Annotated in this window: 49 protein-coding genes and 2 pseudogenes; 38 read left to right on the top strand and 13 right to left on the bottom strand. The window is 45.9% G+C overall.

Annotation, left to right across the window (positions count from 1 at the left end):
- The coding region (locus G519_RS51095; protein WP_051253725.1) for a hypothetical protein at positions 1-260 on the top strand (260 nt) is incomplete at its 5' end.
- 158 nt (positions 261-418) lie between these two features.
- The gene (locus tag G519_RS47855) at positions 419-811 is read left to right on the top strand and encodes a DUF2512 family protein (protein ID WP_127528080.1); all 393 of its coding nucleotides are present in this window, start codon (positions 419-421) and stop codon (positions 809-811) included.
- Between the two features lie 95 nt (positions 812-906).
- On the opposite strand, the gene G519_RS0127245 is transcribed toward G519_RS47855, so the two are convergent.
- Positions 907-1,101, bottom strand: coding sequence for a YgaP family membrane protein (locus G519_RS0127245; RefSeq protein WP_029197389.1), 195 nt, complete (start codon positions 1,099-1,101; stop codon positions 907-909).
- Between the two features lie 328 nt (positions 1,102-1,429).
- On the opposite strand from G519_RS0127245, the gene G519_RS0127240 reads away from it, so the two are divergent.
- The 8 genes from G519_RS0127240 to G519_RS0127205 all read left to right on the top strand — a co-directional run bounded on the left by G519_RS0127240 (position 1,430) and on the right by G519_RS0127205 (position 5,954).
- A complete protein-coding gene (locus G519_RS0127240) occupies positions 1,430-2,209 on the top strand; it encodes a sulfite exporter TauE/SafE family protein (RefSeq protein WP_029197388.1) in 780 nt (259 codons plus the stop codon).
- A gap of 35 nt (positions 2,210-2,244) precedes the next feature.
- Entirely contained in the window at positions 2,245-3,399 is a 1,155-nt protein-coding gene (locus G519_RS0127235) for an MBL fold metallo-hydrolase (protein WP_029197387.1), read from the top strand.
- Positions 3,400-3,417: 18 nt separating this feature from the next.
- The gene (locus tag G519_RS0127230) at positions 3,418-3,738 is read left to right on the top strand and encodes a rhodanese-like domain-containing protein (RefSeq protein WP_029197386.1); all 321 of its coding nucleotides are present in this window, start codon (positions 3,418-3,420) and stop codon (positions 3,736-3,738) included.
- Positions 3,739-3,774: 36 nt separating this feature from the next.
- The gene (locus G519_RS0127225) at positions 3,775-4,347 is read left to right on the top strand and encodes a sulfurtransferase TusA family protein (RefSeq protein WP_036633878.1); all 573 of its coding nucleotides are present in this window, start codon (positions 3,775-3,777) and stop codon (positions 4,345-4,347) included.
- A gap of 32 nt (positions 4,348-4,379) precedes the next feature.
- Positions 4,380-4,607 (top strand): sulfurtransferase TusA family protein, encoded by a 228-nt coding sequence (locus G519_RS0127220; RefSeq protein WP_029197384.1) that lies wholly within the window; start codon positions 4,380-4,382, stop codon positions 4,605-4,607.
- A 105-nt stretch (positions 4,608-4,712) separates the two neighbouring features.
- Positions 4,713-5,195, top strand: coding sequence for a DsrE/DsrF/DrsH-like family protein (locus tag G519_RS0127215; RefSeq protein WP_029197383.1), 483 nt, complete (start codon positions 4,713-4,715; stop codon positions 5,193-5,195).
- Between the two features lie 89 nt (positions 5,196-5,284).
- The gene (locus G519_RS0127210; RefSeq protein ID WP_029197382.1) at positions 5,285-5,545 is read left to right on the top strand and encodes a metal-sensitive transcriptional regulator; all 261 of its coding nucleotides are present in this window, start codon (positions 5,285-5,287) and stop codon (positions 5,543-5,545) included.
- 22 nt (positions 5,546-5,567) lie between these two features.
- On the top strand, positions 5,568-5,954 hold the full coding sequence (locus tag G519_RS0127205) for a rhodanese-like domain-containing protein (RefSeq protein ID WP_029197381.1): 387 nt from the start codon (positions 5,568-5,570) through the stop codon (positions 5,952-5,954).
- A gap of 140 nt (positions 5,955-6,094) precedes the next feature.
- Here G519_RS0127205 and lgt read toward each other — a convergent pair whose 3' ends face one another.
- A complete protein-coding gene (gene lgt / locus G519_RS0127200) occupies positions 6,095-6,886 on the bottom strand; it encodes a prolipoprotein diacylglyceryl transferase (protein WP_029197380.1) in 792 nt (263 codons plus the stop codon).
- Positions 6,887-7,064: 178 nt separating this feature from the next.
- Here lgt and G519_RS44750 point away from each other — a divergent pair, with 178 nt between their 5' ends.
- On the top strand, positions 7,065-7,541 hold the full coding sequence (locus G519_RS44750) for a ferritin-like domain-containing protein (RefSeq protein ID WP_051253723.1): 477 nt from the start codon (positions 7,065-7,067) through the stop codon (positions 7,539-7,541).
- Positions 7,542-7,620: 79 nt separating this feature from the next.
- Here G519_RS44750 and G519_RS0127190 read toward each other — a convergent pair whose 3' ends face one another.
- Both G519_RS0127190 and G519_RS0127185 read right to left on the bottom strand, forming a co-directional pair.
- Complete coding sequence (locus tag G519_RS0127190; protein ID WP_029197379.1) at positions 7,621-8,604, bottom strand: DUF3231 family protein; 984 nt, start codon at positions 8,602-8,604, stop codon at positions 7,621-7,623.
- A gap of 193 nt (positions 8,605-8,797) precedes the next feature.
- Positions 8,798-10,945, bottom strand: a complete 2,148-nt coding sequence (locus tag G519_RS0127185) for a DNA topoisomerase III (protein ID WP_029197378.1) — start codon at positions 10,943-10,945, stop codon at positions 8,798-8,800.
- A 202-nt stretch (positions 10,946-11,147) separates the two neighbouring features.
- Here G519_RS0127185 and G519_RS0127180 point away from each other — a divergent pair, with 202 nt between their 5' ends.
- The 6 genes from G519_RS0127180 to G519_RS0127155 all read left to right on the top strand — a co-directional run bounded on the left by G519_RS0127180 (position 11,148) and on the right by G519_RS0127155 (position 18,000).
- The gene (locus G519_RS0127180; RefSeq protein WP_029197377.1) at positions 11,148-12,755 is read left to right on the top strand and encodes a sensor domain-containing diguanylate cyclase; all 1,608 of its coding nucleotides are present in this window, start codon (positions 11,148-11,150) and stop codon (positions 12,753-12,755) included.
- Between the two features lie 107 nt (positions 12,756-12,862).
- A complete protein-coding gene (locus tag G519_RS0127175) occupies positions 12,863-13,921 on the top strand; it encodes a hypothetical protein (protein WP_029197376.1) in 1,059 nt (352 codons plus the stop codon).
- Positions 13,914-14,567 (top strand): DUF4129 domain-containing protein, encoded by a 654-nt coding sequence (locus G519_RS0127170; RefSeq protein WP_029197375.1) that lies wholly within the window; start codon positions 13,914-13,916, stop codon positions 14,565-14,567. Before G519_RS0127175 ends, G519_RS0127170 begins: the two co-directional genes overlap by 8 nt.
- Entirely contained in the window at positions 14,551-15,750 is a 1,200-nt protein-coding gene (locus tag G519_RS44745; RefSeq protein WP_051253722.1) for a DUF4350 domain-containing protein, read from the top strand. The genes G519_RS0127170 and G519_RS44745 overlap by 17 nt, the downstream gene beginning before the upstream one ends.
- Before the next feature lie 5 nt (positions 15,751-15,755).
- Positions 15,756-16,676, top strand: coding sequence for an AAA family ATPase (locus G519_RS0127160; protein ID WP_029197374.1), 921 nt, complete (start codon positions 15,756-15,758; stop codon positions 16,674-16,676).
- A complete protein-coding gene (locus G519_RS0127155; RefSeq protein WP_029197373.1) occupies positions 16,627-18,000 on the top strand; it encodes a DUF58 domain-containing protein in 1,374 nt (457 codons plus the stop codon). The genes G519_RS0127160 and G519_RS0127155 overlap by 50 nt, the downstream gene beginning before the upstream one ends.
- On the opposite strand, the gene G519_RS0127150 is transcribed toward G519_RS0127155, so the two are convergent.
- Positions 17,995-18,966, bottom strand: coding sequence for a stage II sporulation protein M (locus G519_RS0127150; protein ID WP_029197372.1), 972 nt, complete (start codon positions 18,964-18,966; stop codon positions 17,995-17,997). The two genes, G519_RS0127155 and G519_RS0127150, sit on opposite strands and share 6 nt — an antisense overlap.
- A gap of 166 nt (positions 18,967-19,132) precedes the next feature.
- Here G519_RS0127150 and G519_RS0127145 point away from each other — a divergent pair, with 166 nt between their 5' ends.
- The 5 genes and pseudogenes from G519_RS0127145 (at position 19,133) to G519_RS44735 (ending at position 21,949) form a co-directional block, all read left to right on the top strand.
- Positions 19,133-19,930 (top strand): RDD family protein, encoded by a 798-nt coding sequence (locus G519_RS0127145; RefSeq protein WP_029197371.1) that lies wholly within the window; start codon positions 19,133-19,135, stop codon positions 19,928-19,930.
- A 177-nt stretch (positions 19,931-20,107) separates the two neighbouring features.
- The gene (locus tag G519_RS53105; RefSeq protein ID WP_268613379.1) at positions 20,108-20,233 is read left to right on the top strand and encodes a hypothetical protein; all 126 of its coding nucleotides are present in this window, start codon (positions 20,108-20,110) and stop codon (positions 20,231-20,233) included.
- A pseudogene (locus tag G519_RS53715) lies at positions 20,221-20,954 on the top strand (DUF2167 domain-containing protein). Before G519_RS53105 ends, G519_RS53715 begins: the two are co-directional and overlap by 13 nt.
- Positions 20,955-21,093: 139 nt before the next feature.
- The gene (locus tag G519_RS0127125; protein WP_029197370.1) at positions 21,094-21,387 is read left to right on the top strand and encodes a Dabb family protein; all 294 of its coding nucleotides are present in this window, start codon (positions 21,094-21,096) and stop codon (positions 21,385-21,387) included.
- A gap of 145 nt (positions 21,388-21,532) precedes the next feature.
- Positions 21,533-21,949, top strand: a complete 417-nt coding sequence (locus tag G519_RS44735) for a hypothetical protein (protein WP_051253719.1) — start codon at positions 21,533-21,535, stop codon at positions 21,947-21,949.
- Positions 21,950-22,001: 52 nt separating this feature from the next.
- On the opposite strand, the gene G519_RS0127115 is transcribed toward G519_RS44735, so the two are convergent.
- Positions 22,002-22,856, bottom strand: a complete 855-nt coding sequence (locus G519_RS0127115) for a helix-turn-helix transcriptional regulator (RefSeq protein ID WP_029197369.1) — start codon at positions 22,854-22,856, stop codon at positions 22,002-22,004.
- A gap of 146 nt (positions 22,857-23,002) precedes the next feature.
- On the opposite strand from G519_RS0127115, the gene melA reads away from it, so the two are divergent.
- Positions 23,003-24,301 carry an alpha-glucosidase/alpha-galactosidase gene (gene melA / locus G519_RS0127110; RefSeq protein ID WP_029197368.1) on the top strand — a complete coding sequence of 433 codons (1,299 nt, stop codon included), beginning with the start codon at positions 23,003-23,005 and terminating at the stop codon, positions 24,299-24,301.
- Positions 24,302-24,361: 60 nt separating this feature from the next.
- Here melA and G519_RS0127105 read toward each other — a convergent pair whose 3' ends face one another.
- The 6 genes from G519_RS0127105 to G519_RS0127080 all read right to left on the bottom strand — a co-directional run bounded on the left by G519_RS0127105 (position 24,362) and on the right by G519_RS0127080 (position 30,323).
- A complete protein-coding gene (locus G519_RS0127105) occupies positions 24,362-24,679 on the bottom strand; it encodes a hypothetical protein (protein ID WP_029197367.1) in 318 nt (105 codons plus the stop codon).
- A gap of 95 nt (positions 24,680-24,774) precedes the next feature.
- On the bottom strand, positions 24,775-27,018 hold the full coding sequence (locus G519_RS44730; protein WP_064743545.1) for an MMPL family transporter: 2,244 nt from the start codon (positions 27,016-27,018) through the stop codon (positions 24,775-24,777).
- Between the two features lie 71 nt (positions 27,019-27,089).
- Positions 27,090-28,469 carry a sensor histidine kinase gene (locus G519_RS0127095; RefSeq protein ID WP_029197366.1) on the bottom strand — a complete coding sequence of 460 codons (1,380 nt, stop codon included), beginning with the start codon at positions 28,467-28,469 and terminating at the stop codon, positions 27,090-27,092.
- A complete protein-coding gene (locus G519_RS0127090) occupies positions 28,466-29,146 on the bottom strand; it encodes a response regulator transcription factor (protein WP_029197365.1) in 681 nt (226 codons plus the stop codon). The genes G519_RS0127095 and G519_RS0127090 overlap by 4 nt, the downstream gene beginning before the upstream one ends.
- Positions 29,147-29,289: 143 nt before the next feature.
- Positions 29,290-29,736, bottom strand: coding sequence for a cupredoxin domain-containing protein (locus tag G519_RS0127085; protein WP_029197364.1), 447 nt, complete (start codon positions 29,734-29,736; stop codon positions 29,290-29,292).
- A 110-nt stretch (positions 29,737-29,846) separates the two neighbouring features.
- A complete protein-coding gene (locus tag G519_RS0127080; RefSeq protein WP_036633874.1) occupies positions 29,847-30,323 on the bottom strand; it encodes an HPP family protein in 477 nt (158 codons plus the stop codon).
- 120 nt (positions 30,324-30,443) lie between these two features.
- Here G519_RS0127080 and G519_RS44725 point away from each other — a divergent pair, with 120 nt between their 5' ends.
- From G519_RS44725 to G519_RS0127000, 15 genes and pseudogenes are all read left to right on the top strand, one after another.
- Entirely contained in the window at positions 30,444-31,355 is a 912-nt protein-coding gene (locus G519_RS44725) for a LysR family transcriptional regulator (RefSeq protein WP_036633871.1), read from the top strand.
- Positions 31,356-31,426: 71 nt separating this feature from the next.
- Positions 31,427-32,026, top strand: a complete 600-nt coding sequence (locus G519_RS0127070; RefSeq protein ID WP_029197362.1) for a DedA family protein — start codon at positions 31,427-31,429, stop codon at positions 32,024-32,026.
- A gap of 78 nt (positions 32,027-32,104) precedes the next feature.
- The gene (locus tag G519_RS0127065) at positions 32,105-32,671 is read left to right on the top strand and encodes a thioredoxin family protein (protein ID WP_029197361.1); all 567 of its coding nucleotides are present in this window, start codon (positions 32,105-32,107) and stop codon (positions 32,669-32,671) included.
- An 11-nt stretch (positions 32,672-32,682) separates the two neighbouring features.
- Entirely contained in the window at positions 32,683-33,306 is a 624-nt protein-coding gene (locus G519_RS0127060) for an MBL fold metallo-hydrolase (protein WP_029197360.1), read from the top strand.
- Positions 33,307-33,543: 237 nt separating this feature from the next.
- Complete coding sequence (locus G519_RS0127055) at positions 33,544-33,840, top strand: hypothetical protein (protein WP_036633867.1); 297 nt, start codon at positions 33,544-33,546, stop codon at positions 33,838-33,840.
- A gap of 213 nt (positions 33,841-34,053) precedes the next feature.
- Entirely contained in the window at positions 34,054-34,653 is a 600-nt protein-coding gene (locus G519_RS0127050; protein ID WP_029197358.1) for a manganese efflux pump, read from the top strand.
- 137 nt (positions 34,654-34,790) lie between these two features.
- Positions 34,791-35,219: a hypothetical protein gene (locus G519_RS0127045; RefSeq protein WP_029197357.1), complete on the top strand. Its 429-nt coding sequence runs from the start codon at positions 34,791-34,793 to the stop codon at positions 35,217-35,219.
- A gap of 5 nt (positions 35,220-35,224) precedes the next feature.
- A complete protein-coding gene (locus G519_RS0127040) occupies positions 35,225-35,503 on the top strand; it encodes a DUF2653 family protein (RefSeq protein WP_029197356.1) in 279 nt (92 codons plus the stop codon).
- Positions 35,504-35,914: 411 nt separating this feature from the next.
- Positions 35,915-36,148 (top strand): hypothetical protein, encoded by a 234-nt coding sequence (locus G519_RS50530; RefSeq protein ID WP_127528084.1) that lies wholly within the window; start codon positions 35,915-35,917, stop codon positions 36,146-36,148.
- Positions 36,145-37,453: pseudogene (locus G519_RS52450) on the top strand (ABC transporter substrate-binding protein). The gene G519_RS50530 and the pseudogene G519_RS52450 overlap by 4 nt, the downstream one beginning before the upstream one ends.
- 72 nt (positions 37,454-37,525) lie before the next feature.
- Complete coding sequence (nikB, locus tag G519_RS0127020; RefSeq protein WP_029197353.1) at positions 37,526-38,446, top strand: nickel ABC transporter permease; 921 nt, start codon at positions 37,526-37,528, stop codon at positions 38,444-38,446.
- Positions 38,447-38,462: 16 nt separating this feature from the next.
- Positions 38,463-39,368, top strand: a complete 906-nt coding sequence (nikC, locus tag G519_RS0127015; protein WP_036633864.1) for a nickel transporter permease — start codon at positions 38,463-38,465, stop codon at positions 39,366-39,368.
- Between the two features lie 15 nt (positions 39,369-39,383).
- Positions 39,384-40,388: an ABC transporter ATP-binding protein gene (locus tag G519_RS44720; RefSeq protein WP_036633861.1), complete on the top strand. Its 1,005-nt coding sequence runs from the start codon at positions 39,384-39,386 to the stop codon at positions 40,386-40,388.
- Entirely contained in the window at positions 40,369-41,334 is a 966-nt protein-coding gene (locus G519_RS0127005) for an ABC transporter ATP-binding protein (protein ID WP_029197351.1), read from the top strand. Before G519_RS44720 ends, G519_RS0127005 begins: the two co-directional genes overlap by 20 nt.
- 15 nt (positions 41,335-41,349) lie before the next feature.
- A complete protein-coding gene (locus G519_RS0127000) occupies positions 41,350-42,558 on the top strand; it encodes a M20 family metallopeptidase (protein WP_029197350.1) in 1,209 nt (402 codons plus the stop codon).
- Positions 42,559-42,609: 51 nt separating this feature from the next.
- On the opposite strand, the gene G519_RS0126995 is transcribed toward G519_RS0127000, so the two are convergent.
- Complete coding sequence (locus tag G519_RS0126995; protein WP_029197349.1) at positions 42,610-43,512, bottom strand: LysR family transcriptional regulator; 903 nt, start codon at positions 43,510-43,512, stop codon at positions 42,610-42,612.
- Positions 43,513-44,166 lie beyond the last annotated feature (654 nt).

Raw genomic sequence — 44,166 nt, 5'->3', positions numbered from 1 at the left:
AAGACGAAAAAAACAAAGAGAAAAAGCAGCTGGATGAGCTGAACAAAGGGATGGAAGGCACGATAGAAGATTGGCTCGGAATGAATGATCCAGATGTATTTATTGATTACGTGTGTTTAGAATGTGGGTGTATAGACCCAGTTCCCGATTTCATCGTGGATGAATGTTCATGGGGAGATGAAGATGGAGAAGAACCGACTTTCTTTTGCCCTGCATGTAATGGGACGATGGTAAGAAAGGAAAAGCCGAGGATTGAGTAAAACCGTCGGCTAGAAATGTTTATTCACCCGTAGGGTGATTTTGTTCTTTGAAGAGGGACACATAATCCATTGGGTGGGGCTTCCGCTAAAAAAAATTAATTACCATTTAATATTCCGGCCGCGAAGAAGCCATATTAAGATACAGAAGTACATTCTGTGTGAAAGAAGGAAAGAAAATGCTGCGAATGCTTGGGAAACTGTTTTTGAAGTTACTGTTAAATGGAGTTTTTTTAATCCCTCTATTGATGTATTTAACCCAAGCCACACTCACCGAGGCGTTCTTTGCAACTTATACTTTTTCTCTTATGTCTTATGTTGCAATTGATCAATTATTTTTAAGAGTTACCAACAATGGGGTTGCTACCTTAGCAGATGTAGGACTAGCCTTTGTTTTCTTTTGGTTGGTCGAGAAATTCTTTTTTCATTGGTCCATAAACTTTACGACTGTGGTGATAGTTGCATTGGTTTTTGGCATCATAGAGTTCTTTATGCATAGCTATTTTCAGAAAGACAGGGGCAGGCTTGATCGACATAGTTTTAGTGATAAATAAACTTAAATTTGTATCTTGGTCCTGTAAAATTAGAAACAGAAGGAAAATTCAGATTCTGAGCTTTCCTTCTGTTTTTTAACAATTTGTTTTAAATTTCAAGATTTACTATTAGTCATGCAATTCGATATTCCCAAAACCGCGTTCATTGGACAGTAACGAGTTGTTCCTGTAACAATTGGCGCTAATCCAATTAAGCCCCACCAACTTTTGTAATACACCCCAGCAAGAACAATAGCGGATCCAATTGTAATTCTTATAACTTGCTCCGTTTTCCCAACGTTACACTGCATAATAAAACCTCCGAAGGATAATTGATAAAAAAACAGCCATAGACAAAAAATACGAATGCTGTTGTATTCACAGCACACATTGAATATGTTGTCCTGTTCTAAGTCAAACAATCAATCAAATGAGTTTGTAATTTCAGGAGTTGACGAAAATGAAAATCTTGTTTATAGTAGCGATATACCCATACGGGTATAAGTAATGACGATTTATAAAGGTGGTGTAAAAATTTCCGAACTATAGGTATGAGGTAAGAGAATTTTTTTTGCAATTTTATATACCCATATGGGTATATAATTGGCTTTAATATGTAATGTGGAAAGGCAGTGCCTTATGGATTTAACATGGATCATAACTATTTTCATAATTGGATTTTTGGGCTCGTTTATTTCAGGAATGGTGGGAATTGGTGGTTCCATTATTAACTATCCGATGTTGTTATTTATACCAGTGGCACTAGGATTTACTGCTTTTACCGCACAGGAAGTATCTGCAATTAGTGCTATACAGGTGTTCTTTGCAAGTTTAATGGGAATGCTTGTGTTTCGAAAAGGGGGATTTCTAAATAAAGCTTTAGTGCTTTACATGGGGTCTTCAATTATCATTGGCAGCTTTATGGGGAGCTTTGTATCCAACACATTATCAAGTTCAATCATCAATCTCATCTATGCCATTTTGGCGCTGATTGCCACGATTATGATGTTTTTACCTAAACGAGGAACAGATGTCCAAGATGTAAGTGAAGTTACATTTAATAAACCATTAGCGGTTATTTTAGCTTTAATCATTGGGACGGTATCAGGGGTCGTAGGCGCGGCGGGTGCCTTCATAACGGTGCCGGTAATGTTAGTGGTTCTTAAGATCCCAACGAGGGTTGCTATCGCTTCATCCTTAGCTATAACTTTTATATCCTCCATTGGATCTACAACCGGAAAACTATTAGGAGGGCATATGCTTATGGTTCCATCAATCGTACTTGTCGTTGCAAGTACGATTGCATCACCGATTGGAGCTAAGCTCAGTAAGAAAATCAACACGAAGATTCTTCAATGGATTCTGGCTGCTTTGATAACGGCAACTGTCATTAAAATTTGGTATTCTATTTCGCTTTAGAATCAACTGACTTTAACCTTCGGAGGGAACAATAAATGAATGATAAACAGGTACATGGAATGAATGCTGCAAAGCTAGCAAAAAAGGTTTTGAAACAAACGCCTATTTTTATTTTAGATGTTCGGAATGAAAGTGACTTCAACGATTGGAAAATAGAAGGTGAGAATGTCCATATTATCAACGTGCCTTATTTCGAACTTCTTGATGGTGTAGATGAAATTCTTGATCAAATTCCGGATGACCAAGAGGTTTTGGTTGTTTGCGCGAAAGAGGGTTCATCCAAGTTTGTAGCTGAACAGTTGGTCGAAAGCGGAAAACAAAACATTTCTTATTTAATTGATGGTATGAAATCTTGGAGTGAGTATATCGAGCCTGTTAAAATTGCTAATTTGAAAGACGGGGGCACCCTGTATCAATTTATACGATTAGGCAAAGGTTGTCTGTCTTACATGGTGATTTCTAATGGTGAAGCTGCCGTTATTGATGCGGTTCGGACTACCGCGGTGTTTGAGGATTTTGCCAAAGAAAATCATGCCGTCATCAAACATACCCTTGATACACACCTTCATGCCGATCATATTTCAGGCGGCCGGCAATTAGCTGAGAAAACGGGTGGATCTTACTGGCTTCCGCCAAAGGATGCTACAGAGGTTGTGTTCCACTATGAGAAGCTTGAAGAAAGCAGCCATCTTGTCGTTGGCCAAACAGAAATTAACATCCAGCCGATTTATTCTCCAGGTCATACGATTGGAAGCACATCACTTATTATTGATAATCAATATTTGCTTTCCGGGGATATTCTATTCGTGAAGTCGATTGGCCGCCCTGACTTGGCTGGGAAAGCAGAAGATTGGGTCGCTGACCTCAGAACGACATTGTATGAGCGATATAAGCAGCTGTCTGAAGATCTAATCGTGCTTCCTGCCCACTTTGGTACAATTGCGGAATTAGGTGATAGAGGGCAAGTAGCTGCACGTCTTGGCGATTTGTTTAAAGAAAATCCTGGTTTAAACATACACGACGAATCCGAATTCAGACGCACCGTTTCTGAGAATCTGCCGCCACAACCGAATGCCTATCAGGAAATACGCCAAACGAACATGGGGAAAATAAGCCCGACAACTGAGGAACAGCGAGAAATGGAAATTGGACCAAACCGTTGTGCCGTTCATGATGACAAAACAAAATGATTATATGGAGGAATCAAAATGCCTAATAAAACTTATAAAGAGCTATTGCCACACGAAGTTCTAGAGCGAATCAAACAGAAAGAGAATGTAACCATCCTTGATGTCCGGGATCACGACGAATGGGAATCTGGACATATATATGGCGCCAAACATATTCCTCTTAGCCAGATCGCTCGAGCACTTAACGAAATAAAGCCAAAACAAGAAACGATCATTGTTTGCCGCAGCGGTAATCGAAGCGGAATGGCTTGTGATTATTTATCTTCTATGGGTTATCACGTTACGAATATGACTGGTGGCATGTCCGAATGGTCTGGCGAAGTGGAGTATGGGAAATAAATCAATTCAATAAATAATAATGGAGGTCTTTAACTTATGACTGCATTGCATGTAGATCGCACGCTCGAGTGTGAAGGACTGGCTTGTCCACTTCCGGTTGTTCGTACCAAAAAGGCAATAGATGATATGAATCCTGGCGAAGTATTAGAAATTCGTGCGACGGATATAGGATCGATAGCAGACCTAAAGGGCTGGGCAAGTCGCACAGGACACCAATACATTGGGTTAAAGGAGGAAAACGGCATCTATCGTCATTTCATTCGCAAAGCTGAAGCATCCGGGATCAAAGTGGAGATGAAATTTCCTCATACCGCAACGAATGATGAGTTACAAGCAAGAGTAGAAGCCGGAGAGAAACTCAACATTCTTGATGTAAGAGAGCCGGCAGAATATGCTTTCGGACGGATTCCTGGGGCTATATCACTCCCTTTAGGGGAAATCGAAGTGAAGATGACGCAGCTTGATCCACATAATGAATATTACGTCGTATGTCGTACCGGGAATCGTAGTGATATGGCATGCCATATGCTAACGGAGCGAGGATTTAATAATATTAAGAATGTAATACCCGGTATGTCTCAGTGGGTTCATTGCGAAGAAAAGGACTAACTGAATTTACAAATCATAAGGAGGAGTTTAATATGGTAGATTTGATTGTTGACGCCAAAGGATTGGCATGTCCATTGCCGATTGTTAAAGCAAAAAAGGGCATCGATTCTTTGGAGTCGGGACAAGTTATGGAATTGCAAACGACGGATAAAGGGTCGATGAAGGATTTCCAGGCCTGGGTCAATCAGACCAAACACGAGCTCATTGATGCAAAAGAAAAAAATGGGGTTTTTACATTTACGGTAAAAAAAGGATCGTGACTTATCTAATTGATAAGTGATTTATCTAAAAATTGGGTGTCAAATTTTTTTTGAATACTTAATATACCTATACGTGTATAACTATAAAAGAAGGATGTGGGAAGCATGGGAGACAACAAAGAGAAAACAACAATTGTCCTTTTTAGCGGAGAGCTGGATAAAGCTATTGCCGCATTTATTATCGCGAATGGAGCTGCCGCCTATGATCACGAAGTCACGATTTTCTTTACCTTTTGGGGACTGAACGTACTTCGTAAAGATCAAAAAATTGCGGTGAAAAAGGGATTCTTGGAGAAAATGTTTGGAAAAATGATGCCTCGCGGAGCTGAGAAGCTTGGAATTTCCAAAATGAATTTCGGTGGCATGGGGCCAAAAATGATTAAGCATGTAATGAAAAAGCATAATGCGTTGTCGCTTCCGCAATTAATTGAGTTAGCTCAAGAGCAAGGCGTTAAACTGGTTGCTTGTACAATGACAATGGACTTGCTCGGTTTGCAGCAGGAAGAATTGCTCGACGGCATTCAATATGCGGGTGTTGCGGCATATTTGGGTGATGCCGCTGATGCTAAAGTAAATTTGTTTATTTAAGCCTTTTCTTCGCCTACCTTCATATTGTTTTCGTGAGTCATATCAGCAATAATATACCTATACAGGTATCAATGAAAGGAAGGCAGAATATGAAATACGATGATGATGTGAAAAAGAGATTAAGGCGTGTTGAAGGACAAATCCGGGGTATTTTAAAGATGATGGAGGAAGAACAGGATTGCAAGGATGTTGTTAGCCAAATTTCAGCAGTCAGGAGCGCCGCGGACAAAGCCATTGCCCTCATTGTTGCGGTCAATTTGGAACAGTGTATTCTGGAGGAAATAGAAGCTGGAAGAGATTCGAGCAAAATGGTCAAACAGGCCGTTGAATTGTTAGTTAAAAGCCGGTAAGAGGATCAGGAAGAGGTTGCGTATGGATTATACATCCATTTTTAATATCGTGGCGTTAGCGTTTTTAGTCTGGTTTATTTATTCCAGGTTTGCAAGCTTAAAAGGTCTAAACAATCTATCACCAGATCAATTTCAGGAAGAATTGAAGGGAAAGCGTAATTATGTTTTGATTGATGTACGTGAACCCGGCGAAGTAAAACAAGGCTACATCCCAGGTGCGATCAATATTCCGTTATCCCATATGAAACAAAAAGTTGGCGAAATTCAAAAAAATAATCATGTATATCTATATTGTCGGAGTGGAATGAGGAGCAAACAAGCAGCAAGAATTCTAAAAAAGAATGGTTTTAACGAATTATCTCATTTACAAGGCGGAATTATGTCCTGGAAAGGGAAGTTAACCAAATAAACAAAAAATCATTAGCCCTTGTGGGTTAATGATTTTTTGATTTACATAAGTTTGATTGATTTACACATACTTAATTTGTTGCCACTTTGTAATGTTCTACATAACCCTCAAGCGCGGGTATGAATTCCTTTTCATAATGATCATGCGGTTGCCTCAGAGCGTTTTTTATCCTTGTAGTGAAGATATATGCCAGCAACGATACATAATAAAATGACACCTACAGCAGTCCATTGTGCGGTTGTCCAATGAAATAAATATTTTGGAGTATCTCCTCTTAGCATTTCCAGCATAAATCGACCGGCGTTATAGACTGAGTTTGTGATTAAAAATAAGTATCCTCGTTTCATTTTTCGCTGAAGAAGAATCATGACAAGGGCAAAAATAATAATGTCCATTTGCCCTTCCCATACTTCTGCAGGGTAAAGAGGCTTATCCCCGTATGTATCTCTTGCAATAGTGCCTTCAGGATAAAGAATCCCCCAGTTTCCACCCGTAGGATCTCCGAAGGCATCGCCATTCATCAGATTTGCATCTCGTCCAATACTTTGTCCTAATATTAATCCAGGAGCACACAAGTCAGCTAATTCCCAAAAAGACAATTTATGTTTTCGAACATACCAAATCCCGACCAACACGGCTCCGACTATTCCCCCTTGAATCGAAAGGCCGCCATGCCAAATGGCAATAATCTCTCCAGGATGCTGGGAATAATAACCCCAATCAAACAAGAAAACTTGCCAAAATCTTGAACCAACAATGGCACCGATCATCATAGGGATTAATAAATTTGAAAGATGATTTGCTAGCTCATGTTTCTTTTGCAATTTAGCTAAAGTAAGAGTTACCCCATAGCCCAATATTATGGCAAGAACAAACAAGATACTGTACGAACGAATCGGAAATGAACCTATGAAACCTAAATATTGAAGCAATTTGATGGCTCCTTTGCTTTACGGTATGCAATAATTATAACACTATTATAACCTTGTCCTAAATTATATTTAGAGGTATTTCTTATTTCCATTTAACCTTAAATTATTTTTGAACGAAATGGAGGTGGGTGAATATTCTAATGTGTAGATTACGCAATAAAGGAGAAGTGTTAAAAATATGTATTACACCTTACAAGCGCCCACTTACGTCCCGTATCAAGGTTACCCGGGGCATTTCGCACGCAGTGAAGATATGGTGCTGAATTTAATTCTTCAATCCATTGCTGGAGAAAGAAATGATGAGCTCTTCTATCAAGAGTTGATAAGGCTTGCTCCTACGGAGAAAGAAAAGGAAGTTATTACAGGCATTAGAGATGACGAGAGAAAACACAATCAAATGTTTCGAAATATTTATACGCAACTTACGGGTACATCACCTACCGGAATAGAAGCGACGGAGCCGATTGAACATGTTAGCGATTACTTAAGCGGTATTGAGAATGCCTTATTCGGTGAATTAAAGGCGTTTGAAAAGTATCGTACCCTATATTTGAACATTCGACCAGTATACCGCAATATGATCTTTGAAATCATGACCGATGAGATAAAGCATGCTAGTTACTATAACTGGCTATACGCGAAAAACAAAAGTTAAAAGATAGTGTCCTTCGGTGCCTCTCATTGCAATATAAAATACCCCAGGAGCTTTAATAAAGGAGCACTGGGGTATAAAATCAAAGATCCATTTCCGGTGGTTCCTCTAACCATCCTTTGGACATCATAAGTTTGGCGCCTTCCATTGTATATTCGAATACATCTTTAGCGAATACCCCTGATTTCGCTATCATATCATTACGTAATACAAAAGCAGCACTAAAGCCTTGAACTCCAAGACTAAACCCACCCAAAAGGTATGTACAATACATCATCAACTTTTCGGAGAAAGGCGCATTTGTCGAATTTGTAACTGTACCTCCCTGTGTGGCAGGTGGTTGAATATTATTCTGAAGAAGGATATCTGTGGTTTCTTTTAAAATTTCTTTCGAAAGTTCTTGCCCTTTTGTAAAATATTTTTTCACTTCTTCATCTTTGGCACATTGGGCAAAACCCATCATCAATTGCATACCAGAAATATTTGTCTCAATGGAATGATACAGCAACCCGAACTCGACAGTATTTATTGATCTCTTATGTCCAAAAAGATTAGTTCCTTTCATGTATGCTTTATCAGTTATATAACCAACTGATTTCGGCATGTTCGTATAATTCGGGCGAGGAAGAAGATCTTTTTCTAGAAGATATTGTGTAAATTGATTATAATAGGTCTGCGTTATATCAGTAAGTTGCTTATAAAGCGTAACAATGTCTTCGCGATACGATATTGTCATGTGGAGTACATACATACCCATACTTATTTCTTTTAGTATCCGACAGAACATAATATCAAAGCCGTTCTCATATAATTTTGGCGCATCCAGATTAACATCTTCCTTACTAAACCCGATTGGGGGCACTGCCCCATCATTTTCTAACATCTTTGTTATTTCGATGACCTTTGGATGAAGTTTTTCCCACAATCCAGACATTAAATCCTTGGCCTTTTGATCTTCCGATTTCGATATAAAGTACTCCAATATGCGAAGAATCATTGTTTTTTTTTGGTAAGTTGTCCATAATGCACCGAGTTCCGCTGCACTCATTTTAGATTTTTCTAGCATCAAAGGATATCCTCCGTATTTATGTTTTTCGCTTCACATTTTCGTATTGAAGATAATATGTGTTCATTCATATGATTTATTCATATATCACTAAACGTACCGTAAAAAACAAAGGACCTCCCCCTAATGGCGGAAGTCCTCAGTAATACGTGTGAGCATCTTCAAGGTAGATACCCCATTGGTTGCATGCACGCTACTCGTCTTTCTTCTGCTGCAGCGCAGCCATCAATTTGTCAGCCAGCGAGCTGCCCAGCTGGGTTTGATCGGAAAACTTCTCGATCAGCTGACGGTTCGCTTTGGCAGAGGCGCGACGGCCGCCGCCGGTGGATTCATTGTCTATTTTCTCCACGACGTTGCATGGACGGCATTGAAAATACTTGCCGGATTTGCCGGAGTGGATTTCCATTTTCTTGTGACACTGCGGGCAGCGGTGGTTGGTCAGTTGTCCGTCAGCTTCGCGCTTATAGGAGCATTCGCGGCTGGAACAAACGAGATAACGGCCTCGTTTCCCCTTTACCTCTTGAAGAAACTCCCCGCAATCTGGGCATTTGCTGCCCGTTAAATTATGCGGTTTATAGGCCGCAGAACTTTTCTTGACCTCATCGACCAGCTCGGCTGCTTTTTTGCGGATACCACTTAGGAATTGCTCCATGCTTCCTTTGCCTTTGGAAATGCGTTCTAGCTCCAGCTCCCAGCGGGCTGTAAGCTCAGGAGAACGCAGTTCCTCCGAAGCGAGCTCTATGAGCTGAGTGCCTTTCCCAGTCGGAACGAGTAATGAGCCTTGACGTTCAATGGTGTCGGAGGACACAAGCTTCTCGATAATGTCAGCGCGGGTAGCAGGTGTGCCGAGGCCCCATTTTTCCATTTGAGAAAGCAAGGAAGCCTCGTTGTACCTGGCAGGCGGTTTCGTTTGGCGGCTTAATTGACGGGCGTTACAGACGGTTACGGCGTCTTTTTCGGCAGCTTGGGGCAGCAATTGAGCTGAGTCTCCATCAGACTCAGTTTCTTCCCGATCTGGATCGGTGAAATCAGTGGCTCCATACACGTCTTTCCAACCGGCTTGTTTAACCACTTTACCCGATGCATACAGCTTCTCTCCGGCTATTTCCACAGTCAGCTTGGTTTCATCATAGCGGCAGGGACCGCAGAATAAGGCTAGGAATCTCCGCAAAATGAGATCATAAAGACGGCGTTCGTCAGCGCTTAAGGTGGCGAGCGAAATGGCTTCACCGGTTGGAATAATCGCATGGTGGTCGCTTACCTTGGTATCGTCGACAATGCGTTTCGTAATCGTTAACGGTTTGCGTATAAAAGGAGCCGCTAGCGCTGCGTAGGGGCCAATGGCTGCGCCCTTGAGCCTGCCGAGCAGGGTCGGCACCATGTCCGAGGTCAAGTAACGTGAATCGGTACGCGGATAGGTGACCAACTTGTACTGCTCATACAATCTTTGCAGCACATTCGACGTCTGCTTAGCTGAAAAACCAAACTTGCGGTTGGCATCGCGCTGCAATTCGGTTAGGTCATAAGCAAGCGGATGCGGAATCTGCTTCTCGGTTTTCTGCACGTGCAGGATTCTGCCGCTCTGGCCCTGCAGCTTTGCTTTTAAGGCATCTGCGCGCTCGCGGTCAAAAATGCGCGTATCGCCTGTTTTGGGGTCTCGCCACACCGCGCGGAAAGAGCCCAGATCCGCTTCGATCAACCAATAGTCGACGGACCGGAAATCCCGGATTTCCGCCTCGCGGTTGATCATCATGGCCAGCGTGGGCGTCTGCACACGCCCAGCAGACAAGGACGCGCCGAACTTGCTGGTCAGCGCGCGGGTCACATTCAGGCCGATTAGCCAATCGGCCTCGGAACGGCAGACGGCTGCTTGATACAGCCGGTTGTAGTCCGTGCCCGGCTTCAGCTGCGCGAAGCCTTCGCGAATCGCCTGATCCGTCTGCGACGAGATCCAAAGCCGTTTGAACGGCTTCTTCCAGCGGATCAGCTCCATAATCCAGCGCGCGACGAGCTCGCCTTCGCGCCCCGCATCTGTCGCAATGACCAGCTCTGCTAGGTCACCCCTGCGGCTGAGCTGTTCGATCGCACGGTATTGCTGCGATGTTTCCTTCATCACCTTAAGCTTCATGCGCTCAGGGATGATGGGGAGATCTTCCAGATTCCAAGTTTTGTACTTGGGATCATAATCATCGGGCTCGGCAAGAGTAACGAGATGGCCAAGTGCCCAAGTGACCACATATTTGGCACCTTCATAATGGTGTTTTTGCTTTTGGTTGCATCCAAGGACACGGGCAATTTCTTTGGCGACGCTTGGTTTTTCGGTGAGTACAAGAATTTTCATAGGGAAAATGACCTCATTTCTGCTTACAAATTAGCATAAGCGAAAAAAGCACGCTTTTCAATGCGCAGCAGTTCGAAACTGAAGATCGAATCTATTCGGATGAGAGCTTTTTTATGTCGCAAAAAAGGAGAAAATTGTCTGTTCTTGTCCTAATATAAGGGTATAATGATGAAATAAGGGATGAAGAGGAGCAAAAATCGGAATGAGACCCATGTTTTCCTATTTTTCTAATCAAACGATAAAAATGAGGTTTCAATTATGGATCGTAGTTGTCATTGTGACACTAACCCTCTCCATAATTGTCCCTTTTTATTTTATAGAGCAGAAAGATCGTTTAGATGAAGCAGAAAATCAGTTAAAGCAAGTAATCACCTTGCAAAGTCTGTATATTGAAAGATGGAATCAGGAAAAACTGGATACAATTAAACGCTTCGCCGTATCCGACCATGCAAAATTTCATCAAATAGGCGATTTGAAAAGAGAATTTCAAAATTTTTCACGTGTGAATTCTGAATTCTTGTCGATTGCTTACGTAGAAAAAGATGGGTTTATTCGTTCGGATGCAGATCCAAATATTTCGTATTATGTGGGAGATAGGCAGTATTTTAAACAAGCGCTTGAGAAGAAAAGCTTTGTCTCCGGCGTTATCATATCCAAAGATTCAGGAAAACCTGTCATAACGTTCTCCGCCCCCGTGCTTGGCGACCATAATGATTTCAAAGGTGCTGTGCTGGGAATAGTAACACTGGAAATGCTGAATAGTTTAATGAAGCAGCTAAGTTTTGGTGACACAGGGGAAGTCTATGTGTTGGATTCGGAAGGGAATATTGTCACAGCCTCAAATGATACAAGCAAAAGCGAAGAATTCGTCAATGTCCCGATGAAGACTGAAATTATGCAGAGAGCCAAGACAGGGAGCACTTCGAATGACTCCTACATTGGATTTCGCGGTGAAAGGGTATACGGTCAGTATAAATGGTCTACGGGAAAAAGCTGGGTTGTCGTTGGTGAGATCACACAGAGAGAAGTATTTCAGAATTTAAATCAATTAAGTATAGCGATTATTATCATTTCACTTGTAGCTCTTATTCTTAGTATCGGTGCAGCCGTTACGATTGCATCTAGAATTGAGAGACCGATTCGATACTTGCTTCGCGGAACCAAAATTATTCAGAACGGGAACTACGACTATCAGATTGATGCGGATAAAATTAGAATGGCTCCGATTGAATTGCGTATGTTGGTCAATACGTTCAACCTAATGTCTGATAAACTCAAGGCGAATATATCTCTACTGGAGCATTCTGCATTGGTGGATCAATTGACAGAGATTCCTAATCGCCGTTATATGATGCAAGAAGGAAATAAACAGCTTCAAGCCTGTATTGCTGCTGGGCACATGTGCTCGGTTATGATGTTCGATATTGACCATTTTAAGAAAATCAATGATACCTATGGGCATTTGGTGGGTGATCGCGTTCTTCATCACGTTGCTTCTATACTACAGCGGCTTTCGGGAACAGATACGATTGTTGCACGCTATGGAGGCGAAGAGTTTATCCTGCTTGCGATGCGTAAAAATGCACAAGAAAGTGTGTCTTTAGCAGAGGATCTGATACGACATATCATGGAAGAACCATACACGGATGAGCAGGTAACCGTAAAACTGACAGCGAGCATAGGGATAGCTAAATATTCTCCTACACTGGAGTTCGGTACGATGGTGCTTGAAGATATGGTTTCTAGAGCAGATCATGCCCTCTATCGCGCGAAATCTGGTGGAAGAAACAGAGTAGAACTAGATCGATGATAGGTATTGATCTAGTTTTTTGCGTGGAATTTGATGGTCAGAAATTTGAGGGTTTGGTGTATAATAGTCAAAGAGTATTTGAATTACCAACATTTAGGGGGTTCTCCATGCAAAACGCATCATTAAGACCAATGGGAATTGGAAGAATATTAGATCGCAGTTTCCAGTTGTACCGTAAGCATTTTGTGACATTAACAATGATTATGCTGATCTTGTATGGTCCATTTAACTTACTGGTGCAACTGCTTACGTATCAAGAGACGGCGGTAAGTACGTCATCATCCATTCTTGACCAGATCCGCAGCGGAGCATCCATGCAAGATTTGTTTGGATCCGGTGCTTTCATGCAAAATAAACAGACGCCGATAGACGTAGGGAAAGTACTTCTCCTCTTGCTGGTTCTTATTCCAATCATGATTCTTGGCCTCATGCCAGCTTCGATAGCTTCCGTCTTACATTTGGTTAAAGCAAGCCTCTTCGGCGAAGAGACACCGGGAGTCGGGGTGCTATTGCGCAAATCTTTCCGCCGATTTTGGCCATTAGCAGGAAGCACGTTTTTGGATGCACTTATCATGTTCGGAATATACATAGGTCTCGCAATTATTATTGTCATTTTTGTTATCGTCTTTGCAATAGGAGGAAACTTATCCAGTTCGGTAGGAGGATTGGGTGGAGGTGCAGTTGTACTATCCATCATATTCTTCGTCATCCTTGGTCTTGGAGCGATCTTTACCTTTTCCTATTTTTTTATTCGCTGGTGTTATTATTTGCCTTTTGTCGCGCTGGATGAAGAGTCTATTGGTCTAGGCCGCAGTTGGAAGTTGACTCGCAAGAGCTTCTGGCGCTTATTTCTGATGTATTTTGTACTTACGCTCATTTTGTATCTTTTCCTAGCCGTCATTGATTTGATTATTGTTGCAATTTTTGGTTTGGGACTTGGAGGGCAGTTATTGCAAAGTTTAATTTCAATCTTGGTTACACCTCTATGGGTGCTGCCTTATGCAGTTAGCTTCTTCGATCTCAAGGTTCGTAATGAGGGTCTAGGACTAGAATCGTTGATTGAAAGTACCATACAAACTTCTTCATTGGAACCAACGGAAGAATTGGAGCCGTTTGACACTTTTGAAGATCTTCGTCCGATAGACTTGGATAAAAAGAATGATTAGTGCAGCTTTAGCTCCTTCTTTGCAAGAGGATAAAGAGCAATTAAAACAAATCTTAAATCAAAGCGAATACACGGCTTATGAGGTCAAAGAGAACGGCTCGATCTGGGCATGGTTGAAGCCGCTTTTTCGTAAAATACAGAGCTGGCTGCCAGATTTTCAAGTTTCAGATTCGGTAACGAACTGGCTAACCGTTGGTGTTGTCGTTGCACTTCTTGGTATTGCTGCATTCGCAATTTATTGGTTCGTGAAGCAAAATATTTGGCAAAAGAGAATCCGCTCTGACACTTACTTGCCTGTAGGGGAAATAAGCCGTTCTTATCGCTTTTATTGGCAGCAAGCAGATGAGCTAAGGGGAACTGGATATTTGCGAGAGGGCATACGCTCGGTCTTTCTGTCGCTTTTGTTCTTTATGGAAGCTAAACGAATGATCCGTGTGGAGAAATGGAAGACGAATTGGGAGTATGCGGAGGAGCTGGGAGGTTCATCGTCTTCCCTAGTCCCTTTGTTCCATGATAGTTCGGTTTTGTTTGAACGTATTTGGTATGGCAAGGAAGTAGTAACAGAGGAACAGTTTACTTCCATATATGAAAAGGTTGCCGTTGTTATCAGAAGGGAGGAGGGGGCTGCACATGAGAGGGCTGAATAGGCTTCATGTGGGACTAGCACTCAGCATCCTGATATTTCTCGTGTTAGGCTACTGGCTCGTGAAGCCAAAGCTCCCAGACCAACCTCCTTATCTGTCCTTCTCGGCGGATATCGACGGTACGAAAGCTTGGAAAGAACTGCTGAGTACGAAGCAGAAAGCAGTAAAGGAATGGCGATTTAGCTGGAAAAACCTTCCTAATGGTGAAAAGATGCTGCTGGTTGCCGTACAGCCGTCTGGTGTGACCAAGGCCGATCGCGAGCAGCTGCTCGATTGGGTTCGGAAGGGGAATGATGTTGTTCTGTTTGATCGCAATCCCGAAGGGTGGGGGCCTTGGGGGACTGTCTTGGCGGGGGAAATTGGGACGGGAAGTACGGAAAAGAGTACGAATAGTGCGAAAGAAAGTGCTTCTGTCTCGACAATTAAGGTCTCGCCGGATTATTCGTCAGCCGGTGGCTTGCTGACGGGGCGGGTGGATACACCGTACCGGATTAAGCCCGATGGGAACGGGCGGGTGCTGTTCGAAGATGAACACGGCGTGCTCGCCAGCCGTATAGAAGAAGGTTTAGGCAGCATCACCGTGGTGCTGACCCCGAACTGGATGCAGAATGGGACGATTGATCAGGAGTCCCATTTCGAATTGATCTGGCCGCTGTTCGCGAAGTCTTGGGACGCCGTGTGGATTGATGAGACCCATCACGGCTTCGGGACGAAGCCCGGACTGCTTGCCGTCTATCCCGCGTGGCTCGTGCTCGCGAGCGTGCAGCTTGGTCTCGCGCTGCTGCTGTGGCTCTGGCTGCGCGGCAAGCGCTTTGGCCCCGTCCACACGCCGCGGGCGTGGACGGTTCGCCGCGGCGACGAAGGCGTGCACGCCGTCGCCGCTTGGTACGAGCGCCTCGGCTACCAGCACGAGGCGCTTGCGCACCAGCAGCTGTTCCTGCGGCAGCTGCTGCATCAGCGCTGGGGGCTCAGCCCCAGCGCAAGTGCTCTACAGGCCGCGGAAACTGCTCGCGGCCGCATGTCTGAGGCGCAGGCGGCGCAGCTCGCGCGCCTGCTGGAGGAGCCGCCTGCTAGCGGCGGCTCAGCTGGGCCCCGCGCTGCGAAGCAGCGGGGCGTGAGCAGTGGGGCGTTCGTGCAGCGAACGCGGGAGATGGGCGAGATGATCGCCTACTTGGAGAAGGAGTGAGCGCAATGAATGAATTAATCCAATCAATGGAGCAGCGCTTGTTCGGCCAAAAGCTGAACATAAGGCTGCTCGTCACCGCTCTATTGGCTGGCGGTCATGTACTGCTGGAAGGTGTGCCAGGTCTAGGAAAGACCAAGATGGCGCGCACCCTTGCAGAATTATCAGGCGGGGATTACCGCCGTATTCAATTTACGCCAGACCTGATGCCCGGAGATATTACAGGCAGCGTCATTTATCATATGCAGGATCATTCATTTACTACGATTCAAGGTCCTATTTTCACGAATGTACTATTGGCAGATGAAATTAACCGTTCTGGACCGAAGACACAAGCGGCTCTGCTTGAAGCGATGGAAGAGCGTCAGGTAACGATTCAGGGGAATACGTATAAGCTGCCTAATCCTTTTTTTGTCGTAGCTACTCAAAATCCAGTCGAGTACGAGGGTACCTATCCGCTTCCGGAAGCGCAGCTCGATCGCTTTTTGTTTAAGCTGGTACTTGATTATCCTGGCGAAGAAGCTGAAGTAGAAATTCTACGCAGCCACGTACCATTCGGGCAGCATCAAGAGGAGTCACTCGCGGCGATACTGACCCCAGAACGCATCACGGAACTGCAGCGCCGGCTTTCCGATGTCGTTGTGGAGGAATCCTTATACACCTATATTGCTACAATTATTCGCAAAACCCGTGAGTCCAAGCGCGTACAGCTTGGGGCTAGTCCCCGGGCGGGAATTGCTGTGCTGATGGCTAGCAAAGCTTGGGCTTTGCTAGATGGACGAACGTATGTGACGCCTGACGATATCAAGCTTGTAGCGCGGCCTGCGCTGCGACACAGACTTCTGTTAACACCGCAAGCGGAATTGGAGGGCGGAACAAGTGACCACATCATCCAAGAGACGCTCGGCTCTATTCCGGTTCCTCGATAAATTTCTGCTTCAGGATTTTATCCTGCCAACGAACCGATTCATTGGACTCGTATTCGTAGGTGCTGTAGTCACATTAATAGCTTCTATTTTTGATGCAGCTCTACCTGTCTTCTGGAGTTGGAATGCCCTGCTCTGCGTACTAAGTGGCGTTGATCTGTTGCTGCTTCCTAAACGCAGCAGTTGGGGAATCCGGCGCAATCTTCCGGAGCAGATGGATGTTAGAAACAGCTTTGAGGTGGGTCTTGAGCTTAAATCCGAGGAACAGACGTCTATTCACGTTGAATTAATGGATCATTTGCCGCAAACATTCAGCATGGTCCGCAACCATATGAGCGGTGCCTTCCGAGGAACTTCAGCCTCTTTCTTTTATACAACGCTGGCTCTCGAGAGAGGGGAATACGTTTTTGAATACGTATATTTGCGCTACTTCGGAGGCATGGGGCTTTGGAAGAAGCAGGTGCGATTGAAGCAAGTAGATAAGATTGATATCTATCCAGATTTATCTCAGGTACGAGGTGTACTAGGCGCTGTACAGGATGCATTAATTTTAGAAGGCCAGCGGCTTTTCAAAAAGCAGCGCAGCGGCTCGGAGTTTCATTATATCCGTGATTATGTGCAGGGCGACGATATTAGGCATATCAATTGGAAAGCGTCGGCTCGCACGACGAAGCTGATGACGAATCTTTTTCAGCCGGAAAAAGGGAAGATCGTGACTCTAGTGCTCGACTGTGGACGGCAAATGGCAATCGAGCTTGAGGGACATGTGAAGCTTGACCGGACACTGGAAGCTGCATTAACACTCGCTGCCGTAGCTCTTAAACAAGGGGATCAAGTAGCTTTAATTGCTTATGCAAGCCAAGTGAAAGTGTACGTGCCAGCTGGAAAAGGGCTTTCCCATCTTCAGGAGTTAACGAGGGCCGTTTATGATCTGCGTACGGATTTCGTGGAGTCGAACACGCAGATTGCCTTCTCTCATGTGCTACGTTTTCTGAAAAAACGCTCGCTTGTCGTGCTATTTTCCGATATGGAAAGTTATCTATATGATCAAGAGCTGCTGCCTTATGTGCAGCGATTGCGCAGAAGTCACCATGTGCTGCTCTTGTCTTTACAGGATCCGCTTCTACATCAATGGGTGCGTATTCGCGCTGAGGATAGCCGCCAGGCCTATCGGCAAAGTATTGCCCATCATTTTACGACAGATCGTTACGCCTATGTAACTAAAATGGCCGGCCGAGGCATCCCGGTGATGGATGTCCCTGCCGACCAACTGACGCTTAGCGCTGTTAATGCGTATTTAGATTTGAAATCGCGAGATCGTTTATAGCATGAATTGTTTTTGTTTAGATCGTTTACTGATGCCATAACCGTAATAAAGTCCTAGTAACAATAAAGTCACTCCGGCAATGAGATATTTGACCTCAAGTGACATCGTAGACGGTGTAATGTAACCTTCAATAATCCCTGCAATGATGAATAAAGGAATCGTGCCGATCAGGAGCTGGGCGGATTCCTTGGCCGACTCCAGAAAACGCAGCTTACGCGGATAGGGTCCTGGGACGAAGAAGCGATACCCCATATACAAGCCAGCGCCGCCAGCGATGAAAATAGCGGTAAGCTCAATAATGCCATGCGGCAATATGTAGGCCAAGAATACATAGCTTTTCCCAGATTGCATGAAGACCGCAGCCAATGCTCCTACAATAAGTCCGTTGCTTATCATTAAATAGATAGTCCCGACTCCGAGCGTTACACCGCTTATGAAGGCGAGAACGGCGACCCGAATGTTGTTCGTCATAATGGCTGTAGATACGAGTGGGGAGTGCAGGTCCCCGCGTGGATCGGCAGTTTTGGAAGGATCAATACTGTCGGCCATTGTCCCAGGCATGATCATGGATAGATTGAGCGGATCGTTCCATACGGACAGGAAGCCCAGCAGCCCGCCAAGCAAAAATAAGAAAAAAGCAAAGCCGACAAAAAGACTTCTTGCGTGTATTAACGATGGAAAGTAGTGGAGGAAAAACTCCTTCATCTGTTTGCTGCTTTTGTTATTTTCTTTATACATCGCATTATGGGCTTGGGATACGAGATGATTCAAATAATGGGTTGTTTCATCCGTAGGCACGTGAGTTTGTAAGGTAGCAAGATGTGCGGATGCGACTTTGTAAAGTTCAGTGAATCTATTCACATGGCTGGCCTGCAAACGGCTCTTCCGTTTACTAAGCTGAATCAGCAGCTGCTCAAGCTCTGTCCATTGTGATTTATGTTCTCGAATAAAGCGCGAGATATTCATGGGGGGACCTCCTAAGAGTTTTCGTAGAAAACTTGCATCGTAAGCATGATCTTTGAGTTTTCGTAAAAAAACTTTGCATTGTAAGCTTAATCTCAGCGTTTTGCTTGTTCATTTTAGCATATCAATGACATTCGTTACCATAATTTTGAAATCATGAGGAGATGCTATGAACGAGTCTCTGGATAAAGAATTAACTATCGTGACACCTGAGCAGGTGCAATTGCAATTTCAAACCGCAGGCATTGGCAGCAGGACGTTAGCGCATTTAATTGATTGCTTGATTTTGCTTGTGATGAATGGCCTTTTATTCGTATTCGCTATTTTGATAAGCAGGTTATATTCGGGTGATTGGCTGCCTGCTCTTGCAGATTATTTGATCGCGATTGCTCTCATTCTTTGGGTTGTAGTGAACTTAGGCTATTTTGTCTGCACAGAAGCTTTCATGGGAGGACAAACGCCAGGGAAAAGAATTCTAGGACTTCGCGTGCTCCAAAATAATGGGCAGTCTGCAACCTTATTATCGATCTTGATTCGTAACTTGTTTCGTCTGCTGGATATGATGCCAACATTCTACTTCATTGGTGCAGTCAGCATCATCTTTAGTGCAAAAGATAAGCGCATCGGTGATATGGTAGCCGGAACCATTGTTGTGATTGAAGCTCGTTTTGAGCGAATGAAACGTCGAAAACATATCGATAAGGCAATCTCCAAAAAGAATTACCCCATCCTCACTCTGGAAATAGAGGAAGCCAAAAGACAAGAGATCACTGCGGTAGACTGGCAGCTTTTGCAAGCCTGGGTCGAACGAATACCAACAATGCATGATGCAAAACTACAGGAGTTAGCCTTACCGATTGCGCAGCATTTTGCTAAGAAGTTAGGTCATGACCTAGGGTTTACACTGGATCCTGCTGCATACTTAGCCCAGCTTTATGAGAAGCTGAGGAACGATTGGGAAGTTTAGATTGCTGAGCGGGCTTCGAAGTAATAGACAGTTGGAATGATTTATATTCCGACTGTCTATCTTTTTTGTCGAATTTAGCAAAATAATGGTTATTAAATCAATTTGTTCATACTATACTCAAAAATGGTAGATTATTGAAAATATGAATAACATTTGAGCGGGTATGGAGGATTATTGATGAAAAAACGATTATGTTGGATGACACTAATTGTATGTTTGGTGGTAAGCAGCAGCGCAGCAGCTGCAGAGAGTAAAAATATGCGTGGATTGAAGGCGGCAAAACCGTTGATTTGGGGCAAATAGCCACTATTGATCTTGATTCGGATTTTGTTTTTCTTGACGCGGAGAATACCAAGAAAATGAGTAAAGACAACCATGACAATGTCACGGGGGACGAGATTGGCAGTATTTTTCCGAAGAGTCAGGATCAGACATGGACAGTCATTTTGGAATATAAGAAATCCGGTCACATCAAAGATGATGAAAAAACAAAGATAGATGCTAAAGAACTGCTTAACAGCTATAAAAAGGGAACAGAAGCGGCAAATAAACAGCGTCAGGATGGGGAAAAGATTTATGTGAAGGGTTGGGATATTGAACCTTTTTACGATGAAAAGACACACGGGCTCACTTGGTCCTTGTTGGCTGAGGATGACAAGAAAGTAACATTTCTTAATTACAATACGCGTATTTGACGCGAGAGGGCAATATATCTGTTATTTTGGTCTCTGATCCAACTCATAGAGAAGCAGATAAAAAGGTGATCGCTGATAAATTGTTGCCCAAGCTGAACATGAAAACGGGAGAAAAATACGAAGATTTCAACCCAGCTAAGGATAAGATGTCAGAGTATGGATTAAGCGCGCTTATTTTAGGCGGAGCAGGGCTAGCAGTCGCTAAGAAAGTAGGGATACTGGCTGTCATTATTCTTTTTCTTAAAAAGTTTGCGGTACTTATCGTACTTGCTTTGGGTGCGGTTTGGACTTTTATCAAAAAACGATTTCAGAGGAATATCAATGGTTAAGAAAATGCAATATGACGACTCCTTATCGACGATTAGACGCCTTCCTGATAAAATGAAAGACGTTAATCTCGAATTCCGCGTTTATTCGAACGTTACGCATAAACGTACTAAATCATTTTAGGGAAGTAGGTTTTATATCATGATCGATCATATTGTACTTGTAAAATTCGGTGAAACGACGACGCAGGAACAGCTCCAAGAAGTCGTTGATAGATTTAAAGCGTTAAAAGTGCATCTAACAGGCATCGTAGATATTCAAGCGGGCATTAACTTTTCAGAGAAGAACAAAGGGTACCAGGTTGTTTTATCTGTACGTTTTGAGGATAGAGCAGCTCTTGAAGCTTATGGTCCAAATCCGGAGCACCAAGCGGTTGCTGCATATATTAGAGAAGTAGGCAGAGAAGATAGTTTGATTGTTGATATTGAGATTTAATATACGAAAAACTGCTGATAAGGATCCATCCTTGTCAGCAGTTTTTTTATGCGGATAATTTCAATAAATGATTATTTTGTCCAATCTATAAATCTATCATCTTCATACAATATAGTATCTTAAAAGAAAAGGAGATGAAAACATCATGGCAAATCAAATCGAAAGTTACTTTGGTCTTACGGTTACGCCCGTTACAGATGGGGTGCAAATTCCTGTCCCATTAACTCCGGCAGGAGTAGGACTTGCGGAAGTCAGAGTGGATGTTCCAGCCACATTTCCTCAAGTTGTAGAATTGAAAGCAACCATTGGAATAAGAGGAGATGTAGGTACTGGAAGTGTATTATTCCGAATTTTCCGCGATGGTCAAGTCATTTACTATGCAAGACAGGGTATTGAATCCGGCTTTGAGAAATACTATGTTCCGACAATCCAAGCAATCGACGTCAACCCACCAGCAGGATCTCACGGCTATACTTTATCTATCGAGTCTTTGACAGCAGGTTTAACAGCTGTTGTTATTGGTCCTATTACTTTGAGCGCTTTAGTTATAAACGCACTCTAATAAAGATGCCTTCGGCCCCAGACAAACTGTGGGGTTGGAGGCTTTTTTACTTTTAAATTTTCTGTTCTTTGCGATAAACCGAAGGTGCTGATCCACTCCATTTACGAAATTGTTTGGAAAAATAGAGGGCATCGTTAAATCCAACGGAAGATGCTACTTGGTCTATCGTCATGGAAGTCTCCAACAGCTGTTGGGCACGTTCCATGCGAATTTTTAACAGATACTGCATAGGGGATAAGCCCGTAGATTGTTTGAACATTTTACATAAATACGTACGATGATAGCCTAGTGTGTGTGCGAGCTCCTCGATAGATACCGGCTGTGTGTATTGCAGTTCTAAATATCGGATGGCTTGTCCGACCTGACGCTCAATATCGGTTTCGGTCGTTGGTTTAACATCAATTTGGTGGCTGTTCATGCGCCCGAGTTCCCGAATTAAGAGGCGCAGCCAAGCAGCGGATTCCATATCCTCAAGCACAGGAGTGTCAGAATGCTGAAAACTGGTGCGAATGTGGCGGTAATAATGACGTATAGAGCGGGGGTTGCTCCCCGAAATGACGGCCTGATGGGGGGAAACGCCAATTTGCGAAAGTAAGGTTCCTGCTGCGCGGCCTGAAAAGGCAACCCACGTATAGTGCCAGGGCTGATGACTGTCTGCGATATAGCTGAATAACTCTCCGGGATAAATAACGAAGGTATCTCCGGCGGAGCATCGATAAGTACGGTTATGCATCTCGAACGTGCCTTCACCCGCATGTACGGTATGAATAAGGTAATAATCATGCACAGCCGGTCCCATTTTATGTAATGGAATAGGCTTGCCTTCTCCGCTAAAAAGCACAGATAATTCATTGGTACTATGGAGCGGATTGATATGAATGGCGAAATAGGAATGATCCTGATTCATAGAAGCCTCTTTTAGTTTTTGTTTCTAGGGTACATGAATAAACTACAAATGTCCATATAGGAGTTCATTCAATCCATGTCTTTGGGAGTCGTCCTGCGCTATAGTGAAGATAAGAAAAAAGAACTCACTATGGAGGAGATTCACACATGTCCAAGATTACTTTTCTAGGTGCTGGAAGTACGGTTTTTGCCAAAAATGTACTTGGTGATTGTTTGCACACACCCGCGCTGCAAGGCTTTGAAATCGCTCTCTTTGATATTGATCATGAACGTCTGCAGGATTCAGCCAACATGCTGAATAACATCAAAAAAACAAGCGGAAGTACGTCAGTTATCAGAACATATACAGACCGTAAGGAAGCTCTAAGCGGAGCTAAATATGTGGTGAATGCTATCCAAGTAGGTGGCTATGATCCATGTACAATAACCGATTTTGAAATCCCTAAAAAGTACGGTTTGCGTCAAACGATTGCCGACACGGTCGGTATCGGCGGTATTTTCCGAAATCTGCGTACGATTCCTGTGATGCTCGATTTCGCAGCGGATATTCGCGAGGTATGTCCAGATGCCCTGTTCCTCAACTATACGAATCCGATGGCGGTATTAACCAATGTGATGAACACATACGGCGGTGTTCGTACAGTTGGCTTATGTCACAGTGTACAAGCGTGTATTCCGGAGCTTTTCAAAAGTCTGGGCTTGGAAAAGGAAGGCGTGAAAGCAAAAATTGCCGGTATTAACCATATGGCATGGCTGTTGGAAGTAACTAAGGATGGCGTTGACCTTTATCCTGAGATTAAGAAGCGGGCTGCGGAGAAGCAGAAAGAAAAGCATAAAGACATGGTTCGCTTTGAAATGATGCTGAAATTCGGTCATTATATCACGGAGTCGTCCGAGCATAACGCTGAGTATCATCCGTATTTCATTAAACGTAATTATCCAGAGCTGGTTGACCGCTTTAATATTCCGCTCGACGAGTATCCACGCCGTTGTATCGAGCAAATAAGCAGATGGAAACAAATGCGCGAGGATCTCGTGAATGATGCGAATTTGACGCATGAGCGTTCACACGAATATGCTTCGTATATTTTCGAAGCGATTGAGACCGATATTCCGTTCAAAATCGGCGGAAACGTGATGAATACCGGTTTAATTACGAACTTGCCGCGCGAAGCATGCGTTGAAGTTCCTTGTTTAGTAGACCGCAACGGTGTTACACCAACCTTCGTTGGCGATCTGCCTCCACAGTTAGCGGCGCTCAACCGCACGAATATCAATACACAATTACTGACGATTGAAGCTGCAATCACACGTAAACGCGAGCATATTTATCATGCAGCTATGCTGGATCCACATACTTCAGCAGAGCTGTCGATGGACGATATCGTTGCGATGTGCGATGAGCTAATTGAAGCACACGGCAAATGGCTGCCTGAATATCACTAAGTGTTCATATGAAAAAGAAGGTCGTGGCGTATGTCTAACATACCCATGGCCTTCTTTGCTTTAACCACCGAATGCGTCACGAAACGCATGGTTGAGTACTTCAAGCTCCACATTCCAAAGCGGGGCAATTTCTGGCCCTACGTTTTCGTCGAACCAATCGGAAAGCGCTTTGCGGTTGCTGCCATTCTCCGTAATGAATGGAAGATTCAGCATCACCTTTTTCACATAGAGCTCTTCTGCAGCCCTAATCTGTTCGGGGGAAATCCATACTTTCAAGCGCTTGATTGTTCGGTATAATTCCTTGCTGCAAGCTCTCCGAATTCCGCGTGCACTGGGGAACTGCTGTTTATGTTTTTCACTCGGCTTATTATTGGTCATGACAGTATCCACACTCCCTCTATGCTATTTGTATGCATGGAGAGGGCGCAGAGCCACTGGGGACAGGAACCTAAGCCGCCCATTTGGGTACAGGATTATAGTTTTACTACCTTATTTGGTTGGAGCTTGGCGCCTTGTTTGAGCTTGGTGTCGGGTCCTTTCGGTCCCAGGTAAGTCATCAGTGCTGGAAGCAGCATGCCCCGAACGAGGAAGGTGTCGATTAAAATCCCGGCTGCCATGGCGAACCCGAACAGCATCAATTCTTGTAGCGGCTGCGTCATCAGCACACTAAAGGTTGCTGCAAGGACTATACCAGCAGAAGAGATGACCCCGCCTGTCAAAGCTACGCCGCGACCAACAGCTTCCTTCCACGCATAGTTCTGAGCTTCCTCTTTAATCCGCGAGACCAACACAATGTTGTAATCGACGCCTAACGCGATGAGAAAGACGAACGTGTAGACAGGCAGTCGATAGCTAAAAGCATCATAGCCAAATCCGTAATGGAAGACACCCCATACAAGCCCCATAGTTGCTGCATAAGATAACAGCATGGTTGCGATCATGGTGAGAGCCAATCGGATGGATCGAGCCTGCCAAATTAGCATGAGGGTAATAAATAAGGTGATTAATGAAAATAGGACGAGAGTATCCCGTTTATTCATTGAACGGACGTCTAGTTGATCAGCCGTTTGGCCTGCATAATGAAGGGAAAACTGAGCAGGATCGAATCCGCTGTCGCGGAGTAATTGTTCACTATCCACGCGCATTTGGTTAATCAAATCCAGTGCTTCCTGATCGTAGGGGTTTTGCTTTAACGTCATCTGGAGTTTGATTGTATGCTTTTGCTTAGAGAGCATCGCTTGGGCAGTTGGGTTATTGGAACTCAGCAAATCCTGATTGATTTCAGGTGTGATGCCGCTAATTCCGTTTCTTTCTTTCATGGTATTAACCAATAAATTAGCCTTATCGATAAATGCGGCATCCCAAACGATTTCTTTCTCCGACTTCAAAAGGATCGTAACTGGGGCTAATTGCCCCTGAGGGAAGCGCTGCTGTAGAAGCTCGAAGCCTTGTCGTGACGATATATCACTCGGAAAGGACTTCATTAAGTTAAATGAATACTTCATGCTTAACGTCGAAAGAGAAGGAATGATTAACACCATTAACAATATAGTGGCTGTGAGGGCTGGTTTTTTTGTTATAAAAGCACTAACTTTTGCCCAGAATCCCTTCTGTGTCCTTTCGGAATGCGTCATCGCCCTCTTTGGAATCAGGGGCCAGAAGGCTTTGCGTCCAACGAGTGCAAATACAGCAGGGATTAAAGTCAATCCGCCTAGCAGGATGATGATCATGGCAATCGAAAACACAGGCGCAAAGTGATGGTAAGGCTTGAAAATGGCAGCGAACAAAGTGAGCATCGCGATAAACACAGTCCCGCCGCTGAATAGGATAGGTTCAGCTACTTTCGAAAAAGCGGTAGACATCGCGTCGTATTTGGAGTCTGTTTTCTTTAGTTCAGAGCGGTAACGAGTGACAATAAATAAGCAATAATCGGTTAGTACCGCAAAAAGCAGAATCATCATGATGGAGAGGGATTGTTTCTCGACGAAGAACCAGCCCATTTTACCCGCCAATCCGAGGATTCGGTCCACAACTTGATATACCATGCCGGCAATAACCAAGGGCAGCAGGGCAAGCAGAGGCGAACGATAGATGATGACCAAAATGACTAAAATCAAAACAACCGTTGCTAGCATTAAGACGAAGTCAGCTTTCTTGAAAAGCATGATCGTATCGGATGAGATGCCAGCAGGCCCTGTGATTTCAAGCCCGACAGTCCCCATGCCGATCTGACCCGCCGTATGTCGAATTTGTTCAAGGGTGTCATAGACTTGCCCGGACTCCAAATCCTTTTGTAACAAGACGGTCAGCAGGAGTGTTGTGTGATCCTCGGAAAATAAAGTATCCTGTTGAGGTTTGGGTAGTTGATGGAAAGGTACGGCGCGCGTGACCAAGGGCGGCTTCTGATCGGAGCTAAGCCATTCGCTAATTTTCTCGATATTTCCGCGTTCTGAATCTGTTATTGCATTCTGTCCATGGAAAACAAGAAGGGCTGTCAAGCCATCTTGAGATGGATAGTCTTCCTTCAAAATTTGCTGAGCTGCCGCGGATAATGTATTTTCATGAATGCTGCCTTCTCCGCCGCTTTTTGCAACTTCCTTCGAGGATGGTGCCAAAGCGCTTAATAAGATAATGGCTGCTAGCCAACTGATTAGAACGACTTTGGCTCCTTTGGAGCTGCTTACTAAACGAGCTAACTTCGGGAAAAAACGGTTCATTGTTCATGTCCCCTCTCCTTATTCTCATTAGAATTGTAGGAAAGGAATATGAACAAACGATGAATGTTCAATTACAATCTTGGCAGGTGCACGGTAAACGTAGTGCCTTTATCGACTTCGCTCTGCACATCAATGCTTCCATGATGGAGCTGGGTAATTTTCTGTGCAATCGATAATCCCAAGCCGCTGCCGGAACGAGAACGGTTTCTGGCCTTATCTGCTTTGTAGAAGCGATCAAAGATATGCGGTAGCTCAGATTCCGGAATCCCAATCCCTGTATCACTGATCTGAATGAGGATTTCCGTCTCCAGCTTCTGAATCTCGATCCGTAATGTATCTCCAGGCCTCGAAAACTTGATGCTGTTCGTGATGAAGTTCAGCCAAACTTGATGGAGCAGCTGGGCGTCCGCAGAGATGTCTGTCTCCGGTAGTTCTAGTTCGATCGCTATCTCTTTCTCAGTCCATTGCCACTCGGTGACAATCAGAATCTGGCGAATTTGCTCATCTAGTCGATAGACGCTTCGCTTGATGACATGGCTTTCTTTGTCTAAAGAGGCCAGCGTTAGCAGCTGCTTACTAAGCGAGGACAATCGTTTACTTTCTTCTAAAATGATATGAAGATACCGTTCTTTCTCTTCCTCTGAGGTTTCCTTGTCCAAAATCGACTGAGCGAAGCCTTGTATGGATGTTAAGGGAGACTGAATTTCATGAGAAACGTTGCCTACGAACTCCTGACGCATGTCATCCAGCTGTTTGAGCGATTGAGCCATATAGGTGAAATCTCTTGCCAGCTCTCCAATTTCATCTTGCCTAGAAACGTCCATGGTAATCTCAAAGTTACCTCCGACGATTCGTTTCGTAGCTTCGGTTAGCTTTTTGACAGGCTTAACAATATATTGTGAGAAAATAATGATTAAGATAATGCTAAAAAGAAACGTAAGCCCTAACAGAAAGGCCATGAGGATACGTACACCGCCAATTTGCTGCTCCAAATTAGGCCTCACAAATAGCGCATAAGGTTTTCCCTTTACTTGAATAGGGACCCCTATGCTATTTCGAAGGCTATCTTCAAAAAAACCGGTCACCATGAGAAAATGACGCTCTTGCAAAACGCCCCGATACGGTTCTCCGGCTAAGACAAGCCTTATCTGCTCGGGATCCATTTGGGTATGCTTGAACGGAGTCCCGTAGAAGGTTCCTTCCATCCGATCGTTAACGACATAAAGTTGAAATCCCATGTTGGCGATATGTGTAAAGTAGGTAGCTGGCTCGAGATCATGCACTTGCTCATACAACGTAGAAATTTCGTTCGTGATCTTCCAAATTTGTTCTTCGTTTTTGTCTCTTAATTTGGCCAAGTAATAGCTATTGGAGAGGAGCAGCGCGAGGATACTGCTGACCATCGCAATGACAATGAAGGTAACAACGATGCGTGTGTAGAGTGTCTTCACCGTTCGGTCACCTCGAGCTTATACCCAAGTCCTCGTACGGTTGTAATGACGAAATCATCAGTCATCTCACTGAAGCGTTCCCGCAAACGCTTAATATGAACATCAATGGTACGGCTGTCGCCTTCATAATCCGTTCCCCAGAGCATTTGAATCAGCTGCTCCCTTGTGAATATGCGTCCTGGATGACTGGCTAACTGGGCTAACAGTTGAAATTCTTTGAGGGGAAGGAGAAGTGTTTGGCCTTTGGCGGTTACTTCATAGCTTTTCCGATTGATGATCGTTTGGTTCAAGGTAATCACCTCGGAGGAGACAAGCTGGTAACGCCGCAGTAAAGCTCTCGCTCGGAACAACAGTTCCTTGGGCTCAAAGGGTTTGACCATATAGTCATCGGTCCCAGACAGATAGCCTTTCTCTTTATCTTCGATTTCTCCTTTGGCTGTTAAAAGAAGGACAGGAATATCATAATGCTCGCGGATCTCCGAACATAGCTCCAGGCCATCGCGCAGCGGCATCATGACGTCGACCACCGCCAAATGAATTTGCTCGGTTTCCATCACCTTGGACGCTTGTTCTCCGTCACTGGCTTCAAACACCGCATAGCCTTCCTTTGTAAATAAGAAACGGAGCAATTCCCGAATGTGAGCATCGTCATCGACAATTAGAATATGAGTTTTCAAGACTGGGGCACCTTCTCCATTAAAATCATTGAACTTTGCAATAGTGTAAACGAAAAAAAACCTTATTGCCACTCCTGATATCAGAACGCCGCAAGGGAGTTAAGAGATCAGAGAGCAGGTAAGGTTTTCGGCAGAAAAGGAGACTAATCCACCACGATATAACCAATCATTGGACCGCCATGGGCGATATCCGCGTGTGTCATGCAAATAATACGGTAAGTCCCTTCTTGATTGGCTGTGAAATGTACGACCGTCTCTTTTCCTTTTTTGACTTCCCCGCTAATATTCAGTCCTTCGATGAGAAAAGGGTGGCTCTGGCCGTTGACGCCATAGATGCTAAGATTGATTCTCTCGCCTTTTTGGACAACGACGGTGCCCGGGTCCCATCGATAGGCTTCGATTGTTTTGCCGTCTGCCGTGGTCGATTTGAATTCTCCGACAACCATGTGAATCGTTCTTTCTGCAGACGGCTCGGCAGCTGTTGAAACGATGCTCCCACGGTTCATATACAGCAAGCCGGAGAGGAGCAGCAGCAGTGCAGCGGCTGCCAGATAGAAATGCTTACGCTTAATAATCCATACTCGGGACATCGTTGGTCCGCCTCCTGTACAAGGTTCTTGTACATCTTATGCGGAGGCTTGTCAGCGCATGATTATGATCTGTTGAACCGTTCATGCCGCTGTTCAAGTAGGGGTTCCCATTACCACCATGCTGTGGGGTAATGGGTTCGGGTTGCCCGGTGATAAACGAGGGCAACTAGTACGAGCAGCGCGGCGCCGAGCAGCACCGGCGTGAGCAGGAAGCCCCAGCCCGCGCCCGTGAGCATCACGAGCAGCGGGTCGGCGCCGGCCGGCGGATGCAGCGTGCGCGTCAGCTGCATGAGCGTGATGGCGGCGCCAACGCCAAGGGCGAGGCTCCACGCGTGGACGCCGAAGGCGGAGAGCGTGCAGAGCCCGACGAGCGTGCTCAGCAGGTGGCCGCCGACGAGGCTGCGGGGCTGCGCGAGCGGGCTCTGCGGGAGCGCGAAGGCGATGACGCAGGAAGCGCCGAAGGGCGCCATAAGCAGCGAGACTCGGCTGAAATCGCCGAGTAAGCTGCAAATCAGAATGGCGAGAAACCCGCCGATTCCGGGGATGAGCCAAGCGAATAATTTTGGGAATGATGCAGGGCTATTCATTACTTGCAGCACCTCTTTCTCTTTATTAATTCTCATGGTATCATGAGTTGAATCATTTGAATAACGAATGATTATGATATTAGATATTCGAAAATTCGATATGTTGAGGTGGTGTAGAGGATGCTTGAACATATGGACGGGCGCAGCATGAAAACCTTCATCACGGTGATGGAGGAAAAAAGCTTCAGCAAGGCAGCCCTCAAGCTCGGATACGTGCAATCAACGGTTACCATGCATATTCATCAGCTTGAGCAAACCTTGGGTCAAGCTCTGTTTAAACGTTTGCCCCGAGGTGTAGAATTAACAGACGCGGGCAGAGAAGTTGCTCCCTATGCGTATCGTTACCTGCAGCTTGGCGAATCCCTTCAAGATAAATTAACCGGACTGCATGAACCCAAAGGAGTGGTGCGGCTCCGAGCGCTTGAATCGTTCTGCGTGCCGCATCTCCCGCAGCTGCTGCCTTCCATATTTGAACAATATCCTCAGATTCAATTGCAGCTGGAAACCGGCTTTCAACGCGATATTATCCAAGAAGTGTCTGCGTACCGCATAGACCTTGGTATTGTTCCTCGTGACCCGAAGGCTAACAATCTTACTTATATTCCTCTTATCAAAGATGAATTGGTATGGGTAGGGGCTCCTGCATTGGTAAATCGTATGGAGAACGAGGGTTGGGAAGCGATAGCGGATACCAAAGTAATCGGATTTGGAAGCCGCTGCATATACCAAACGATGGCCTCTCAGGTCTTAGCAGACAAAGGGTTATCGAGCTTTACAGCCATGGAGTTCGACAGTACGGAAATGATCAAGCAGACCATGATGTTTGGAATGGGTCTGTCCTTGATGCCGTTAACATCCGTCAAGGAAGAGCTTCAATCGGGCAAACTGTTGAGACTGCAACAGGAGAAAACCATTTTGCTGGAGCATGGGCTCATTCATCGTTCAGGTAAAGATTTAAGTGCACCCGTACAAGCCTGCAAGGAGCACATTATTTCCTGCTTTTTAGCGCAAAAAGAGCGTGAAACTGGTTGATTAGAGCCCGTCTGTGATAGAATGTTTTATAGACTAGAAACGGATATTCTAAGTGGAGAGAGGTTTCAAGAATGAGTGAGATGATTCACAATGTATTGCTTTATTTGGAAGGGCTTGGGTACTGGGGGATTTTCCTCGGATTAATGCTGGAAGTTATCCCTAACGAACTGCTCTTGGCTTATGCAGGCTATCTGGTATCAAAAGGTGAAATTAATTTCATTGGTGCAATTATTTGCGCAGTAATCGGCGGTACCTTAGCCCAAGTGGTGCTCTATTGGATCGGACGTTACGGTGGCAGACCCTTCCTTGAGAAGTACGGTAAATTTTTGCTTATCAGCAAGCATCACATTGATGTTGCAGAATCTTGGTTTAACCGATATGGAACAGGTATGATCTTCACAGCCAGATTCATTCCCATTGTTCGTCATGCGATATCGCTTCCTGGCGGTATGGCCAAAATGCCGCTAGGCAAGTTTACACTCTATACAGGACTAGCTTTAATTCCATATTCCATTCTTTATGTCTACTTGGGCATGAAGCTCAAAGATAACTGGCAAGCGATTAATCAAATGGCAGGACCGTATATTAAGCCATTAATTATCGCGGCTGTTATCTTAACTCTTTTATATGTGGGCTACCAATTAATTTTGAAAAGAAAAGCGAAGATATAAGCCGTAAAGATTTGGAGCTTTTGCTTGCAATTTGCTACAATAAAAGAAACGAATGACGATAAGAAAGGATGATCAGCGATGAGTAAGAATCTTGCAAACAAGCTGCGCACAGGCTTAAAGCCGCAGCAGTTCATTGACAGCATGGAGAAAAATCAAGAGCAATTTTTAGCTTATTACAACGGATTTGAATGGGATAACGAAGAGGATAAGGAGTATTTTGATTCTCTAAACAACCGGGATGATCTGCGCTGTCTGATCGTTGCTGCGGACTGGTGCGGCGACGTAGTTCGCAACGTACCTGTCGTGTTCAAAGCGCTGGAGAACAGTGGTATTCCGACGGAAGTGCTTATTATTGAACAAAATTACGACGTAATTGACCAGTTCCTAACGGGTGGCGGTCGTGCGATTCCGATTGTTATTTTTACAGATACAGGCGGTTTTGTGTTGGGACAATGGGGTCCGCGTCCGAAACACGTGCAAGCTGTCATGAACCAATTCAAAAAAGAAAATCCAGATCGTGAAGCGGCAGATTATAACGAAAAAATTCAAATAGCTAGAGCCGAAATGGGCCGTCAATATGGTGAAGGTAACGGATATCATGCTGTTATTGTGAAGGAACTTCGTGAATTAATCGAGTCGTTCTAAGGTGAATACATATGATTAAAATTGAATCATTTGTTCTAGGACCGGTAAGTACGAACGCGTATTTATTATCGGATCCAGAAACGAAAAAAGGCATTATCATAGATCCTGGCATGAATCCTAAATCACTTATCAAAAAGATTGCCGATTTGGATATCGTTGCGATTCTCCTCACGCATGCTCATTTTGACCATATCGGCGGTGTCGATGAGATCCGTAAGCTCAAACGCTGCCCTGTGTATATTCACGATCTAGAAGCCGATTGGCTGACCAATCCGAAGAAAAACGGCTCAGCTCGCTGGCCTGATCTCGGTGCTCCGATTGAAACGGAACCGGCTGAATATGCGCTAGACGAAGGGCAAACGCTCGAGTTTCTTGGCATTAAGCTTAAGGTATTCCATACCCCAGGTCATTCACCGGGAAGTGTGAGCTTCTTATACGAGAAGCACCTGTTCAGTGGAGATGTGCTGTTCAAACTATCGGTAGGTCGAACAGACCTTCTCGGTGGGGATAACAACGTGCTGCTGGATTCCATCCAAGATAAACTGTTTCTACTCGATGATGACGTCATTGTGTATCCCGGACATGGCGCCAAAACAACAATTGGCTTCGAAAAAGATAATAATCCTTATGTGTAAATAGGAGAGGACTGTTCCGCTAATGGAGCAGTCTTTTTTTACGCATGTATGCTCGTTCGTCCATGACACCCAACCATTTTATTTGGATCTGGGTGTTTACCGTGTTCAAGGTAGGTGCACCCCCATAGACTGATGTTGTAAGCTATTCACCCAACCTAAGCAAAACAAAGCAGTTTAAAACCGTTAAATTTATAATGAAAGTTTTCCCTAAGGAAAACTATGAGGAGGTGCTCTTTCATGGAACATGTTAAAGCTCCAACGTACCCGATGGCTCCGATGCCGATGCCAACTCCAATGCCAGCTCCAATGCCGATGCCGATGCCGATGCCGATGCCAGCTCCAATTATGCAAAGCCCGGTACACAATGATATTCATTTGCACGCATCTTACCAACAAACATCGTTTGTTTTCCCTAAACCGGTTGCTGTGCAGCCTGTAGCCAAAGTTTGCTCTTATAACTATAACTCAGTAGGAATTATTCTCGTTCTGTTCATTTTGCTTGTGATTATTACTCGTGGAATTTGTAAGTATTAATTCGCTGATCGTCAATAGAAAAGTAATCCAACTCAGGGACTTTCGACCGGAGTGGATTACTTTTTTTTGTTGCCAATCCAACGATCCGCGAAATTTGCCATTAGCAGGCTATTTTGAAAGTTGGTATACTTATAGAGTTGCTTTCAGCCAAAAGTTCCCTCTGGGCTCTTCGCGCATATAGTAAAATGACAGATCAATCTAGGGGGCGGAGAGATGCATTGGTTTTCAATCATAGCCATCGGAATTGCTGCAAATTTAGATAATTTAGGAATCGGCTTATCATTTGGGGCGCGTTCAACCAAAGTACCGCTATTGTCAAATCTGCTAATTGCCTTGTTATCATTGGCTGCGACATATTTGGCCATGTCAGCAGGTATATACTTGTCTCATCTGATCTCCCCATCCTGGGGTAATCTGATCGGAGGTTTTGTTGTTGTCTTCATTGGTGCCTGGGGGCTTCGTTCAAGTTTAAAAAAGCGCAGAAAGTTGGTTTCTGATGCCGAATTAGGTGAACAAATGACACGTATGGCTGAAAGATCAGATAAAGACGGGAATCACATCATATCATGGGGTGAATCGATTTCGTTAGGATTTGCATTGTCAGTCAACTGTATGGCGAGCGGTTTGGCTGCTGGCGTCAGCGGAGTTTCTCCGTTGTTTTCGGCCCTTTCAGTCGGTATATTTTCACTTTTAACAGTAGACATTGGCGTTCGGTTGGGCAGTCAGATAGCGAAATCTTGGTTTGGGAAATATTCAGAACTGATGGGATGTCTTCTATTGATTGTCATTGGCTTTTATGAAATTTTCGTTTAACCTTTATGTCAAAGAATTAGTTGAGAATGACTCCTGGTTGCGGCACTTCTGAAACCAAATCTCAGGTGAAACGTATAGAATGGGACGAAAGTGCTAAAACTTTCATATTAACTATACACCAGGAGGGTCATGACACGATGTTCAAAAAATTTGTAATGCTGATTATGGCAAGTATGTTGGTTTTTTCCTTTACCGTGCCAACGCTGGTAGAAGCGAAATCTTCTTATAAAGCGCCGCGCAAAAGCTACACACCGACAAATCAACAAAAAGCGCCTTCAAATAACGTTTCTAAAAACGAACCTAGTAATTCGACGTCAAAAACGCCCGGCACTGCATCGCCAGCAACAAAGCCCGGATTTTTCAGCGGGGGTTTAATGAAAGGGTTGCTCATTGGGGGAATGGCGGGTCTGTTGTTCGGAGGCTTATTTGGAGGCATGGGAGCACTTGGCAATATACTTGGATTATTAGTGAACGTACTTGCCATTGTTGCCTTGGTAGCTGTTATTATGAAGGTCGTTTCTTTCTTTAGACAAAGAAGGAAGTTGAATCAGGATCAGGAGAGGTAAGAAGCATGCGATTAACGGAACAAGAAATCGTTAATGCGATTTGCTTGTATATGGCGGAACGCAAACGTCTCAAGCCAAATGATGTTGATGTTGAGCTGATGTGGGACGAGGACTTAGGCTTCTCGGCCGAAATATTCGCCGAAGGTCGCAGTCAAATCCTCACGCAAGGGAATCTGCTTGAAGCCATCGTGCAATATTTGTTCAATCAGTACCAGATGCGAGTTTTTTGGGATCAAATCCAATTATCTTTGGATGAAGAGATCATCGCTGAAATAGCGGTCTAATCTATAGTCTAGCGACAAGAAAATCCTCACAAAAGAACCTTGTTAAAATCAAGGTTTTTTGCTTTATGGGGGATTTTCTTGTCGTTATTTTTATGACATGAAACTCCCTCCAATTCTTCCCGAGACCGATTCCCCTTTTCACCTCCATACACTCCCCTTCCTCAATTTGTTAATGCCGTCAGGCTTCGAGTATACGAGTTATTGCTTATATTCACTAAATAGCCTAGAGTGTTCTGTTGGAGGTGGCATCCTTGAAAGTTGTTTGTCACGCCAGAAGCACATGATAGAAAAATTTATAGAAATCCATAAAATTTATAGATTGTACTTTTGAACGGGTGTGCTTTTACAATTAGTAAAAAGAACGCTCATCTGATGTAAGCGCTTTACACTGAGGAAATAGGGGGAATTTCATTGAAACACATATCAATTATCGTCATGCTTTGCTTTGGATTGGTGTTATCCGCATGCTCTAGCTCGTCTCAATCGGGTCCTAAAGACTCTGGTACGGGAGAGCCCCAGGATCTCGTTATGGCACTTGGATCCGAGCCTGTAAGCTTGGATCCGCAGGATGCAACGGACGGGATCTCGTACGACGCGACGGAACTTATGTGTACGACAAACTCGTCACCTTCGACAAGGACATGAAGCTCGTGCCGCAATTGGCCAAAGAGTGGAAGACATTCGATGATGGCCTGAAGGTCACGTTCACGTTGAACCAAGGAGCAAAGTTCCACGATGGCGCCTCGCTTAACGCGGATGCGGTGAAAGCCAGCTTTGACCGCATTATGAACAAAGACAACAAGCTCGGCAGATTCGCCCTTTATACCGAATTCGTAGATAAAGTGGTCGTGGACAGTGAGTATCAAGTGACGTTCCAGCTGAAATTCCCCTACGCTCCGGCGCTCGCTAACTTCGCTCACCCGTCTGGTGCGATTGTGAATGCGAAGGCTGCGAAGGAGAAAGGTGAGAACTTCAGCAAGTCACCTGTCGGCTCCGGCCCATACCAGTTCAAAGAGTGGGTGTCCGGCGACAAAGTCGTGCTTACAGCGAATACCGACTACTGGGGTGAGAAGCCGAAACTGAAGTCGATCACGATCAAAGCGGTGAAAGAAAACGCAGCGCGCGCCCTTATGCTCGAAACCGGCGAAGCGGACGTGATTGCACCGGTACCGGCTACCGATATCGAACGGCTGAAAGGCGATAACAAGCTGACCGTTACCACATATCCGAGCAACCGGAACCTGTACATCGGTATCAATACTCAGAAGGCTCCTTTCAACGATGTGAAAGTTCGCCAAGCACTAAATTACGCAGTGGATAAAGATACGATTGTGAAAAAGATTTTGCTCGGGCAGGCGCAGGTGTCCCAATCCGCGATTTCGGAACGGACGTCCGGCTATTCGCCGGCAGGCGTACGATCCTGAGAAGGCGAAGAGTCTACTCACGGAAGCGGGTGTGAAGCCGGGCACCACGATCAAGCTATGGACGCCGGAAGGCCGCTACTTGATGGACCGTCAAATTGCCGAGTTTGTGCAGGCAAACCTGGAAGCAGTCGGACTGAAGGTTGAGTTTCAGAAGTGGGAGTGGGGCGCTTACACGAAAGCCTACCGCGATCCTAACTCCGGACTGGAGCTGTTCCTTGTCAGCTGGGCCGTTCCGTCAAACGATGCAGACGGAGGACTGCGTCCTCTATTCATGACAAATGGCACGAACAACTATACCGTTTTCTCCAACAAAACGATTGACGATCTTCTTGATAAAGGCATGAAAACCGTCAATAACGACGAGCGTAAGAAAATTTATGCCGACACACTCAAAGCGATTAAGGATCAAGCGCCATGGATTTTCCTTGTGGAGATGAAGCAGCCGGTTGGGGTCCGCAAGAACGTAGAGGGCGTCACAAGCCTCAATACCGAACTCGTGGACTTACGTACTGCAGTTAAGAAATAATGAAGCTGGAGAGAGGAGATGGGGGATCCATCCCTCTTTTCAAATATAAGAAAGTAGTCAGGAGGCACCAACGTGTTCGGTTACATCCTCAAACGTCTATTACAAATGATTCCGACGCTGATTGGCGTGTCGATTCTGTCGTTTATCCTCATTCATGCCGTTCCGGGCGATCCAGCCCGGATGATGGCCGGTCAACAGGCTTCCGAGAAGGATGTCGAGATGATGCGTGATCGACTCGGCTTGAATCAACCGCTGTATCAGCAGTACGGGAACTATGTGGCTCATCTTGTGCAGGGTGACCTCGGTAAGTCTATACGTTCGAATCGTCCCGTGATGGAAGAGATTAAAACACGGTTTCCGATCACCATCAAGCTGACGGTATTTGCCGTTCTTCTGATGATCGTGTTCGGCTTGTTCGCCGGAATCTTCTCGGCAACGAAGCCGAATAGCTTGGCGGACAATTCAACGATGATGATTTCATTGTTCGGCATCTCGATGCCGGTCTTTTGGCTAGGCATTATGCTGATTCTTATTTTCTCCTATTACCTGCACTGGCTGCCTTCCGGCGGCAATGACGGAATAAAGTATTTCATTCTCCCTGCCGTTACGCTCGGCCTGTCTTCTTCGGCTATCTTGGCTCGTTTGACGAGGTCCAGCATGCTCGAGGTGACGAATCAGGATTTCGTCCGGACGGCGCGCGCCAAAGGGGTCAAGGAGCAGATGGTCGTTTACAAACATACGCTTGCGAATGCGGCAATCCCGATCGTGACTGTGATTGGTTTGGAGTTCGGCCACTTGCTAGGAGGAGCAGTGCTGACGGAGACGGTCTTCTCGATGAACGGACTAGGACGATTCATCATTCAATCGATCCAATTCCGTGATTATCCGGCTATTCAAGGGTGTGTGCTTTTTGTGGCGACCTTGTTCGTGCTTGTGAATTTGATCGTAGATCTGTCCTACGGGCTGCTCGACCCGAGGGTAAAATATGAGTAGAGAGGGGAAAGTCACCATGCGTACGGAAGCCGTGATTACGCCGGTGGAGTCGGTTACGACCGGTCAGGCCGCCTATACCGGGCGATCCCCGTGGAAACAGAAGCTCGGGCGGTTCAAACGAAACAAGCGCGCCTTAGTCGGACTCGGCATGGTCGTGCTGTTCATTCTGGTGGCGTTGTTCGCACCGCTGCTTGCCCCATTCGATCCGGCGAAGCAGAACATGCAGATCATGTTGGAGAGTCCGAACGCACACCATCTTTTCGGTACCGACGAATTCGGGCGCGACGTGCTGTCGCGCATCATGTACGGCGCCCGCATCTCGCTCATGATTGGCCTCGTTGGAGTGCTCATCGCTGTTGTGTTTGGTGTAGCGCTTGGTACGCTCGCTGGTTACTTTGGTGGGGTGTTGGACGCCGTGATCATGCGGATTATTGATATTTTCATGGCGTTCCCGAGCTTTCTGCTTGCGCTTGCCATTGTCAGCGTACTCGGGCCGGGAATGGTCAATTTGATGATTGCGATCGGCATTTTCTCCGTACCAACGTTTGCGCGCATTTCGCGAAGTGCCGTCATTTCGGTCAAACATAGGGAATTTATTGAGGCAACGAAGGCAATGGGCGGTACGCATGCACGGATTATTTTTAAACATTTAATTCCGAACACCATTGCACCCATTATCGTATTATCCACGCTGCGGATGGCGACGGCGATTCTAACAGCATCCGGGCTCAGCTTCCTCGGGATGGGTGCGCAGCCGCCGACACCGGAATGGGGCGCGATGCTAAGTACGGGTCGGGAGTATTTGCGGACCTCTCCCCATGTGTGCACAGTACCGGGACTGGCTATCATGTTCATGGTGCTCGGCTTCAATATGTTAGGCGATGGGCTTCGGGACGCCCTCGACCCGAAGATGAAAGTGTAGAGGAGGTGTGAGAACATGAGTAACAATTTGCTGGAAATTAAAGGTCTCAAAACATACTTTTATACGGACGAAGGTGTGGTTCCTGCTGTGGATGGCGTGGACATCACGGTGCGCGAAGGCGAAACGGTTGGCATCGTCGGTGAATCCGGCTGCGGTAAAAGCGTCACATCGCTGACCGCGATGCGATTAACACCAGGGAAGATCGTCGAGGGCTCAGTCACGTTCGATGGGCGGGACCTGCTAACGCTGCCGGAGAACAAGATGAGGGAGATTCGTGGCAATGAGATGGCTATGATTTTTCAAGAGCCGATGACGTCGCTTAACCCGGTTTTTACCGTCGGGCATCAAATTGCCGAGTCGCTAAGGATCCACTTGAAATACGATAAGAAGAAGGCAAAAGAACGCGCAGTCGACATGCTCAAGCTGGTCGGTATTCCACGGCCGGAGCAAATCGCAGATGAGTTTCCACACCGGTTATCTGGCGGCATGCGGCAGCGTGTCATGATTGCAATGGCGATGTCATGCAGCCCGAAGCTGCTGATCGCTGACGAGCCTACGACCGCGCTCGACGTGACGATCCAAGCGCAAATTCTCGACTTGATGCGCGAGTTGAATGCCGAGCACAATACGGCTATCTTGATGATCACGCATGACTTAGGTGTCGTGGCGGAAATGTGTGACCGAGTCATTGTCATGTACGCCGGTAAAGTCGTGGAGGAAGCTGACGTGCTCACGTTGTTTGCGAAGCCGGCGCACCCTTATACACAAGGGCTGATGAAGTCCATTCCGCGCCTGCATGGTCAGGAGAAACGGCTGTACTCCATCAAAGGCAATGTACCGATTCCGGGCAGCCTGCGAGGCGGATGCACATTCGCTCCGAGATGTGAGCATGCGACTGACCTTTGCCGGTCAAGTGTGCCGGAATTGTTTGAGCTTGATAAGGGACATTACAGTCGATGCTGGCTCCATCAGCCGAGCGAGAAAGGAGCTGCGCATGGTCATGAAACAGCCGCTTATTGAAGTGCGCAACCTGAAGAAACATTTTCCGATAAAAAAAGGATGGTTAGGCCGCACGGTCGGCCACGTGAAAGCCGTGGACGGCATTAGCTTGACGCTATACAAGGGAGAAACGCTTGGATTGGTAGGAGAAAGCGGCTGCGGCAAGTCAACGACGGGACGCACGCTGCTGCAATTGATCGAGCCGACGGAGGGTGAAGTCCTATATGAAGGTCGCAATTTGGTCGGGATGAAGCCGAGCAAGCTGCGACCGCTGCGTAAGGAGCTGCAGATCGTATTCCAGGATCCGTATGCCTCATTGGACCCACGTCTGACGGTTGGCGAAATCATTGCCGAGCCAATGGAGATTCATAGGCTGTGCACGGGCAAGGAGAAAGAAAAACGGGTGGAGGAGCTGCTGGAGGTGGTAGGCTTGAGCGGCTACCATGCCAAGCGATACGCGCACGAGTTTAGCGGAGGCCAGCGCCAACGGATCGGGATTGCCCGCGCCTTGGCATCTAATCCTAAGCTCATCGTGGCCGATGAGCCGGTTTCCGCGCTGGACGTGTCGATTCAGTCGCAGATCATCAATCTGCTGCAGGATCTGCAGGAACAGTTCGGCTTAACGTATCTGTTCATCGCGCATGATCTTAGCGTGGTGAAGCATATAAGCGATCGCGTCGGGGTTATGTATTTAGGAAATATTGTCGAGTTAGCCGATAAGAACCGTTTATTCGATACGCCGCTGCATCCGTACACACAGGCGCTCATGTCCGCGGTTCCGAGTCCGGACCCCTTGGACAAAAAGGAGCGCATTGTCTTAAAAGGAGATGTGCCGAGTCCCGCAAATCCGCCGGCCGGCTGCGCATTTCATCCGAGATGCGCCTCCTGCATGGACATCTGCCACACCGAGCGTCCCGTTCTGCAAGAACGAGACGGACACTATATCGCCTGTCACTTGTACGGCTAGTATTGGGGGAGCTACATGATTAACAATGGAAAGCAGCGACTTTACGAGGAAGTCGACGTCCTGCATCAGAAGATGATCGACATCAACGACTTTATCCATGACCACCCTGAGCTAGGCAACCAGGAGTACCAAGCCTCCGCGCTGCTGACAAGGACGTTAGCCGAGAACGGCTTTCAAGTCGAATCAGGTATTATCGGGCTGGATACCGCTTTTACCGCAACATACAAGAATGGGGAGGGTGGTCCGGTCATCGGGCTGCTGTGCGAATATGATGCGCTCGAAGGGCTTGGCCACGGCTGCGGCCACAATCTTCAGGCCGCGTCCATTACAGGCGCCGCCATCGCATTGTCGAGGCATTTGGGTGATTATCCGGTCACGCTTCAGGTGTTCGGCACGCCTGCAGAGGAGACGACGAGCGCCAAGCTGCCGATGGCACAGGAGGGACTCTTCGACCATCTCGACGTTGCGTTGATGATGCACGGCGGAGACCGGACGACGGTCGACGGTAAGTCACTTGCGCTAAACTTGGTCGACTTCGTGTTCGACGGAAAGGCGGCCCATGCGGCGGTCGCGCCGGATCAGGGCATCAGCGCGCTTGACGCGGTGCTGATGACATTCAATGGCATCGAATACTTGCGTGAGCACGTGCGCACAGACGTCCGCATCCACGGTGTTATCACCGACGGAGGCAAAGCTGCGAACGTGGTACCGGACCGCGCCGTGGCTCAGTTCTATATCCGTGCTGCGGACCGCACCTACCTCAACGCTGTCGTGGAACGCGTATATAATGTTGCGCGGGGGGCGGCGCTGGCGACAGGCGCGCAGCTAACGATCAACGAGCTGAAGGTGCTGGATAACAAAATCAACGTGCCGAGCCTGAACGCAATCATGCTTGATAACGCTGAGCAAGCGGGCGCCCAGAACATCACGCCTCCAAGGCAGAACACCGGCTCGACCGATTTCAGCACCGTGACTTACCGGGTACCCGGCGCCTGCCTGCGTGTATCGTTCGTCCCTTTCGGGACGTCGAGCCATACGAAGGAATGGGTGGAAGCGGGAACGAGCGAATCCGGCCATGCGGCGCTATCGGTTGCGGCGAAGGCCGTTGCCGGCGCATGCTACGATCTGCTCGCCGATCCCCAGCTTTTCGTGCAGCTGAAAGAAGAGTTCCGCCAAGCAAAGGCGGAGTCTACTCAACCGGGCTCAGCTGCTAAAATTTCATAATACAAAAGAAGACCGAAGTTCAGGCTGCGCGAGCAGTTGTCCTTCGGTCTTTTATGTTTGGGGAAAGCATGATTTCACATCATTGACGAACTGATTCAACGATGCGAGCTCCATGGCAGACTCCCGATAGATCATCCATGTTTTGCGCAGAAGAAATTGACCGTCATTCCGGGTTAAGTCGATGGTGTGGAGATCGTCCTCTTTCGTCAGACATATCCGCGGGATAATGGCATAGCCTAATCCGTGCTTCACTAGCTCCTTGCACGTTTCCACGCTGTCGACTTGCATCGTCATTTGTGGAGGTGATCTGAACTGTTCTTGCCACCAGGTGTCGATCGATTTACTTAAGAAAGGGTCCGTCTTGAATTTGATCTTCGATTTGACGGCGCCGATCTGGTAATGGATGCGGGGCAGCTTAGGCAGCTCCTCCAGTTCAATTGGGTGCTTCGAAATCACACAGATCCGTTCCTCGTTAATCAAATATTTCTCCTCAATCCATTGATAATCGCCGCGAATGAACGCGATTTGGACCTCATCGTTCTGCAGCAACCGAAAAATATCGGAGCTGAGCCCGGTATTCAGATGGATTTGGACGTTCGGATAAAGTTCAACGAAATGCTTCAGAATAGCCGGCAGCTTATATAAGGAAAAATTGCTCGATGCACCAATCCGCAATGTACCTCGCACCTCATGAGCATGCAGATTGGCGAGATAATCCTTCGTACGGCGCAGCTCCAGAAGCATCTTCTTTGCGTAATGGATGAGATGTTCGCCTTCCAGTGTGAAGGTTATCTTTTTCCCGGTCCGGTTAAACACCTTGATACCGAATTCCTGCTCTATCTGCTGCAGGCGGTAGGTCAAGGCTGGTTGGGAGATAAATAGACGCTCGGCCGCTTTGGTTATATTCTGTTCTTCGTAAATGGAATCCAGCAGGGACCAATCTTGTTCGTTCAACGTACTCATCTCCTTGAGAAAGCGAATACAAGTATTATAACAAATACGGGTGTCTATGGCTCACTTGGATGCTTTTGAAGAGTATATTATCCCCCTCATCATACATATTTCCACTTGAGAAGAGTGAAGCTCATGGTTAAAAATGGAAGTAGGCATCTAGAGATTTGAGACAGTGACTAAAGTGATTGAAGAAATGTCTGCAATCTTGAAGTTTCTAAGGGAGGGATGTTCCTAATTGAGCATGTGACAAGATCTCTGGACTAGAGCGCTTCGTATTTCGGTTGGCAGATCAGTGACCATATTGACACATTCAGAGCAGCGGTACTATGTCAAGACCTTAATTGGAAAAAATCTTGAAGAACCGTAACTTTTTTAGGGGGTGAGCCTAAAAAAGGCCGCACGAAACTAAACCCACCCTATTTTGGTTATATGGAAATATTTTCTAATTTCCAAAATAATAGGTGGAATGGTTGAGTAAGGTTATGTCATTTCTGTTGTCGGGTCACCTCCTTGGGTTCGTAGAGTCGGTTGGTTCGAAGCAGATAGTCGACCAACCGCACCAATTTACGAGCTGTAAAGCGCAAGGGCACGTTTTTCGGCGTATTTGGCCGGCTCCGCTTTCTTAAGGCTATAGTACTGCGCAAATACCGTGTC

Origin of the sequence: Paenibacillus alginolyticus DSM 5050 = NBRC 15375 (assembly GCF_000422905.1) — a bacterium.
Lineage (GTDB): Bacteria > Bacillota > Bacilli > Paenibacillales > NBRC-103111 > Paenibacillus_E > Paenibacillus_E alginolyticus.
Note: the sequence above shows the minus strand (reverse complement) of the source record. Positions and strands in the feature narration are given on the sequence as shown.

Coding starts and splice junctions, on each gene's coding strand:
- G519_RS0127125 (WP_029197370.1), top strand. CDS start 21,094: ATGATCGATCATATTGTACTTGTAAAATTCGGTGAAACGACGACGCAG.
- G519_RS0127080 (WP_036633874.1), bottom strand. CDS start 30,323: ATGAATAGCCCTGCATCATTCCCAAAATTATTCGCTTGGCTCATCCCC.
- G519_RS0127050 (WP_029197358.1), top strand. CDS start 34,054: ATGCATTGGTTTTCAATCATAGCCATCGGAATTGCTGCAAATTTAGAT.
- G519_RS0127055 (WP_036633867.1), top strand. CDS start 33,544: ATGGAACATGTTAAAGCTCCAACGTACCCGATGGCTCCGATGCCGATG.
- G519_RS0127185 (WP_029197378.1), bottom strand. CDS start 10,945: ATGAAAATTCTTGTACTCACCGAAAAACCAAGCGTCGCCAAAGAAATT.
- nikC (WP_036633864.1), top strand. CDS start 38,463: ATGCGTACGGAAGCCGTGATTACGCCGGTGGAGTCGGTTACGACCGGT.
- G519_RS0127210 (WP_029197382.1), top strand. CDS start 5,285: ATGAAATACGATGATGATGTGAAAAAGAGATTAAGGCGTGTTGAAGGA.
- G519_RS0127245 (WP_029197389.1), bottom strand. CDS start 1,101: ATGCAGTGTAACGTTGGGAAAACGGAGCAAGTTATAAGAATTACAATT.
- G519_RS0127145 (WP_029197371.1), top strand. CDS start 19,133: ATGAACGAGTCTCTGGATAAAGAATTAACTATCGTGACACCTGAGCAG.
- G519_RS0127220 (WP_029197384.1), top strand. CDS start 4,380: ATGGTAGATTTGATTGTTGACGCCAAAGGATTGGCATGTCCATTGCCG.
- G519_RS0127045 (WP_029197357.1), top strand. CDS start 34,791: ATGTTCAAAAAATTTGTAATGCTGATTATGGCAAGTATGTTGGTTTTT.
- G519_RS0127040 (WP_029197356.1), top strand. CDS start 35,225: ATGCGATTAACGGAACAAGAAATCGTTAATGCGATTTGCTTGTATATG.
- G519_RS0127160 (WP_029197374.1), top strand. CDS start 15,756: ATGAATGAATTAATCCAATCAATGGAGCAGCGCTTGTTCGGCCAAAAG.
- G519_RS0127230 (WP_029197386.1), top strand. CDS start 3,418: ATGCCTAATAAAACTTATAAAGAGCTATTGCCACACGAAGTTCTAGAG.
- G519_RS0127215 (WP_029197383.1), top strand. CDS start 4,713: ATGGGAGACAACAAAGAGAAAACAACAATTGTCCTTTTTAGCGGAGAG.
- G519_RS44750 (WP_051253723.1), top strand. CDS start 7,065: ATGTATTACACCTTACAAGCGCCCACTTACGTCCCGTATCAAGGTTAC.
- G519_RS0127170 (WP_029197375.1), top strand. CDS start 13,914: ATGATTAGTGCAGCTTTAGCTCCTTCTTTGCAAGAGGATAAAGAGCAA.
- G519_RS0127190 (WP_029197379.1), bottom strand. CDS start 8,604: ATGCTAGAAAAATCTAAAATGAGTGCAGCGGAACTCGGTGCATTATGG.
- G519_RS0127175 (WP_029197376.1), top strand. CDS start 12,863: ATGCAAAACGCATCATTAAGACCAATGGGAATTGGAAGAATATTAGAT.
- G519_RS0127240 (WP_029197388.1), top strand. CDS start 1,430: ATGGATTTAACATGGATCATAACTATTTTCATAATTGGATTTTTGGGC.
- G519_RS0127225 (WP_036633878.1), top strand. CDS start 3,775: ATGACTGCATTGCATGTAGATCGCACGCTCGAGTGTGAAGGACTGGCT.
- G519_RS44745 (WP_051253722.1), top strand. CDS start 14,551: ATGAGAGGGCTGAATAGGCTTCATGTGGGACTAGCACTCAGCATCCTG.
- G519_RS44735 (WP_051253719.1), top strand. CDS start 21,533: ATGGCAAATCAAATCGAAAGTTACTTTGGTCTTACGGTTACGCCCGTT.
- G519_RS0127235 (WP_029197387.1), top strand. CDS start 2,245: ATGAATGATAAACAGGTACATGGAATGAATGCTGCAAAGCTAGCAAAA.
- G519_RS44730 (WP_064743545.1), bottom strand. CDS start 27,018: ATGAACCGTTTTTTCCCGAAGTTAGCTCGTTTAGTAAGCAGCTCCAAA.
- G519_RS53105 (WP_268613379.1), top strand. CDS start 20,108: ATGAAAAAACGATTATGTTGGATGACACTAATTGTATGTTTGGTGGTA.
- G519_RS0127085 (WP_029197364.1), bottom strand. CDS start 29,736: ATGTCCCGAGTATGGATTATTAAGCGTAAGCATTTCTATCTGGCAGCC.
- G519_RS0127060 (WP_029197360.1), top strand. CDS start 32,683: ATGATTAAAATTGAATCATTTGTTCTAGGACCGGTAAGTACGAACGCG.
- G519_RS0127005 (WP_029197351.1), top strand. CDS start 40,369: ATGAAACAGCCGCTTATTGAAGTGCGCAACCTGAAGAAACATTTTCCG.
- G519_RS0127180 (WP_029197377.1), top strand. CDS start 11,148: ATGAGACCCATGTTTTCCTATTTTTCTAATCAAACGATAAAAATGAGG.
- G519_RS0127115 (WP_029197369.1), bottom strand. CDS start 22,856: ATGAATCAGGATCATTCCTATTTCGCCATTCATATCAATCCGCTCCAT.
- G519_RS0127150 (WP_029197372.1), bottom strand. CDS start 18,966: ATGAATATCTCGCGCTTTATTCGAGAACATAAATCACAATGGACAGAG.
- G519_RS44725 (WP_036633871.1), top strand. CDS start 30,444: ATGCTTGAACATATGGACGGGCGCAGCATGAAAACCTTCATCACGGTG.
- melA (WP_029197368.1), top strand. CDS start 23,003: ATGTCCAAGATTACTTTTCTAGGTGCTGGAAGTACGGTTTTTGCCAAA.
- G519_RS0127000 (WP_029197350.1), top strand. CDS start 41,350: ATGATTAACAATGGAAAGCAGCGACTTTACGAGGAAGTCGACGTCCTG.
- G519_RS44720 (WP_036633861.1), top strand. CDS start 39,384: ATGAGTAACAATTTGCTGGAAATTAAAGGTCTCAAAACATACTTTTAT.
- G519_RS0127105 (WP_029197367.1), bottom strand. CDS start 24,679: ATGACCAATAATAAGCCGAGTGAAAAACATAAACAGCAGTTCCCCAGT.
- G519_RS0127205 (WP_029197381.1), top strand. CDS start 5,568: ATGGATTATACATCCATTTTTAATATCGTGGCGTTAGCGTTTTTAGTC.
- G519_RS0127065 (WP_029197361.1), top strand. CDS start 32,105: ATGAGTAAGAATCTTGCAAACAAGCTGCGCACAGGCTTAAAGCCGCAG.
- G519_RS0127070 (WP_029197362.1), top strand. CDS start 31,427: ATGAGTGAGATGATTCACAATGTATTGCTTTATTTGGAAGGGCTTGGG.